Annotated in this window: 47 protein-coding genes and 3 pseudogenes (1 of these 50 running past the window's edge); 7 read left to right on the top strand and 43 right to left on the bottom strand. The window is 60.7% G+C overall.

Features of this window, described 5'->3' with window-relative positions; translation table 11 throughout:
* A protein-coding gene (locus EN807_RS24525; RefSeq protein WP_246684325.1) for a hypothetical protein crosses the window boundary here: on the top strand, nucleotides 1–48 show its final stretch. 519 nt of this gene lie to the left of the window's left edge; the window shows 48 of its 567 coding nt (coding positions 520–567); its start codon lies beyond the left edge, outside the window; the stop codon is at nucleotides 46–48.
* Nucleotides 49–146: 98 nt separating this feature from the next.
* A complete protein-coding gene (locus EN807_RS24520) occupies nucleotides 147–2,228 on the top strand; it encodes a sigma-54-dependent Fis family transcriptional regulator (RefSeq protein WP_135937009.1) in 2,082 nt (693 codons plus the stop codon).
* 88 nt (nucleotides 2,229–2,316) lie between these two features.
* Here EN807_RS24520 and EN807_RS24515 read toward each other — a convergent pair whose 3' ends face one another.
* The 9 genes from EN807_RS24515 to EN807_RS24475 form a co-directional block, all read right to left on the bottom strand.
* On the bottom strand, nucleotides 2,317–2,814 hold the full coding sequence (locus EN807_RS24515; protein ID WP_135937008.1) for a DUF1097 domain-containing protein: 498 nt from the start codon (nucleotides 2,812–2,814) through the stop codon (nucleotides 2,317–2,319).
* A 124-nt stretch (nucleotides 2,815–2,938) separates the two neighbouring features.
* Entirely contained in the window at nucleotides 2,939–3,982 is a 1,044-nt protein-coding gene (locus tag EN807_RS24510; protein WP_135937007.1) for an NAD(P)-dependent alcohol dehydrogenase, read from the bottom strand.
* A gap of 37 nt (nucleotides 3,983–4,019) precedes the next feature.
* The gene (locus tag EN807_RS24505; RefSeq protein WP_135937006.1) at nucleotides 4,020–5,651 is read right to left on the bottom strand and encodes a molecular chaperone GroEL; all 1,632 of its coding nucleotides are present in this window, start codon (nucleotides 5,649–5,651) and stop codon (nucleotides 4,020–4,022) included.
* Nucleotides 5,652–5,727: 76 nt separating this feature from the next.
* Nucleotides 5,728–6,525, bottom strand: coding sequence for an iron-sulfur cluster assembly protein (locus EN807_RS24500; protein ID WP_135937005.1), 798 nt, complete (start codon nucleotides 6,523–6,525; stop codon nucleotides 5,728–5,730).
* A gap of 4 nt (nucleotides 6,526–6,529) precedes the next feature.
* Nucleotides 6,530–7,552 (bottom strand): amidohydrolase family protein, encoded by a 1,023-nt coding sequence (locus EN807_RS24495; RefSeq protein ID WP_065011876.1) that lies wholly within the window; start codon nucleotides 7,550–7,552, stop codon nucleotides 6,530–6,532.
* A gap of 73 nt (nucleotides 7,553–7,625) precedes the next feature.
* On the bottom strand, nucleotides 7,626–7,997 hold the full coding sequence (locus tag EN807_RS24490; RefSeq protein WP_095520356.1) for an MmoB/DmpM family protein: 372 nt from the start codon (nucleotides 7,995–7,997) through the stop codon (nucleotides 7,626–7,628).
* A gap of 16 nt (nucleotides 7,998–8,013) precedes the next feature.
* A complete protein-coding gene (locus EN807_RS24485; RefSeq protein ID WP_135937004.1) occupies nucleotides 8,014–9,072 on the bottom strand; it encodes an aromatic/alkene monooxygenase hydroxylase subunit beta in 1,059 nt (352 codons plus the stop codon).
* A 50-nt stretch (nucleotides 9,073–9,122) separates the two neighbouring features.
* On the bottom strand, nucleotides 9,123–10,184 hold the full coding sequence (locus tag EN807_RS24480) for a 2Fe-2S iron-sulfur cluster binding domain-containing protein (RefSeq protein ID WP_135937003.1): 1,062 nt from the start codon (nucleotides 10,182–10,184) through the stop codon (nucleotides 9,123–9,125).
* Nucleotides 10,185–10,235: 51 nt separating this feature from the next.
* Entirely contained in the window at nucleotides 10,236–11,903 is a 1,668-nt protein-coding gene (locus EN807_RS24475) for an aromatic/alkene/methane monooxygenase hydroxylase/oxygenase subunit alpha (protein ID WP_135937002.1), read from the bottom strand.
* Nucleotides 11,904–12,471: 568 nt separating this feature from the next.
* Here EN807_RS24475 and EN807_RS24470 point away from each other — a divergent pair.
* From EN807_RS24470 to EN807_RS35700, 4 genes are read left to right on the top strand one after another with little or no spacing between them, the layout of a single operon-like run.
* Nucleotides 12,472–12,945, top strand: coding sequence for a hypothetical protein (locus tag EN807_RS24470; RefSeq protein WP_135937001.1), 474 nt, complete (start codon nucleotides 12,472–12,474; stop codon nucleotides 12,943–12,945).
* Nucleotides 12,942–13,262 (top strand): hypothetical protein, encoded by a 321-nt coding sequence (locus EN807_RS24465; RefSeq protein ID WP_065011873.1) that lies wholly within the window; start codon nucleotides 12,942–12,944, stop codon nucleotides 13,260–13,262. Before EN807_RS24470 ends, EN807_RS24465 begins: the two co-directional genes overlap by 4 nt.
* 14 nt (nucleotides 13,263–13,276) lie before the next feature.
* Complete coding sequence (locus tag EN807_RS24460; protein ID WP_189522569.1) at nucleotides 13,277–14,404, top strand: WD40 repeat domain-containing protein; 1,128 nt, start codon at nucleotides 13,277–13,279, stop codon at nucleotides 14,402–14,404.
* Nucleotides 14,405–14,436: 32 nt separating this feature from the next.
* Complete coding sequence (locus tag EN807_RS35700; protein WP_164783628.1) at nucleotides 14,437–14,610, top strand: hypothetical protein; 174 nt, start codon at nucleotides 14,437–14,439, stop codon at nucleotides 14,608–14,610.
* A 350-nt stretch (nucleotides 14,611–14,960) separates the two neighbouring features.
* Here EN807_RS35700 and EN807_RS24455 read toward each other — a convergent pair whose 3' ends face one another.
* The 17 genes from EN807_RS24455 to EN807_RS24365 form a co-directional block, all read right to left on the bottom strand.
* Nucleotides 14,961–16,187 carry an ABC transporter ATP-binding protein gene (locus EN807_RS24455; RefSeq protein WP_348640263.1) on the bottom strand — a complete coding sequence of 409 codons (1,227 nt, stop codon included), beginning with the start codon at nucleotides 16,185–16,187 and terminating at the stop codon, nucleotides 14,961–14,963.
* Nucleotides 16,076–17,149, bottom strand: coding sequence for a carbohydrate ABC transporter permease (locus EN807_RS24450; protein WP_135936999.1), 1,074 nt, complete (start codon nucleotides 17,147–17,149; stop codon nucleotides 16,076–16,078). Before EN807_RS24450 ends, EN807_RS24455 begins: the two co-directional genes overlap by 112 nt.
* Nucleotides 17,146–18,321: a sugar ABC transporter permease gene (locus EN807_RS24445; RefSeq protein ID WP_135936998.1), complete on the bottom strand. Its 1,176-nt coding sequence runs from the start codon at nucleotides 18,319–18,321 to the stop codon at nucleotides 17,146–17,148. Before EN807_RS24445 ends, EN807_RS24450 begins: the two co-directional genes overlap by 4 nt.
* Before the next feature lie 13 nt (nucleotides 18,322–18,334).
* Entirely contained in the window at nucleotides 18,335–19,807 is a 1,473-nt protein-coding gene (locus EN807_RS24440; RefSeq protein ID WP_246684324.1) for an extracellular solute-binding protein, read from the bottom strand.
* A 1,645-nt stretch (nucleotides 19,808–21,452) separates the two neighbouring features.
* The gene (locus tag EN807_RS35695) at nucleotides 21,453–21,875 is read right to left on the bottom strand and encodes a transposase (RefSeq protein ID WP_259979747.1); all 423 of its coding nucleotides are present in this window, start codon (nucleotides 21,873–21,875) and stop codon (nucleotides 21,453–21,455) included.
* Nucleotides 21,841–23,661, bottom strand: a complete 1,821-nt coding sequence (locus tag EN807_RS24420) for an EAL domain-containing protein (RefSeq protein WP_246684323.1) — start codon at nucleotides 23,659–23,661, stop codon at nucleotides 21,841–21,843. The genes EN807_RS35695 and EN807_RS24420 overlap by 35 nt, the downstream gene beginning before the upstream one ends.
* A gap of 257 nt (nucleotides 23,662–23,918) precedes the next feature.
* Nucleotides 23,919–25,100, bottom strand: a complete 1,182-nt coding sequence (ubiM, locus tag EN807_RS24415) for a 5-demethoxyubiquinol-8 5-hydroxylase UbiM (protein WP_189350574.1) — start codon at nucleotides 25,098–25,100, stop codon at nucleotides 23,919–23,921.
* 286 nt (nucleotides 25,101–25,386) lie between these two features.
* The gene (locus tag EN807_RS24410) at nucleotides 25,387–26,304 is read right to left on the bottom strand and encodes a hypothetical protein (protein WP_135936994.1); all 918 of its coding nucleotides are present in this window, start codon (nucleotides 26,302–26,304) and stop codon (nucleotides 25,387–25,389) included.
* A 237-nt stretch (nucleotides 26,305–26,541) separates the two neighbouring features.
* A complete protein-coding gene (gene ccoS, locus EN807_RS24405; RefSeq protein WP_084831491.1) occupies nucleotides 26,542–26,697 on the bottom strand; it encodes a cbb3-type cytochrome oxidase assembly protein CcoS in 156 nt (51 codons plus the stop codon).
* A complete protein-coding gene (locus tag EN807_RS24400; protein ID WP_091595777.1) occupies nucleotides 26,694–28,982 on the bottom strand; it encodes a cation-translocating P-type ATPase in 2,289 nt (762 codons plus the stop codon). Before EN807_RS24400 ends, ccoS begins: the two co-directional genes overlap by 4 nt.
* Complete coding sequence (locus tag EN807_RS24395; protein WP_029354964.1) at nucleotides 28,979–29,476, bottom strand: FixH family protein; 498 nt, start codon at nucleotides 29,474–29,476, stop codon at nucleotides 28,979–28,981. The genes EN807_RS24400 and EN807_RS24395 overlap by 4 nt, the downstream gene beginning before the upstream one ends.
* Entirely contained in the window at nucleotides 29,473–31,032 is a 1,560-nt protein-coding gene (ccoG, locus tag EN807_RS24390) for a cytochrome c oxidase accessory protein CcoG (protein WP_127208035.1), read from the bottom strand. The genes EN807_RS24395 and ccoG overlap by 4 nt, the downstream gene beginning before the upstream one ends.
* Nucleotides 31,033–31,198: 166 nt before the next feature.
* Complete coding sequence (ccoP, locus tag EN807_RS24385; protein WP_029354960.1) at nucleotides 31,199–32,062, bottom strand: cytochrome-c oxidase, cbb3-type subunit III; 864 nt, start codon at nucleotides 32,060–32,062, stop codon at nucleotides 31,199–31,201.
* 2 nt (nucleotides 32,063–32,064) lie between these two features.
* On the bottom strand, nucleotides 32,065–32,214 hold the full coding sequence (locus EN807_RS24380; protein WP_024502864.1) for a cbb3-type cytochrome c oxidase subunit 3: 150 nt from the start codon (nucleotides 32,212–32,214) through the stop codon (nucleotides 32,065–32,067).
* An 11-nt stretch (nucleotides 32,215–32,225) separates the two neighbouring features.
* On the bottom strand, nucleotides 32,226–32,957 hold the full coding sequence (gene ccoO, locus EN807_RS24375; protein ID WP_091595781.1) for a cytochrome-c oxidase, cbb3-type subunit II: 732 nt from the start codon (nucleotides 32,955–32,957) through the stop codon (nucleotides 32,226–32,228).
* Nucleotides 32,957–34,576 carry a cytochrome-c oxidase, cbb3-type subunit I gene (gene ccoN, locus EN807_RS24370; protein WP_091595783.1) on the bottom strand — a complete coding sequence of 540 codons (1,620 nt, stop codon included), beginning with the start codon at nucleotides 34,574–34,576 and terminating at the stop codon, nucleotides 32,957–32,959. The genes ccoO and ccoN overlap by 1 nt, the downstream gene beginning before the upstream one ends.
* A gap of 499 nt (nucleotides 34,577–35,075) precedes the next feature.
* Entirely contained in the window at nucleotides 35,076–35,819 is a 744-nt protein-coding gene (locus EN807_RS24365) for a Crp/Fnr family transcriptional regulator (RefSeq protein WP_126105062.1), read from the bottom strand.
* A gap of 151 nt (nucleotides 35,820–35,970) precedes the next feature.
* On the opposite strand from EN807_RS24365, the gene hemN reads away from it, so the two are divergent.
* A complete protein-coding gene (gene hemN / locus EN807_RS24360) occupies nucleotides 35,971–37,320 on the top strand; it encodes an oxygen-independent coproporphyrinogen III oxidase (protein WP_091595897.1) in 1,350 nt (449 codons plus the stop codon).
* A 236-nt stretch (nucleotides 37,321–37,556) separates the two neighbouring features.
* Here hemN and EN807_RS24355 read toward each other — a convergent pair whose 3' ends face one another.
* The 17 genes and pseudogenes from EN807_RS24355 to EN807_RS24280 all read right to left on the bottom strand — a co-directional run.
* Nucleotides 37,557–37,799, bottom strand: coding sequence for a DUF2274 domain-containing protein (locus tag EN807_RS24355; protein ID WP_029354949.1), 243 nt, complete (start codon nucleotides 37,797–37,799; stop codon nucleotides 37,557–37,559).
* A 12-nt stretch (nucleotides 37,800–37,811) separates the two neighbouring features.
* A complete protein-coding gene (locus EN807_RS24350) occupies nucleotides 37,812–39,026 on the bottom strand; it encodes a TrbI/VirB10 family protein (RefSeq protein ID WP_029354947.1) in 1,215 nt (404 codons plus the stop codon).
* Nucleotides 39,027–39,037: 11 nt separating this feature from the next.
* The gene (trbG, locus tag EN807_RS24345) at nucleotides 39,038–40,051 is read right to left on the bottom strand and encodes a P-type conjugative transfer protein TrbG (RefSeq protein ID WP_164746653.1); all 1,014 of its coding nucleotides are present in this window, start codon (nucleotides 40,049–40,051) and stop codon (nucleotides 39,038–39,040) included.
* A gap of 63 nt (nucleotides 40,052–40,114) precedes the next feature.
* Nucleotides 40,115–40,783: pseudogene (gene trbF / locus EN807_RS24340) on the bottom strand (conjugal transfer protein TrbF); the annotation flags it as partial.
* Nucleotides 40,784–42,106 (bottom strand): P-type conjugative transfer protein TrbL, encoded by a 1,323-nt coding sequence (trbL, locus tag EN807_RS24335; protein ID WP_091595791.1) that lies wholly within the window; start codon nucleotides 42,104–42,106, stop codon nucleotides 40,784–40,786.
* A gap of 33 nt (nucleotides 42,107–42,139) precedes the next feature.
* Nucleotides 42,140–42,865 (bottom strand): P-type conjugative transfer protein TrbJ, encoded by a 726-nt coding sequence (gene trbJ / locus EN807_RS24330; protein ID WP_091595793.1) that lies wholly within the window; start codon nucleotides 42,863–42,865, stop codon nucleotides 42,140–42,142.
* Nucleotides 42,862–45,312 (bottom strand): conjugal transfer protein TrbE, encoded by a 2,451-nt coding sequence (trbE, locus tag EN807_RS24325; protein ID WP_135936993.1) that lies wholly within the window; start codon nucleotides 45,310–45,312, stop codon nucleotides 42,862–42,864. The genes trbJ and trbE overlap by 4 nt, the downstream gene beginning before the upstream one ends.
* On the bottom strand, nucleotides 45,306–45,578 hold the full coding sequence (locus EN807_RS24320) for a VirB3 family type IV secretion system protein (RefSeq protein WP_024502852.1): 273 nt from the start codon (nucleotides 45,576–45,578) through the stop codon (nucleotides 45,306–45,308). Before EN807_RS24320 ends, trbE begins: the two co-directional genes overlap by 7 nt.
* Nucleotides 45,578–45,886, bottom strand: a complete 309-nt coding sequence (locus EN807_RS24315; RefSeq protein WP_024502851.1) for a TrbC/VirB2 family protein — start codon at nucleotides 45,884–45,886, stop codon at nucleotides 45,578–45,580. Before EN807_RS24315 ends, EN807_RS24320 begins: the two co-directional genes overlap by 1 nt.
* Nucleotides 45,887–45,898: 12 nt before the next feature.
* Nucleotides 45,899–46,867 (bottom strand): P-type conjugative transfer ATPase TrbB, encoded by a 969-nt coding sequence (trbB, locus tag EN807_RS24310; protein WP_091595797.1) that lies wholly within the window; start codon nucleotides 46,865–46,867, stop codon nucleotides 45,899–45,901.
* Complete coding sequence (locus tag EN807_RS24305) at nucleotides 46,864–47,277, bottom strand: CopG family transcriptional regulator (protein WP_095488561.1); 414 nt, start codon at nucleotides 47,275–47,277, stop codon at nucleotides 46,864–46,866. The genes trbB and EN807_RS24305 overlap by 4 nt, the downstream gene beginning before the upstream one ends.
* A gap of 116 nt (nucleotides 47,278–47,393) precedes the next feature.
* The gene (locus EN807_RS24300) at nucleotides 47,394–49,418 is read right to left on the bottom strand and encodes a conjugal transfer protein TraG (RefSeq protein WP_024502848.1); all 2,025 of its coding nucleotides are present in this window, start codon (nucleotides 49,416–49,418) and stop codon (nucleotides 47,394–47,396) included.
* Nucleotides 49,419–49,637: 219 nt separating this feature from the next.
* Nucleotides 49,638–52,976 carry a Ulp1 family isopeptidase gene (locus EN807_RS24295; protein ID WP_246684322.1) on the bottom strand — a complete coding sequence of 1,113 codons (3,339 nt, stop codon included), beginning with the start codon at nucleotides 52,974–52,976 and terminating at the stop codon, nucleotides 49,638–49,640.
* An 835-nt stretch (nucleotides 52,977–53,811) separates the two neighbouring features.
* On the bottom strand, nucleotides 53,812–54,774 hold the full coding sequence (locus EN807_RS24290; protein ID WP_135936992.1) for a prolyl oligopeptidase family serine peptidase: 963 nt from the start codon (nucleotides 54,772–54,774) through the stop codon (nucleotides 53,812–53,814).
* Between the two features lie 666 nt (nucleotides 54,775–55,440).
* A pseudogene (locus EN807_RS36755) lies at nucleotides 55,441–55,672 on the bottom strand (IS5/IS1182 family transposase); the annotation flags it as partial.
* A gap of 86 nt (nucleotides 55,673–55,758) precedes the next feature.
* Nucleotides 55,759–56,808 (bottom strand): type 2 isopentenyl-diphosphate Delta-isomerase, encoded by a 1,050-nt coding sequence (gene fni, locus EN807_RS24285; RefSeq protein WP_135936991.1) that lies wholly within the window; start codon nucleotides 56,806–56,808, stop codon nucleotides 55,759–55,761.
* 85 nt (nucleotides 56,809–56,893) lie between these two features.
* A pseudogene (locus EN807_RS24280) lies at nucleotides 56,894–57,671 on the bottom strand (hypothetical protein); the annotation flags it as partial.

Raw genomic sequence — 57,671 nt, 5'->3', positions numbered from 1 at the left:
GAAGAACAGCTTGCCGCCGACATCGGCGCGAAACTCGGCATCAACTGACAGCAGACTTTGGGACGTGTGGGCGTCCAATCCGCGATAGCATTTCGAACATGACCACATACAGCGATAGCATGCCTCAAAGGTTCTGCGATGAGTGAATGAAACGCGAGATAGCCCCCAATCATATGAAGATCGATGCCCTTCCGGCGCGTACGTCGCTGGCCACCGGCCAGATGGCTCTGAGCAACATCGACTATGACGAGCGTGCCACCATGCGCGCCTGGGAAAGTTTTCTGGCCGACGACCCCAAATGTGCCCGCGATCCAGTTCACCCCAGCCACGTTCGCTCCCTCATTCACGATTCATGGCATCGCAGCGCCACCGGCGGCATCAACGCTCAAGGGATTGAAGCGCCGCTGAGCAGTGATCGCGACGAGATCGAATATCTGACCCGGGCCAATGCAGAACTGCTTTCGGCGGCGCGGCGATCGTTCGCCTCGCTTGGCCAGCTGCTGGACGGGACAGGCGCGATGCTGGTTCTGGCCGACAGCGACGGCGTGCTGATCGACGCCATTGGCGACAAGAAGACGTTGCATGACGGCATGGATATCCATCTCGCCATCGGCGGCAAATGGAACGAGGATGCAGTCGGAACCAACGGCATCGGTACGGCGCTGTGGACGGGTGAGCCGACCTTCGTCCATGCGGCCGAGCACTTCTGCGCCGGCATCAAGTCCTGGACCTGCGCCGGAGCGCCGATCCGCGATCCGCTGGACGGCAAGATCATCGGTGTCGTTGATTTGTCAGGCTATTCGCCAATCTTCCGGCCGCACAACACGGCACTCGTCGCCGCCACAGCCCGGCAGATCGAAAAGGCATTAGCCGAACAGCAGCAGGAACAGCGCACGCGCCTGCTCGAAGCCTTCATTTCGTCGGCTCCCAGCTACCGCCGAAAAGACGGGCTGGTAATCGTCGACCATCGCGGCCGCGCCATCTTCTGCAACAACGTGCCTGACGGCGAAACCACCGAGATGATGGATGGCCCGATGGAGCCAGGCCGTGGCCGCTGGCTGATGAACCTTCCGTCCTCCGGCTCCGACGCCGACCTTATCAGGGCGCTGCCGGCCCATCTGAGATCCTGCCACATCACGCCGCTCAAGCTCGACGGCGATCTCCGCGGCGCGGCACTGGTGTTCCCCTCCGTGCCGGCAGTCTCCAGCGCGGCAGTGGTCCACCGGGAAGTGAACAAGCATCTTCAGGATGCTGTCGCCATGATCGTCGGCGAAAGCGAAGCGCTGCAGGCTGCCATCGACGTCGCCTGCCGCGTCGCTCGGTCGGGCAGCGTAACATCGCTGTTGGTCGAAGGTGAAACAGGGGTCGGGAAGGAGCTGTTTGCGCGGCTTGTCCATGCCGGGAGCCGGCGCACGGCGAACGATCCGTTCATCGCGATGAATTGCGGGGCGATCACCAGGGACCTGTTTGGAAGCGAATTGTTCGGCCATGTCGCCGGCGCCTTTACCGGCGCCTCGCGTGAAGGCAAGCCGGGCGTTTTCGAGCTCGCCAATGGCGGAGTCCTAAGTCTTGACGAGATCGGCGAATTGCCACTCGAAATCCAGCCATTTCTGCTGCGTGTCCTGGAAGAGCGCGTGGTCCATCGCATTGGCGACAGCCGGGGTCGCCCGGTGGATGTGCGCCTGGTCGCCTCGACCAATCGCGATCTCAAGCAGGAAATTGCCGCAGGCCGCTTCCGCCGCGATCTCTACTATCGAATTGGCGCAGTCTCGATCACTGTTCCACCGCTGCGCGAGCGCGGCGAAGATGTGCTGCTGCTGATTGAACATTTCAACCGGCAGATCGCCACCGCAGCGGGCGAGGACCCGCTGGAATTCTCGCGCGAAGCACTCGATGCCCTGCTCGCCTATGGTTGGCCGGGCAATGTACGCGAACTGAAGAACCTCATCGGGCGGCTGCATGTCCTGACGCGCGGCCGCGATGTCAGGCTCCGCGACCTTCCTGAGGAGATCACCGCGTCCGGCTCTGGATCGGAAGCCGGGTCGGACAGCAGTGCATCCGCGCATGAATTGGGAGGCACGCTCGTCGAGGCCGAACGCCAGGCAATGAAGAACGCCTTGGCGGCGGAAGGCGGCAACCTCAGCCGTGTCGCGCTACGGCTCGGCATCTCCCGGCCAACGCTCTACCGCAAGCTCGACCAATACGGCATCCGGCGCGGTTTCATCTAGGGTCAGAGCCACCGGCACGAAAAAAGCCCGCGGCATTCGCGCCGCGGGGTTGGGAAAGTCAATCACTGAAGCGGTAGCGGGGGTTAGATCAGCTCTTCACGACAGCAGATGTCACTTTCTCGGAAAGGTAGCCGAGACTGTTGCCAATGATCAGCGAAATCACCACAGCTGCCGCGACCTTGCTGATGCCGCTTGGACCCCCGCCATAGGCGGCAGCGCCAAGCAGAAAAAGTGCCGCGGTCGTTGCATAGCCATAGACCGCTGATGGAATGGCACTCAGCAATGGCAGCTTGGCAGCGAGAATCAGCACTACGATTGAAACGCCGACGCAAATGCCGGCCGTGAGAGCCGTAACACCAAGAGACGTCAGTGCTATCAATGCGCCGGCGGCGCAGATCGCTCCCCAAAGGTTTGCAAGCGCCGAATTCTTGAACCCGGCTTCCTTGCCGCCACAGTGATAGAAACTCCCCCAGCCCACAAATACCGCCCAGATCAGCAGATAGGGGTTGCCGATCGTGATCGCTGCCCACGTTGCAATGCCGCCCATAATGCCGATGACGACGGCCAGTCCTGTAATAAGATCCATATTTGTCCTCCCATTTTTCCACACCGCGAAGCAAAGAACTCGTTTTCAGGACTACGCTTCGCTGACGTCCCGATACGCGGACCAAAACGCAGGGCCTGCTCCGTGCAGGCCCGACCTAGATGCTTCAGGGAACGATGACGCCTCGGCCGGTGAACCGGCGATTCTTGAAATCGTCGAGCGCGGTGTTGATGCTTGCGAGGTTGTATTCGGTGTAATGCATCTTCACCTTGCCATCGGCGTTCAACTCCATCAGTTCGACAAGTTCGGTGAAATTGCCGACCAGGCTGCCACCGATGTTGATCTCCTCGATGACGAGATGCGCGGTCGGCACGTTGACGGCGCCGCCATAGCCGACGACGAACAGTTGCCCGCCCTTGCGCACCATCTTCCAGCAGATGTTCTCGACCCCGAGTTCGCCTACGAAATCGATGACCACATGGGCGCCGCCACCGGTGATCTGGCTGACCTCCTCGACGACATTCGGCCCGCCATCGAGGACGAAGTCGGCTCCAAGATCCTTCGCAAGCACGCGCGCGGCTGGCTCGCGATCGACGGCAATGATGCGGCAGCCTGAAATCGCATGCAGCGACTGCAGGGCGATATGGCCGAGCCCGCCAATACCGAGCAGTACGCAGTAACTCCCCGGCCGCAAGAGTTTTGCGGCGCGCTTGGCGGCGCGATAGGCGGTGATGCCGGCATCGGCCAGCGGCGCCACCTCAATCGGCGTGACGTTGGCGTTCAGCTTGATCAGCGAACGCTCGCTGGTGATGAAATACTCGGCGAAGCCGCCATTCATGCCAAGGCCGGGGAACTGACCATTGTCGCAATACATGTCCTCGCCATGCCGGCAGTTGAGGCAGATGCCGCACGAGCGAAACGGGTGACAGATCACGGCGTCACCGCGCTTGACCGACCGGACGCCGCTGCCGACCTCCTCCACCCAACCGGCATTCTCGTGGCCCATGATGTAGGGCAACAGCGTGCCTTCGGGATCCATGGTCGGCTTCCACACACCCTCGATGATGTGCAGGTCGGTGCGGCAGAGGCCGGCGGCACCTACCCGCACGATCACCTCGTCGGGGGCGGTGATTGTCGGCGCCTTGACCTCCTCGATCCTGAGCTGGACGTTCATATGCGGATCGTATTCGTACAGTCTGGCAGCTTTCATCGTCGTATCCTTCAATGTCGAGATCGTTAGGATTGCTTCAGGCGCGGCCGAGCTTTTCGGAGCCGCCACCGCGAGCCGGTCCGGCCGTCGGGTCCTCGTCCTCGGCCAGATGGCCGATCAGCGTTTCAGTGGTCAGGATCAGCGTCGCCACCGAAGCTGCATTGGCCAGCGCTGTGTAGGTGACGCGGACTGGATCGATGATCCCTGCCTCGAACATGTTCTGGTAGCTGGCGGCAGACGCGTTATAGCCGTAGCCGCCGTTGATGCGCGTGACTTCCGCCACGACTGCTTCGGGATCGGCGCCGGCATTGGCGGCGATACGCCAGAGCGGCCGCGAGAGCACCGACCGCACCAGGCGCACGCCTTCGGCGACATCCCCGTCGACGCCGGCCGCCACATTGTCGAGCAGCGGCGCGATCTGGGCAAGCGCCGAGCCACCGCCGGCGACCACGCCCTCTTCGGTTGCGGCGCGCACCGCATTCAGCGAATCCTCGATGAGCTGAATGGTTCGCTTCTGCTCGACCGGCGTGACACCGCCGGCATAAAGGATCGCGGTGCCGCCAGAAAGCTTGGCCAGGCGTTCGCGCAGCTTGTCCTGATCGATGTTCGGCGGCGAGGCTTCATACTGCCGCTGCACCTGGGCGCGGCGCGATGCGATTGCCGCATGGTCGCCAGCACCGCGAATGATCGAGGTGCAGGACGAACTGGTCTTTACCCGGTCAGCCTGTCCGAGATCGTCGGCGGTGATGTCCGCCAGGCGGCCGCCAAGATCGCGCGCGATTACCTTGCCGCCGGTGATGATCGCCAGATCCTCCATCATCGCCTTGCGCCAATGGCCATATTCCGGCGGGTGGACCACGAGGTATTTTCCCGGTCCCTGCTTGCCGAGCAGAGTCACTACAACTTCCGGCGACATTTCCTCGGACACAATCAGCAGCGGCCGACCATCCTCGTCGGCAATGCGGCGAACCACATCCAGCGCCTCGGGCTCCTTGATCTTAAGGTCGGTCATCAGGATGTAAGGCCGTTCGAGAACCGCCTCCATCTTCTCCTGATCGGTCACCATATGGTGCGAGAGGTAGCCGCGTTCGAACGACATGCCCTCGACCACATCGAGCGTAGTTTCGGTGGTCACACTGAAGTCGGTGGTGATGACGCCTTCGGCCCCTACCCGCTGATGGGCTTCCGCCACCAGCGCGCCAAGCTTGGCATCGGTCGCCGCAATGTTGGCGACCGAAGCGAGAATGCCGTTGCCCTTGGCGGGCTTGGCCGAAGCTTTGAGCGCCGCCACCACAGCCGCCACGGCAAGGTCGATGCCCTTGCACAGATCGACGGATTTCGCGCCGCGCTCATTCGCCTCTACACCGCCCTGGATGAGCGCGTTGGCGAGCACGATGGCGGTCGTGGTGCCGTCGCCGGCGACCTCGTTGGTTTGCATCGACACTTCGCGAACGACCTGTGCGCCCATGTTTTCGAAACGGTCGTGCAGTTCGATCTCGGAGGCGATGCTGACACCGTCGCGGGTCACCATCGGCGTACCGATCGGCCTGTCGATCATGGCGTTCATGCCTTTGGGGCCGAGCGTCGGCTCGACGGCAGCGGCCAGCCGAAAGACGCCACGGGCCAGAGCACGGCGGGCCTCGGAATTGTGAAGCATTATTTTGGGCATGATTCCTCCTTCCGCCTTACGGGCGGGTTGTTGGTTAGGGGCCTCGTGCGAGGGAGGCCGTTGTTTCGGCTCTGCTTCAGGCGGTCGGCGCGGCTCGTGCCGGCACGCGATTCATGATGAAATCGACCAGCGTCGGTTCGCCGTCGACCACATCCAGTTCCTTGTATCTGGTCTGCTTGAGCCCACGGCACAGCGCGCCGTTGAACTCCATGTTGACGCGCACACCGCGCAGTTCGGCGAGATGGGCACCGAGTGCGCCGACCGGTATGCCCTGCCCTTCCCAGGTCACGAAGACAGGAGCATCCGCTTGGCGGTCGGGGAAACGCTCAAGCAGAGCCGCCCTGTACCGCGGCTTCTGTTTGGCCGCTTCACCGGGTTCGAAGCGCGCGACGTCGTACGCCGGCAGGTCCATGGCGAGAATTTCCCGATCTGTCAGACCGTGCTGCCGGAGGCCGCGTAAGACTGCCTCCTGGCGCCGCTTGAAGGCCTTTATCGCAAACGTTTCCTTCAGACCCGCGAGATCGAGAGCGCCAGCAAGCTCGCCAAAGATCTCGCCGAAAGCCTTCCCAGCCTCTATGCCGCGATTGACCTCTTCTGCGAACATGTGGTCGTGCAGTTTGACGCGACAGGCAGGCGACCATGAGAGCTGGTCGAGCGCCTTTCGGACGCCGTCCAGCATGAGGAAAGCGAAGTTGGGCGAGCACCAGTAGGTCGGCAGGCGAAAGTCAACCTGCACGCCGCCGTCATCGGCGACTGCGACGTGCTCGACGAAGCCCATCTCGGTGATCGGTTCGTCGAGCTCCGGATCGTTGACCTCACCAAGGCGCCGCCAGAGCTCTTTCTCGCGGCTTCCGGAAACGCTGGCGGTTGCCATGGTCTTACTCCGCAGCGATGCTAAAAGGCGAATTGGCGAATTCCACCTTCCGGGCTTCGATGTCGATGTCGTAGAGGCGGGCAGCGTTGAGGCCGAGGATCGTTTCCTTGATCTCGTCGGTCAACTGCACGCCGCGTTCGGCGGCGATGTCCTCAGGGATCTGATAGGCCCAGAGCTTTTCGACCAGCCAGCGCGGCGTCCAGATAGCGTAGTCGGAACCGAACAGGATCTTCTCCGGACCGAGCCAGAACAGCAGCTCGGCGATCACCTCGCCGAAATAGCGCGGACGCGAGTGAATAAAGGGCAGTGCCACCGCGAGCCCGGCATAGACATTAGTCTCCTGGGTCGCGATCCAGCAGAAATCGTCGAGGCGCGGCAAGCCGCAATGCTCCACGATCCAGTTGAGGCCTTGGAAATCGGTAGCAGCATGATCCACGTCGTGTACGTCAAATGCATCCTTATTGAGCGGGATGATCGTCGGCCCCTTGTGGACGTGGATGTTTCTGATGCCGAGCTTGTCGCAGAGTTCGAAGCATTTGTAGGCCTCGGGGTCGTTCAGCCGCCAGCCTTTCGACGCGCCGTTCCACTCGGCGGTGTACATCTTCACCCCTTTGATGTCGTAGGTCTCCTTCATGAAATGGATGTATTCGAGCGCCTTTTCGCCATCGCGCGGATCGAACGCCCCATTCACAATGAAACGGCCTGGATATTTCTTGGCGATCTCCGAAGTGCGCTTGATGCAGCCAAAGCCGTTCTTGTAGAAATCGCTTAGGGACGTAGTCTGGAAAATCGCGATGTCATCCGGCCCGTCTATGAACAGATCGTTGTAGAGATTCTCGGCCGAGTACTTCTCGAATTTGCTCTTCTCCCAAAGCTGTTCCTTGGGGCTGAGCCCAGTATGATAGGCATAGAAGCAATCGATGAATTGCTTGCCGTGAATATTCTTCTGGTTCTCCGGGCTGCCGTCCCAGAAATGGGTGTGGCCATCGACCACGAAAATGTCCTTGCCTTCCGGTGTCCTAAACATTCCTACCTCCACAGATGGGCGTTTGACCGTTCGGCGCGCCGCAACCGGGCGGCGCGTCTGATTTTTTGGGCGTCTATTCGATGTATTCGAACATCTCGTCCATGTTGCCGAACAGGATCACGGTGTTGTCGTCGATGCGCACCATCCGTCCGTAGTGGGTGGAGCTGTTGACCTCGAAGGTTTCCGCGGTCATCTCGCGGCCGAGATATTCGCTGATCTCGTCCATCTTAAAGATCAGCTTGCCGCTGCCATCGATGCGGATCATGGCCGGCTGGTAGGTGACGATCACATTCGGCTTCAGACCCATGAATTCAGCGATGGCCCTGGCTTCCACGGAGTCGTTCATGGTGACGCCGCACTGATGCGAAATCGTCTGTTCGAAGGTGATGTCCTTCATCGACCTGAAGATGTTGGATTGCGATGCGTCGCGTGCTGCTGTTGACATGACAGTTTCTCCTGTGTCAGCGCTTGAGGCCAAGTTCGCCGAGTATCTGCCCAATCCGTTCCTCGGATTTGACGCGGACATCGGCGAAAGCGACCGGCTTGGAATGCGGCATCGACCAGATAGGCTGCAGGGCGGTGGCTGCCTTGTCGGCGAGCACGCCGTGTTTCTTGACCCAGCCCTGGAAGAGCTTCTTGTTCGCCGCGCCGTGTTTCTCGTCGTTGACGAGAATGTGCATGAGGTCGATCGTGTTGGCGAGGTTGCGTTCGTAGTCGGCCTCGGCTGCCGAGATCACCGCAGGCGTGATGAAGTCATGGTTGGCGGCAGCGATCTGCATCAGGAAGCCTGAGCGGAATACTTCCCCAACCAGCGGTTCGAAGACGATGTTGATGGCGAAATACTGTTCGAGATAGTCGGTCGCACCCATGATGGTTTCGACCGCTTCGCGGGTACATTGCCAGTTGTTGTCCTCGAGCCATGCCTTCTTGCCAAGTTCGTCGTCCCAGCCGGGCAAATCCATGCCGATCTCGGCAAGGTAGAGTGTGATGTCCTGGGCAAGCCGCAGCTTGTAAGACGAGTTGGTCAGCGTCGCGTTGTTGATCATCTGGGTGTAGCCGTAACGCTGTGCCTGCATCAACGAGGTGCCGAGCCCGAATTCGGCGTGCTTCCAGGCTCCGAGCTGCGTCTGCAGGATCTTGACCCAGGCCTTGTCGAAGGTCTTAGGCGCCCTCGACTTGCGGGCGTTGTTGATGACGCTCTGCACCATCGTCTCGATTTTCGACTGGCGCTGGTAGTGCGTGCGTTCCCACTCCTGATCGGGGGCGCGAAAGGCATGCCAGTTGGAGCTCTGCGCAGCGGTGTTCTGCTTGACATATGCGCCCTTGCCGTCGGCGAAGGAGATGATCCAGTCCTGGATCAGGTAACGCTCCGGGTCAGGCTGCACGTCGACCGTCATGTCTTCGTAGTGGGTGGCGCGCTGGCCCTTCGGGTCGAAATAGCGGTACTTCCGGCTGTCGGAGTCGGCAAAGATCGCCGCGCCGGCGGCTCCGGATCCGACTGAACTCGAAATAGCTGGCATAGTCTTCACTCCCTTGTTGCAGTTGTGGTTGCAGTTGCGTGACGGCCCCCTCAGTGGGTCGGCGTAGCACCTGTCGATGTGGTGAACTTGTCGAAGAAGATCCGCTCGGTCTCGAACCCGTTCATGAACAGAACCGGCTGAAGCGCATCAATCATCGGCGGCGGGCCGCAGGCATGGACATCGCCCTGCCCGTCGACCGCCAGGTGCTTGAGCTTGGCGTCGACACTCTGGTGTACGAAGCCGCGCTCGCCTTGCCATTCGGCATCATCAATCGCGTGCGACAGCACGGGAATGAATGTGACTTCCGAATGCTGGCCGACCAGCTCGGCGATCCTTTCGAGGTAGAACAGGTCGTTGCGCGTCCGGGCACCGTAGAAGAAATAGACCGGACGTTTCTCGCCGCTCTTCAGATGGTCGTTGAGGATCGACCAGATCGGCGACATGCCCGAGCCGGCGCCCACCAGGACTAGGGGTCCTTGCCGTTCTTCCCGACGGAAACAGGTTCCGTAGGGTCCAACGACGGTGACTTTGGCTCCAACCTTGATTCCTCCGGAATCGAGTTCTCCGGAGAATTTTCCCTCAGGATATTTTTTGATAATGAAGCAGAGTTTTTGGGTTTGGTCCGGCGTATTTGCCATGGAGAACGAGCGCGTAATCGTCTCCCCTTTTTCCGTGGTAACCGTGATGTCGACATATTGCCCCGCCCAGAACTTTATCGGCGAGCCGAGTTCGATCTCGATGCCGCGAATGTCGTGGGTTAGGTGCTCAATCAGAGCAATCCGGCCCTTGAACGTCTTCACGGCGATCGCTTTCGCCAAAATCTCCTCGTCGTAGTTGAGAAGCTCGACTTCCAGATCGGAGTAGGCGATGCAGCGGCACAAAAGCACGTGGCCGCTCTCCTTCTCCATGTCGTTCAGCGCGAAGGTCGAGTATTTGAGCATGTCGACTTCGCCATCGAGCAACACGCTCTTGCAGGCCGAGCATTGCCCTTCCTTGCAGCCGTGCGGCAGGGCGATGCCCTGGCGGAAAGCGGCGTTGAGCACCGTTTCGCCATGCTCGACGTCGAATTCGACGTTGACCGGGCTGAGCCTGACCGTGTGGGTTTCCGACATACGGACCTCCAGTGAAAAAGAGGGGCGGGACGAGCCCGCCCCTTGGTCTGATCAGTTGCAGGGGTTGATCGTGAAGCCCTTGGCGTAGTCCGCCAGGTGCTGCGAGCGTGCTTCCGGGGTCATGGCGCGGAGCGCGTTCAACGGCGATCCGAGCGTGTTGCCGCGCACGTCGTCCAGCGTCCACATCTCCTTGTCGTCGAAGCGCATATGCGGCTGCGGGACGAGCGTCTTGCCGTCGGAGCGGACGAAGTTCAGGTCCTTGATGGCATCGGCCAGATCCCAGCCGTCATACAGCGTCTCCCATTCGCGCTTGCCGCTGAAACGGCCCATGGCGGGCGTCGGACGGCCCTGATACTCGTCGGCGAACGCCACGGTGGCGGTCCACTTGTCGAGTTCATGGGCGAAGGTGTGCAACTGGCCGTCGATCTCGCCAACAACCATATCCTCGCGAATCAGGCAGGGTACGAGACAGGACCAGCAGCGGTGCGGGTAGACGTAGCCGACGTCGCTGTTGAACAGCAGCACCTTCTCGCCCTTGTGGCTGAGCTTGGCGTACCATTTCCAGAAGTCGCCGAACTCGGCGTACCAGCCCGGATACTTGTGCTCGAACCACTCGAAGTCCTTGTCGGTCTGGGCCTCGATGCGCCAGAAGTTGACCGGCCAGCCGACCGCGAAGAACTGCCCGACCTTGTGAACGTAGTTCTTCTTGGTGATGCGTTCCCACGCCGCCTGGACGTCGTCGTGATGGACCTTGATGCCGTATTTCTCGAGCGGCAGCATGTAGGTGCGATAGTAGTCCTCATAGATCCAGCGGTGCCACATTTCCGCGTAAGACTCCTTGTTCTTGTCGCGGTTGGTGGTGCCGTATTCGATGAAGGTGCCGATGGCAGCATCGACGATCGCGTGGTTCTGCCAGAAGGCGTATCGCAGGTCGCGCTCGAGCAAGAGGTGATTTTCCGGCTCTTTGAGCGCTGCCATCAGAAGCGAGTGGCCATTGCCGATATGCCGGCTCTCGTCGGACTGCACCGACAGGAAGACGGTGGGCAGCGCATAATCGCCGTTGCGGGCCGCTTCCGAAGGCATGGCGACAAACAGCGTGTTGGTGAAGGCGGTCTCGGCGACCACTGTCAGGTACATGCAAGCTGCGGTCATGGTGTCGCCGGTGATGAAGCCTTCCGCGAACTGCCGGCCGATGGTGGTGGCGTAGCATTTTCCGAAGGCTTCCTCGGTGATGTCGAAGCCCGCCGGATCGATGTAGTTCTCCATGTACCATTTCTTCAAATTCATCTGGATCGTCGAGTGGCGGAACTCGTCGATCATCTGCATGGTGAAGCCGGTTCGAAGTTCCTCGCCAGGTGCAATGCGGGCGACCATCGCCATCGAGCGGGCGGCGGAGATTTCCGGGAAGGGAATGATCGCCAGGAAGAGTTTCATCCACTCGACCCAGCGCGGTTCCACATTGCGGAACATGTCGCCGCGCAATGCCGCGTCCAGCGCGCCGTAGACACGGTTGTCCTTCTCTTCCTGCATCGGGAAGTACGACCGCAAAACCTGTTTCATCGGGTCGCGCGGCGTCTTGTTGATCTTGTAGTCCGTCGGAAACGTCATCGCTTCCTGGACGTAGGAAGGATTCCAGCCGAGATCGGCAATCTTCTTGGTTGCCTCGCCCACGGAGATTCCGCGTTGTGAGGTAATCTTGTTGAGCGTCAGAGACGTCATGGTCATAAGCCTCCACCAGGATTAAGCCGCAGGTCCCTTGACCCCGGCGTGAAGCGGCGCACAGCGCCGCCAGTGAGAGTGCGAACGGCACGACAAAGGGTTGCGCGTTCAGGCGCGACTCATGGCCCAGCCATTCAAGTGGATCGCGGCAAAGGTGTTGGAGTCGTCTGGCAGGCACCGCGGCGCCAACCGCATTTGCGGATAGGCGTATCGAAGCGGACGTGACCTGCTTCCTCCGTTCCTTCGTTCTTTTGGCACCGCGTCAAGCGCGATGGGCTTCTTGTGGAAATGAACAAAGCAAGCGCCGTGCCAACTTGAAAACAGCCCCATGGCCGCCCCGCTCAAAACAAAAATCGCTGCTCTTTGGCCCATGAGCAGCGAACCAACTGTAACGTTCTTTTACAATTGTAATGTACGCCTGTAATATTTAACGTCCATTCGCAGACGCAATATGTTTAGTTAGCATACGCAGCAAACACGAAAAAACATATCATCTATTCAATTGTTCGTCTTTCTCTACTATTTGAAGGGGATGGGCCATGGACGGGCCTCGCACTGGAGAAAAGACATGCCAAACGATAAGGGCCGCCGGGCACTGTCCGAGCCACTGTCCAGCCAGGCCGAGGGCGTCACCGGCGATCTTGTCAGGCTGATGCCCCGGGATCTGGTCTTTGTCATGCGCTTCATGGGCGAGAGCCAACATCGCCTCCAGAGCCACTTCCAGGACTTCATCCGGGCCGAGCTTGCCGCCGGCGGCGTCACCACGAACACGCATCCGATGATCCATCTGTTCATCGAGAACCATGCGACCCTGTTGCGGGACTTCGTGTTTTCCGGCGTTTCGCTGTCACGCCAGTTCCGCGTCGACGAGATCGAGCGCCTCACCGGCGATACGACATCGATGATCCGCGTCGACATCTGGGATCAGTTCAAGAGCCACATCGAAACGGCCGAAAAACAGTTTCAATCACAAGCCGGCACATTGCCCAAATTGCTGTCGGCTTTCGAAAAACCGCCCGGACCTTTGGGGAGCGAAAAATGACAGGAGAATCCCATACCGCCAGGCGTGACGCGCTGCTCGCCCGCCGGCTCGATCTTGTCGCCAAAGTCTCCGCGCTCACTGCCGAGGCGCTGCGGCTCAATCAGAAACGCGCCGGTATCGAGATGGACGTGCTCCGCCTTGAACTTGAGATCGGCAGGAGCGGCGGCAGCGCGCAACTGGTGCAGGACTTGCATGAAGCCGAAGAGAGAGGCGCGGCAATCATGCACGAATGTGCGGCGTGCGAGGAACGCATCGTCGCTGCGGAAGGCGACATCAAGGACGTCGACAGCAGCCTCGCGGCGACTGATGGAAACTGACGAAAGGAATGGCCATGAACCAGCACGCGATACAGAACCTGACCTTGTTCGACCTGCTGGCGCGAAGCTGGCGTCGTCCGTCGGCGGTCGCCGATCTGCGCTTCAGCGCCGACGGCTCGACTGTCGCCTTCGCATGCGTCGACGGAACGGTCGCGATAGCTGCGGTCGCGGACCAGGAGCCGCCGGAGTCGCGGATCAGGGTAAGCAATGATCTCGGACAGACGTCGATCCGACCAAGAGAGAGGTCTCCAGTGCCTTTGATCGCCACGGCGGCATTCGGAGATGGCGATGTTCCTCTCGCTGCCCATCTGAATTCCGGCTTTCTGGTCGGCGCGGCCAGCGGAGAAGTGCGGCATCTGACCCCTGGGGGTGAATGCATGGAGCCCCTGGTCATGATCGACGGACCAATCGTGGCCATCGACCACAGCGCCCGAGCGGACACGATAGCGGTCAGCAATGGGCATGACGTCTTCCTGTCGCGCGGCCAAGGCGATGCAACAAAATTGCGACGCGGTACGACTTCGTCCGCCGACGCGCTCGCCTTCTCGCCGGGCGGGTGGCACCTCGTTTGCGGCGGGGATAAGGGACTGTCGATCTGGTCGAGCGGCAACGACGCTCGCCCTATACGCGAGTTTTCCCTATCGGCGCGGCCGACTACGATCCGCTGGAGCGGCGACGGCACATGGCTGGCCTGCGGGCTCGAAACAGGGGGCTTTGCCCTGGTCAGCATGGCCGATGGCCATTCCGGCATTGTCGCGGGATTTCCATCGCCGGTTCGGACAGTCTGCTGGAGCCCAACCGCGAATGCGCTGTTTGCTTCGGGCGCCTTCCGGATAGCCGGCTGGTCGATGGCCGCCCCGCCGGTTGGCGGCGAAACCTCGGGCGCGTTGGAGACAGGTCGCGCCGGGCTGGTCCTGGTCGAGGCGGTGACGGCACATCCGGAGAAGAAGCTGATTGCGGCGGGCTATGCCAACGGCCGTATCACCATCGCCCAGATCGGATCACCCGAGGAGGTTCTCATCAGGCCGTTGGGCAGCGCAGTCACCGCGCTCGCCTGGTCCGGCGACGGACGTCATCTGGCGGTGGGCGCCGTCGACGGCACTGCCGCGATTGTCACCTTTCCCGCGCAGATGTTCAAATAGCAAAGGCAGAGCGCATGAAACAGGAGGAAAAAATGCAAACCGAAGCCACCCCCGAGGATGAGAGCAAGGACGAATTTTTCGAACGGCTCGCCAAACTGTCAGAAGAAATGGTGACCAAGCACGGCAAGGATTTCAGCATGGGCGCCCTTGTGCTCGCCGCACGATGGATCGCCGAAAACCGCATCGGCCAGTTGAAGACCAACTAGGCTCACCACCAACCAATTGCGCTCGTAGCCGTAGCTCCGAAGGAGCTTCAGGCGGCGCCGCAGCCTGCGGTCGCCTTGATCTGTGATCGATCCGCGCAACCAGAATACCATCGACTTGAGTAAAATACGGTCCGAGTAGACATCGCTCCTTGAACTGCATTTTTCTCATAGTTTCAAAGCTTAGGCCGTTGGAAAATACCGTCAGCACGCTGATTCACGTGGCGTGGCCCGGCCCCTGTTGGATGCTCCAGAACATACCGTCAGAAATGGTTTTGACGCCTAGGGTAGCCGTCAACGCCTTGCACTTAGACTAGTTCACCAGATGCAGGCTTGGAGCCTGCAAGAATCGGTCAGGATACGGACACGAGCCGGGCCGCCAGGCGCACACCTGAATGGGCGTCGAACAGAAAACCTCGATCGAGCGGAAAGTGCACGGCGACAGCCTTGTCGAAGTCGATGTCGTAATCCTTCGGCATCTTGACCGACAGGCTCTCCTTGCCCACCACGAGCGTGACCAACGTCACGTCGCCGGTAGGCTCGGCGGCGTAGACCGTAGCATCGAACAGACCAGCGCCGGGCTTGACGATGTCGGCGTCTTCCGCGCGGAAGCCCATGACCACATCCTTGGCCATGGTTTCCTTATCTGGTGCCACCGGCAGGCTCACGCCTTGGCTCTCGAAGCGATTGTTCTCGATCCGCCCGCGCAGGAAGTTCATCGGCGGCGAGCCCATGAAACCGGCGACAAACAGGTTCGCCGGGCGATCATAGACCTCGCGAGGGGTGCCGATCTGCTGCAGCACACCGCGGTCCATGATCGCAACGCGATGCGCAAGGGTCATGGCCTCGACCTGATCGTGGGTGACGTAGACGGTGGTCACCCCGAGCTGGTGCTGCATGCGCTTGAGCTCGGCGCGCATGAAGCCGCGGAGCTTCGCATCGAGGTTGGAAAGCGGCTCGTCCATCAGGAAGGCCGAGGGCCGTCGCACGATGGCCCTTGCCAGGGCCACGCGCTGACGCTGGCCGCCGGACAGCTGGCGCGGGTAGCGGTCGAGGAGATCCTCCATATGGACCTGCGCAGCAGCGTCGCGGACAGCGAGCTCCCGCTCCTGCTTCGACACACCACGGACCTTCAGCGGGAAATCAATGTTCTCGGCGACGGTCTTGTGCGGATAGAGGGCATAGGACTGGAACACCATCGCCACGTCGCGGTACTTCGGCAGCATGTCGGTGACGTCGGTATCGCCGAGCACCACCTGGCCAGAATCGGCGGTTTCCAGGCCGGCTATGATCCGAAGCCCGGTGGTCTTGCCGCAACCGGAGGGCCCGAGCAGCACCAGAAACTCACCCGGCGCAACGTCGATACTGAGATCCTTGACGACGTGAACCGCACCGAACGATTTGTTCAGGCCGCGCAGCGACAGCCGCTGCGCCCGATGACCGGTGTCGATGCCCCTCTCTTCCACGTTCATCCCTTCACCGCCCCCAACAGTATCCCCCTGGAAATGAAGCGCTGAAGGACGAGCGCCATCAGTACGACCGGAAAGATCATGACGATGATGACCACCGCCATGCTCCACCACAGGATGCCGCGCTCGCCCGCATTCATGGCGGCGACCAGGATAGGCATGGTCTGCGCATTGGACGTCGAAAGGAACAGCGACAGCAGATACTCGTTCCAGCACAGGATCAGCACCAGCAGCGTCGTCGCCGCGAGACCGGGCTTCGCCAAGGGCAGGATGATCTCGACGAAGGTGGTAAAGCGGGTGGCGCCGTCGAGCTGCGCGCTCTCGTCGAGGTCGGTCGGAATGGTGACGAAGAAGTCGTGCATCAGCCAGACGACGATCGGCAGGTTGACTACCGCGTAGGCCAGGATCTGCGCGATGTGGGTGTCGAGCAGCCGAACGCTCTGAAACATCATGTAGATCGGAATGACGGCGACGATCGGCGGCAGGATGCGCTGCGAGATCATCCAGAAGAGGATATCTCCATTCCCCAGCGTGGCCTTGAAATGGCGACCAACGGCGCGGGCGAGAACGAAGAAGACCGCGAGCGCGACGGCAAGCGACAGGCGCCAATCGACCCCCCAACGGCCGACCACCACCGCCATCGCGACCAAGCAGAGAACGAAGAGAACGATCGTCGCGAATTTGGGCTTGTACTGAATACGCCCCAAGGCATAGGCGGCCATCGAGCCGATGGTGACGCAAAGGACTGTGGCGAGAAGCGCGATGATGAGCGAGTTGATGTAGGCCCTCAGCGTGTCCTCGTAATCGAAGACGAACAACTCGCGCCATGCATGCAGGCTCGGCGTGAAGTCGATCCAGGGCAGGTAGACCGGGCCGGCGTTGACGTCGGCTGGCAACTTGAACGACGTGATCAGGAGCCAATAGAGCGGAAACAGGACGAACACCGCCCAAAGGATCAGGAGGCCGTAGACGATGACGGCCGTGGCCGGCGCCATCTTCTTGATCGACTTCGGCTCGAACCACCGCCTGAGCAGGGATCTCCGGGGTGACATCCGGATGTTTTGCGTGATCATGCCGGCCTCAGTCGCTTGAGGACGAGGAGATTGAAGAAGGAGACGCACAACACCACCGTCACGAACAGAAGCAGGTAGGCGATCGCCGCAGAATCCCCGAGGTTCAGCGCCCGCCATGCAAAGAATGAATGAAGCGTCATTGACTCGGTCGCGATGCCGGGGCCTCCGGACGTCATGATGTTGGGGAGGTCGACAAGCTTGAAGGCCTCGATGGTCCTGATCAGCATCACCGTGGCGGCAACCGGCGCAATTTGCGGCCAGGTTATTTCCTTGAACACCTGCCAACCGCTGGCACCGTCGACCTGGCCGGCTTCCACCTGATCACGGGAAACATTCTCAAGCGCCGCAAGCAGGATGACGAAGATGAACGGGATCCACTGCCAGGAATCGCCGATCACGATGAACAAGCGGGCAGTCCAGGCATGGTTAGCCCAGCCGAAGTCACCGAGGCCGATCCACTGCCAAACCGGCGAGAACGGACCCTTGGTCGTGTCCGCCAGCATGCGGAAGCTGTAGCCGATGCCGATCGGCGTGATCATCAAGGGGATGAAGAAGACGACGCGGAAGAAGGTCCGGCCCTTGATCGGCTGTGCGCAAAGAACGGCGAGGCCAAGGCCGATCAGGAACTGGATGGTGCACCCGACGATCACATAGAAGATGGTCACGCCGAGCGTGCCGAACGGATTGCCGCTGAACAGCGTCGCGGAAAAGAGAAGCGCCAGTCCGAATCCCATGCTGGCGGTGATCAGCCGGCCAATAAAGCCGAGGATCGTGAAGTCTCGCTTGGCATAACGGTAGAGCCACCAGATGAGGCTGGCCGCGCTCGCGATCGTGACCATCCAGCCGAGCAGGCTGATGCTGGTGAAGGTCCCGAGGAAATGGAACTGCTCGGTGCCGAAGAACTGCTTCCGGAAGTTCCTCAGGCCGACGAACTGGACCTGATAGGAACCGGCCCTGAGGCGGATGTTGGAGAAGGCGAGCACCAGCGACGCTATCGTCGGGAACACTGAGAAGATGAGAATCATGATCACGGCGGGAGCGATGAAAAGCTGGCGCGACTGGCGGTCGAGCCACTCGTTCAGCCTCGCCCTCGTCGTGACGGAAGCATTGAGGCCGGCCGGGGCGACACGCCCCAGCCGACTGGTTGTCGTTGCTCCGGTACCGGAGGTCACTGACCCTCAACCCTCAGTTTGTGATGCCGAGCGAAGACTTGTACAGGTTCTTCTGCTCGTCCCGGCCGAAACGCTCTGTGATCTCTTCCCAGCCGGTCTCGACGTTCGCCACCGCCTCTTCAGCCGTGATCTCGCCGGCAAGGAAGCGAGCGAGCTCGCGGTCAAGCACGACGCCCTGATACTCGGCGGTCCCCGGGATCTTGAGGTCCGAGGCCATGTTCGGGTTGTTCAGGCTGTCCTTGATGGCGCCAAGATAGTTCTTGGCTGACTCCTCTGTGAACCCGGCCTTGATCCACGGCTCGAGATTGTCTAGCTGCGAGTTGCGGTACGGGTTGTAACCAGTCCAGCCGATCGTCACGTCGACATTCGATTGGGCCGCCTGGTTCATGTAGGACAGGAAGTTATAGCCGGCCTGTTTCACCTTGTCGTCAGCCTTGGCGTTGATCCCGCCGGTCCAGCCACCGAACGCCGCGAACGGCGAGTAGTTGATGCCGTCGATCGCATGCGGGCAACGGGTGGCATCGCAGTCGACGAGCTTGCCGGTGGCCTTGTCGAGCACCTTCTTGGTGCCCATCATGACGGTGGCGCCCATCTTGTTCTTGATGGCCTCGCCGCCTGGGTCGAGAGACAGGGGGCCGATGTCGCCCCAGTCGATGGCCAATGCACAGCGACCAGTCGTGACGAGTGCCCGGGTGTCACCGATGTCGTGGTTGAGCTCATCGGGTGGTCCGTATTCGCCGTTCTTCTTGTAGATCTTGAAGGCCTCAGCCCAGGCTTCGTTATTGACCAAGGGCTTCATGGTCGCGGGATCGAAGAACATGCCCTCAGAGGTGCCCTGAGTCTGAACGTAGGCGGCAGCGATCGACATGATGGCGAAGTATGACTGCGCGTTCCGCTTCTTGAACATGCAAGAGCCGAAATCCGGCGTGCCGTCGCCGTTCAGGTCCTTGCCGTCGGTCGCAGCAGCAACCGCATGATACTCGTCCCACGTGCGCGGCGGCTTCAAGCCCATCTGGTCCAGAATGTCCTTGCGGTAATAGACCATCTGGAAGTCGCCATCGACGGTGATCAGGTAGGTCTTGCCGCCGACCTTCTGGTTATATTCGCGGAAGAACGGAGCAATGTCGTTGATTTCGATCTTGGTGTCCTTCGCGACATAGTCGGTCAGGTCCTGGAGTAGACCGGCGTCGACATATTCGGGCGCCCAGCTCGAAGCAAAGACGCCGACATCGATGGAGTTGGTGCCGGTCGCCCAGTCGGTGAGAAGTTTCTGGAACAGCTCCGCGAACGGGACCTCGGCGACCTCGATCTTCGCCCCGGTCATCTCGGTGAATTCCTTGCCGCGCTCGACGAGACGCTGGGCAATAACCGGTCCGGGTCGGGTCATGATCCTGACCGTGACGCCGTCATACATTTTCTGCGCTGCCGCAGGCCCGGTCGCCGCGACGCCGGCCATGGCCATTGCGCCAAGAAGGAGTGGGCTCAAAAGTTTTCCAAGGTGGTACATTGGTTTCCTCCCTTTGTTGGTTCGCTCACCCTGATGTCATAGATTCCAATGCCTTTTCAAGGACATAGATATCATTGGGCAGGGATACGGTAGGCTAGCCGTGTCTTTCGCCTGGCGGTTCCCCTCCTGACAGTTGTGGTCTTCGAGCCGTATGCCTGTCCTTCCGCCGATCCTCCATCAAGGCCAGGTTGGCTCGACTCCTTAAGCCGCATATTCGGTTACGCTCGTGACAGGAGGAGCCGAAGTCGAGACGCCAGGCGCTCCGCGGGATCGGCCGCTTGAAGAAGTCGTGCTCCTTCAGTCTCACCATCAGCATGTCATCGACCTTGCCCTTGGAAGCGACTTCGCCGTCCTTGTCATAGGGCCTGCCCAGAGATTGTAGAACAACTCCGCAGGTCGCGTGAGCAAATTTGTGAATATCTGTTGGGCTACGCAGGCTACGTCGCTGCGACTCTCCATGAATCGATGGAAACGAGCGTGCGCAAGGGCTTGGCCTTCCGCATGGCTGGGCAGGCGACCCGACGCTTGCGGCCCATCCGGAGATGCGCGGCCGCGGGTTCGGCCGCCTGCTTTTGAATAGATGCCTCGAGGCGGCCAGCCGTCGTGGCGCTCGTGAGCACTATACGGCCGCGTTATGAAGGTCGCGTGCCACCAGTATGAGAGAAGCGGCTTTGTCCGCTGCCCCAGATAGGACCTGCTCGCATCTGATATCTTCACCTTGGAAAGGGCGTCGGGTGACAAGCAGGTCATCGCCTATCGGCTGGATCTAACCGCGCCCTCGTTCGGCGACATCTGAAGGGCTCTGAGAGCCTCCCAATTGCACTCCATAGTGCGCCAGAGTACCCCGCAAACTCGAACTCTATTTGCTTCCCGAGCGACCGCATCCAAATTGAACGAAGAGAGCACCCTGACCTTGATCAACTATAGCGAAGAGCAGAGGGCCTACCGAATCTTTCAACCTACGATATGGCCGCCGAGTCGCCTCACTCCCACTCAATCATCAATTAAGGCCGTACATGATTGTTTCAATTACTTAATTTAAGTCACACAACCAGTGAGTACCGTCAAAAATACCGTCAGATTCTTACGCTGTTGAAAAGACTGAAACAATGTGGTCGCTGCCGCGGTATGCACACTTTTGACTGCATCATTTCCGAGCTGCCATTCGGCGAGGTAAAGCTGGAGTTCTCAGAACACAACAAGGACGGTGTTTGCTCATGCTCGACAGCTCTAGGTTCGAGTAGACGCGCGGCTGTATCGGGGGGAATGGGCTGGTAGGAAATGGATGTCGTGCCGCATCACTCTGTCGATCGACCAAGCTGCGCATTGCCTCATCTGCTGCTCGTGGCGATGGCCCCCGATCGGAGATGTGCTATAGGAACACGCGAATTTCGATTCTGCCCTCAACTCTCGGGACCACTCACTCTGAGTAACAACGTCACGCCGATCCCACCTTCCGACGCTATTTTGCGGCAATGCGGCCAGTAAGCGCCGCGCCCGTTCGCGATTTCCTAGTGGTGAAAGTCTGACATTTGGTACCCCACGCGTGGAGCAGCTTAGGCTGAAAGAGCACGTTGCACGACAAATAAACCGCCTATCAGCTAACCACGGACCAGATGGAAGGTCAGCCCCGCAAGGCGGTTTTGGATTTCCCCGAGACCTTGCCCAGTTCCGCTTCCCATAGATCGAAGGGGCTCGCGACAATGGCCACGGACTTTTCCTGACGCAGCGCGGCGCGGCTTCCAGCATCCTTGCCACGAACCTTGTCTCGACCTTCCACAATTCGGTCATGGCGGTGATCGAACCCGTCGCGGCCCTGCGAGATCCCGCTGATGTGCAGGTCGTAGAATTTGCGCCGCAGGTGAGCCCAGCACCCGGCGAGCCGGATTGTTTCATTGCTGCCGGCTTTGTCCCGTGCCTTGACCAGGTTGGTATAGGCCGAGTAGCCATCCACTTGCAGGATACCGCTGAACCCGGCGAGGTGGCGCGCGTGAGCGAATGGCGGATGCCGGTCACAACTCCTGGCGCTCTTTAACTGCCAAACCAAGCGCTTGGCTGAGTGGCACCGCCTTGGAGAACAGGAAGCCCTGAGCGGTTTTGCAGCCAAGCTTGTGCAGAGTTTGCCGATCCGCCTCTGTCTCGACGCGCTCGGCCATGACCTCGATCCCGAGCGTCCGACCAAGATCGATCACGGTTTTGACAAGCAGCCGATCCTCCCGCGATTTGGCTAAACCGCGAATGAAGCCCTGGTCTATTTTCACCTTCCTTATCCGACTGCCCTTGAGCGATGCCAACGTGGAAAAGCCGGTGCCGAAGTCATCGAGCGCGATGGAAATGCCGGCATGTGAAAGCCGTCCGAGCTTTTCATCGACCCTGTCCGGGTCCACGGGCGATTCTTCTGTTATCTCAATTTCGAACATCGTTGCAGGGAGGTCCTTTGCCGCCAGACCATTCAGAACCATTTCGTCGATATCGCCGGCCTCCAATTCGCGCGGTGAAACGTTCATCGCCACACGAACATCACGACAGTCAGCTTTCACCAAGGCGTCGATAAAAGCGCAACATTCGGAAAATACAGCTTGAGTTAGCAGCTGGAGCATTCCGGTTTCGCGTGCCGCTGTCATGATTTCGGGCGGAGAGATGGAACCGTGAATCGGATGGGACCACCTTAGCAACCCTTCAAAACCGATCACAGCTTCGGTGTCGAGTCTTACGATTGGCTGGAACCAAGGGCCCAAGCTTCTCGTCTTTATCGCCGAATGAAGATCGCGTTCGATGGACTGGCGGCGTTGCAGTTCCCGGTCGAGCTCGGCATCGAACAGGCAAAATTCGTTCCTGCCACGGCGCTTAGCTGTGTAAAGGGCGATGTCCGCCCGCAACAACATTTCCGTCAGCCCCGGGTTTTTAGCCGAGTATATTCCTATGGATGCCCCGATCCGGACGGAGGCGACGCCAGGATAGGGGCGAGCAAGCTTGGATATGAGATTGGATGCGAGATTGCTGGGAGAAGGCGAATTTCTAAGCGAGGAAAAAACCAGCACGAATTCATCGCCACCGATGCGGGCGAGCGTTGAGCCCTCCGGTGCTTCTTCCTCTATTCGGCGGGCGATCCTGGCAAGCAGCTCGTCACCCGTTCTGTGACCGTAGGTATCGTTGACAGATTTGAACCCATCCAGATCAATCAGCATGGCCACAAAGGGCCCATCAGTGTTCTCAAACTGATCGATTGCATGTTCGAGGCCGCGCCTGTTGAGGAGCGCGGTAAGATGGTCCTCCCTGGAATTGCGCTCCATTTCCGCGGCAAGCCGCTCGGCTTGATGTCTCAGGCGGCTCGCGTCACGGAAGCGCGCTTGTCCAACGAACGAGGCTCGAGCCAGGCCGCCCTCGAAAAGCAGGACGGCAAAAGCCAGAATGTAGTTTTCCAGGGTTCCCTTCGTCAGCAAGCATGCGGCGGCAATGAGGAGTGGCGGTGTGATGAAGTATATCGCTGCCGCAGCATATGAGCTGCCGTACGTGACCGCGCCAGCTGAAATGCCCGCCAGAATTATTAGATGCAGCGATGCTTGAGACGTCGTGTACCCAGCCGTTAGGACGGCAAGGAATGACCAGGTGAATCCCGCCAGAAGAGCAAGCCTGCCAAACCAGCGAAGCCGCAGCCAAACCCGTGTCAGATCATCCTGGACTCCGGGTTCCTCCAGCTGATGACGGGCGAGTGCAAGGCGGGCGGCATTTATCGCATTAACGACCGAAAACCAGGCCGCGCCAGCAAGACCGTTCCCGGAAAGGGCCTGCACGGTCAAAATCAGCCCGGACAGCACAATGCTTATCGGCATTGAGACGAAAAGGCCTGCCCTCAGATCAGCGAGCTGGTCCTGAAGGATTCTCGCCTCCAGCGGATCTTCTTTTTCCAGGGCTGGACGGGTCAGCTTGCTTACTCCTGCTTGTCCGCAGCCTATGCAGCCCCCCTGAAGGACGGGGTTAATTCTTCAATCGGAGATCAGCGTCGGGAGCAGGATTACTCCGGCGCATGATGCACTCTCTCCCATCGCTCGCCCAGCACATCGCGCAAAATGCAACTGCTGGTGCAGTATCACCGCTGGAGCTCCGCCGAAATCCCATGCCGGACAAGGGGAACATGTTGGGCAAAGCGAAGCCCCAGATGCCTTGCAAGCCGTGCCGCCAGGTGGTCTCTGGAGTAGAGTCCAACCAGTATGTTCGTTGCATGGTAGAGCGGCGCCGCCGACAGGCGCAGCCGCCTTTCGTATATGTGCAGCATGTCGGGGTCGCCAACATTGCGGCCGTCGCGGCACGCAGTCATGATTCCACGGGCGAGTTGCTTCTGGCTGCTGAGACCGATGTTGAATCCGTGAGCGGTCACCGGGTGCATGCCGATGGCAGCGTCGCCGATGAGTGCGGCGCTCGGGGCCCGGAATTTGTGCGCCCAGGTCGTGACCAGCGGATAGGTATGGCGCTTGCTTGCCAAGGTCATTTTTCCAAGGCGCCCTCGACACAGTTTCGTCAACTCCGACAGGAACAAATCGTCATCGAAGGCAAGCAGTCTATAGGCCTCGTTTGAGCGCAATGTGAGCAGCAGCGACGACACGCCCTCCGCGAGGGGCAATATCGCTATCGTCTGATGGTGATCGAACCATTCGATGGCGATCTGGTGGTGGGCGCGCTCGTGCCTCACTCGGCAAATCAGCATCGAGTGGCCAAGCCGGTTGATATCGGCGCCGATGCCCAGCAGATCACGCGTGGCGGACAAACGCGAATCCGCGGCAACAACAAGCCGAGCAGTTAAACGCGCGCCATTAGAGAGCGTTACGACTGCTCCTTCTTGGCTGTTTGTTGCATCGACGACCGAGTGGCCGCACAACAGCCGGGCGCGATCCTGCAAGCGGACGATTTTGAACAGCGCCTCGCGGATCCGGCAATTTGGAACCAAAACCCCCAGCGGTTCTCCAGAGTTGCTGGGAGGATCGAAACGAAGAGCGAATGCGCTCGAGCCGTTGAGCACGCGCGCGCCTTGAATTGCTGATTTGTCCGAAGCCGGGATGACATCCCAGGCGCCGAGCTCGCGAAGGGTTCTGATCGAAGCGTTGGTCAGCGCGATTTCGCGACCATCGAAAGCCGGATTCGCCAGACTATCGAATGTGTTCTGTTCAACAACTGCCACCTTGAGTTCGCTTTGGGCAAGCGACGCAGCGAACGAAAGGCCGACCGGCCCGGCTCCAACGACAACGATGTCAAAATTGTCGTCAGAGCCCATCAGCGTGCCGCCATCCCGTCGGCTATCCTCGTGTAACGGTGGAACTGAGCCGACTGACATCCGCTGAGCTCCGTGCCCGCCGCATTGCCTAAAGGCGCTGGGCCGGGGGATTCGCATGGATCGGCAACGAAGCACGCAACCCGCTCAGAGGTGGATGCGGCTAACCGATCCCGCCCTTTCGCCGCGCAGCCGCGCAGATCGCCGCCAGCAAGCGAGACACTCGCGACGCTGGTCAGCCACGGCCGCGCCGCATCGATCGCCACATTCCACCTGGAACCCGTGCGCATAACTACTCACGCTCCACGACGTTGAAGCGGTCCTTCCTACGAGGATATAAGAGATAGCGCTCTCGCTCCTCGTCCCAGCCAAGGTAGCGGAAGTTTCCGTGCACGACCGCGCATATCTCATCAAGAACCTGCTGCATGGCTTCGATGTCGATGTCCTTGCAATTCAGTCCCCGATAGAGCAAAGCCCACGCGGCGACATAGTCGTCGAAATAGCGCGCGTCACTCGAACCAATGATCAACGTCGGGCGCTTGGCCGATCTCGAAAACGCACGGCCCAACGCGTATGATGCTCCGCAGCACATTGACATCACGAGGATCTTCGGCGCTGGATCCGAGCCTTGGAACATTTCTACGAAGTCAGCCCAAAGAAGGCTACCTCGCCCACTGGACGAAGCGATCCCGTCTCCATTGCCGTGCCCAGCGATGTGAAGCACGTCGCACTTCGCCTTGTTCGCTTGGACTACAGCCTCACGAAAATGCTTTCGGTCCAAAGCAATGTGGAGCTCCGCGCGGATGTTGACAGTCTTTAGCATCTTCTGTGTGATCGGTCCGTCCGCCCTGTCGGCGAAGTAGTCATTCGCGTTGTGGCAGTCGATGATGTGAACGGCGCTCATGGGATTCTGCCTATTATTATCGTCGTGACGAGTGGATACCACGTGCGGAACACCGTGATCTGCGCTGAGTTTCGGTGACCGCATTGCTGCAAGGCGCAGGGCCGGAAATTGGCATGGATCGGCAATGAAGCATGCAACCCCATCAGAGGTGGACGCGTCTGGCCGCGATACATAAGTCATGCATTCTCCTTCGAAGACTGGCCTATAAAGCACCACTGATGCGAATATGACCCTGATCTGGATCAGCCAGGGCACGATCAACCGGCACTGGTAGTTCACGCTCGGGTGATCGATCGCGACGCTCAACTTGTTACCCGTGCGCACAGTGCGAAGCTCGTCCGGCCGCGCGAGGTACTCTCGCGGCATCAGCCGCCTCATACTGGGTGCATGGGAAGGCAGTCCTTCGCACGACAGTGGATTTTCACAAATCAATGTAGTGCGCAGCTTAGGTCAAGCTGGTCATGGAGCATGGACAGCTTGCTCCGACCGAGCCGGCTCGACTGACGAGCGGGATCCGCGCATCTTATGCACAGCGGATTGAAATCAGCGTCCCGGTTTGTCGTCCCGATCAATTAGTATCCGCTCGGCGGCTCCGTCGAGATCTTCGTATTGACCGCTTCGCAATGCCCAGACGAAGCCGGACAGGCCCAGTGCACCCAGAAAAAGGGCCACTGGTATGAGATAGAGCAAGGTCGTCACGAGGATTGTGCCGAATAGCCGACTGCGGAGCGTCTGACTTTTTGAATAACTTGCACCGTCGCATTCGCCATGAAGCCGTGCAAGCGCAATGCGTTTCCAATAACAAGCAGCGATGAGGCAGACATGGCAATCGCCGCTATCAAAGGCGTGACGTGCCCGAGGATGGCGATTGGTACTGCCACCGCATTGTAGACGATTGCGATTGCGATGTTCTGCCGGATCAGGTTTCCTGCCTTGCGCGAGACGCCCAGGGCGAGCGGCACCGCCAGGAGGCTTTCGCGCAGGAAGACGAAGTCTGCCGCGTTGCGGCCAATGTCGACGGCGGTGGCCGGTGCGATCGAGACATGCGCCGCGCTCAGGGCCGGCGTATCGTTGAGGCCGTCGCCAACCATCAGAACCTTGTGCCCAACTTTCGCGAGGGTTTCGATGCGTTCGAGCTTGCCCGATGGCAGCAGGCACGGAACGAAGTCGTCGATATCCAGCAGCTTTGCCACTTCGGCGCAGGCTGCGGCGGTATCGCCCGACAGCATTTGCATCGACACCCCGGCATCGTTCAATCGCTTGATCGCCGCCGCCGCGTCGGCGCGCAGCGCATTCTCGAAATCGAAGGTCGCGACAATGAACCCGTCTTTTGTCAGGGCCGTTCCACCATAGCCATGTTTGCCTTCACCTCCGGTCCGGGCCTTCCATCCAGCCCATCCGCGTCGACCCAGCCGCCAGGTGCTTCCGGCGACAGTGGCTTCGATCCCGAACCCCGGATGCTCTGTGACGGCATCGAATTTGTGTTGCCCGCCAGGAGCGGCAAAGCCGGTCATGGCCTTTGAAAACGGGTGACGCGAATGCGCGGCCATGTCGGCGGCGATTGCCAGCATGCCCGGATCAATCGAGTCCGCATTGACCAGCCGGGGCTGGCCGAGCGTGAGCGTGCCGGTCTTGTCGAACACGGCAGTATCGATCGCCGCGAGGCGCTCCATGGCCGAACCGTCCTTGACCATGATACCGCTCTCGAAAAGCCGCCGCGCCGCGACCACTTGGACGATCGGCACGGCGAGGCCGAGCGCGCAGGGGCATGTGATGATGAGAACAGCGATGGCGATCGTCATCGCCCGGTGCCAGTCGCCGGTCGCCGCCATCCAGCCCAGGAATGTCACGAAGGCGGTGAGATGAACCAGGGGCGCGTAGAGTGCCGACACGCGATCAGCGATGCGGCGATAGTGCGCGCGACCGCCCTCGGCGGATTCCATCAGCCGAACCATCTCCGCCAGGAACGAATCCTTTGCGGCGGCTGTCGCCTGGATCGTCAGCGGGCCGGTAAGATTGAGCACGCCGGCCTGTACTGCTTCGCCCGGCGCCACGTTTTTCGGCGTGCTTTCGCCTGAGGCCAGCGAGCAGTCGAGATCCGACGTTCCCTGGATGATCTTGCCGTCGACGGGGATCCTCTCACCGGCCGCGATCAACAACCGCATGCCTGGTTCGATCTCGCCGACCGGCAGATAGTCGCGCGCGCCGTCGCCGCGCATCACCATGGCGCCACGCGCGGCCATCTGAGACAGGCCCTTCACGGCAGTCCGGGCACGCTCCCGCATCACATGATCCAGCGTGCGCCCGATCAAAAGGAAGAACAGCAGCGATACCGACGCGTCGAAATAGGCGTGGTCGCCATGATTGATCGTCTCATAGAGGCTCATGGCATAGGCGAGCGAAACACCGACCGCGATGGGCACGTCCATATTCATGCGACCATGGCGCAAAGCATTCCAGGCCGAACGGAAGAAGATTCCGCCGGCGAAGGCGAGGGCAGGAATGGCGATCAGCGCCGAGACCCAGTGAAACAGGTCGCGGGTAGCACCTTCGGCGCCGGACCAGACAGAGACCGAAAGCAGCATGATGTTCCCCGCCGCAAAGCCGGCAACAGCGACAGCGCGGATCAGTTCGGCAAGCGTCTTGTCCTTGTCATCGACCTCGGGTGTGAACAGATGCGCCTCGTAGCCCAGCCTGCCAAGCGCGGCGACGAAGGGTGGCACCTCGTCTCCTCGCCACCGGACCGCGACCCGCTTCGTCGACAGGTTGACGCGCGCGCTTTCGACGTGATCGAGCTTTCCAAGTGCCGCCTCGATCGTCTGGATACAGGCGGCGCAATGAACCGTCGGCACTGAAAGATCGGTCTGCCGAAGATCATCGCCAAGCGATCGGCTCGCCAACCTGATCTCCTGGCTGGATGGCAGGACCGACGTGGCGCCGTTCAGATCCAGCGCCATTTCAGCGCCCGGTGCACAACAGCTCATTGCAGCGCTCCATGAGAAATCATAATCCTGCGGACGTCGCGATAGGGTCGTGTCAGGCCGGCATCGGTGTCGACTTCGACGATCCAGACGCCGTCCTTCGGCATATGCTGGGCGGCGAACTCCTGGCCGGAGGCGAGGGCGAGCGTGACGGACTTGTCCTCTTTCTCGTAGGCGGGATGACGAAACAGCACCTTGACGCTGTGCAGAGGAACCGGCTTGCCTGCAGCGTCGGAGAGGCTGTAGCGGACTTCGCCCCATGCGATGGTCAGCTTGCCGGTCCAACCGAGCGCTGCTTGAGCGCGGCCGGCCTCGGCCTCCTTGTTGAATTGCTGGCTGGCCACATAGGTGTTCTCGACGACGAGGCCGGTCCAACTCGTATTGGCGAGCGTGGCCATGGTCAGGTTGACCGCGATGACCACCCCGAAGAAGGTGAGAATGATGGCCAGCATGTGCCTGCCGGTGAATTCGCGAGGCTTTTGGGCATTGGCGGTCATTTGGCGGCCTCTGGCGCGTTGAATGTGGCGGCGTACTCGTTCGACTCGAAGTTCGCCTTATCCTCGACACGGAACTTGAAGGTCTGTGCCGGGGCGTGGATCTGGTCCGCCGGTTGGCGAACGAAGACCTTCAACGTTTTCAGGCGGTCGGGTTCGACCGGGATGGCGAAAGACCGGCCGGCCGGGATGTCGTCGCCGTCGACGACCATGTCGGCACCCTCCAGACCCTGCATGGTGACGACGATTGTCCTTAGCTCAGGGATCATGTTGAGCAGCTTGACGCTATAGCCATTGCGGATGGAGCCATCGGATAGTGTGACGAATTGCGGATTGCGGTCATGCAGCACGTTCAGTTCTAGCCGATCGCGCGTCAGCAGCGAATAGAGCAGGCCCAGCCCGATCAGCGACCACAAGCCCATGTAGACGTAGGTGCGCGGCCGGAAGATCTTGCGAATGTGAAAATGCGCCACCTGATCGGAGAAGGTGCCGACAGCAGTCCTGACCAGCGACGGATTGATTGAACTGGAGCCGCCTGCGGTCGCCAGCATCATGTTGGCGTTGTAGTCGGAGAGCGTCGCGTAGGAGATCAGCCCGCGCTCCTTGCCGAGCTTGTCCATGACGCCGTCGCAGGCGTCGATACACAGCGCGCAGGTAATGCATTCGAGCTGCTGGCCGTCGCGAATGTCGATTCCCATTGGGCAGACCGCGACGCAGGCATTGCAGTCGACGCAGTCGCCGACGGACTGCCCCGAGGCTTGCACCTTCTTGGCGTGGCGCGATCGCGGCTCGCCGCGCCAGTCATTGTAGGTGACGGTGAGCGAATTCTCATCGAGCATGGCTGCCTGGATGCGCGGCCATGGGCACATATAGGTGCAGACCTGTTCGCGCATCAGGCCGCCGAAGGTGTAGGTCGTCGCCGTCAGCACGGCGATGGTGATGTAGGCGACAGGTGCGGCGGTACCGGTGAAAAGCTCGCCCACAAGTGTTGGTGCATCAGCGAAATAGAAAATCCAGGCGCCACCGGTCGCCGCCCCTATGACAAGCCAGATGGCGTGTTTCGAGACCCGCAGCATCAGCTTGCGGGCGGTCCAGGGGCCGGCATCGAGTTTCATGCGGGCGTTGCGGTCCCCCTCAATCGCACGCTCGACGACAAGGAACAGATCGACCCACACGGTCTGCGGACATGCATAGCCGCACCAGGCACGGCCGACAGCAGAGGTAATCAGGAAAAGTCCAACACCGGCCATGACCAGGAGGCCGGCCACATAGAAGAATTCCTGCGGCCAGATCTCGATGAAGAAAAAGTAGAAGCGCCGATTGGTGAGATCGAGCAGCACGGCCTGGTCCGGGGCAAATGGGCCACGATCCCAATGCAGCCACGCAGTCAGGTAATAGATGCCAAGTGTGATCGTCATCACCAGCCATTTGAAGCGGCGAAAGTTGCCCGAGGCGCGCTTCGGAAAGATCTTTTGACGCGCGGCATAAAGGGGCTTGCGGGTTTTGGCGGCATTGACAGTTTCTGTTTCGAGCCGTGTCAACTGCGTCTTGTCACGCACGTGCAACTCCACTTTCCCAGCCAATGTCAGGGGCACCTGTCGAAAAGCCTCGCGGTAGGACAGCCTTGCCGGGTTGTGCAGATCGCATTAGGAATGGTGTCGAGGCCCGGCGCGCGCCGGGCCTCGTCCGCTTGGCAGGGGTGACCGAAGAATAGGGCTTCCATTCCTATTCTCCGCCGCCAAGCGAATGGACATAAACTGCAAGTTCCTTGACCTTGATCTCGCCGAGACGGCCAACCCAGGCCGGCATGACGCCCTGCTTTGGCGCACGAACCTGGGCGGCGATGGCCGTCTCGCCGGACCCGTAAAGCCAGATCGCGTCAGTCAGGTCGGGGGCGCCGAATTCCCTGTTGCCTTTTGCATTGTCGCCGTGACAAGCGACGCAGTTCTCGGCAAAGACCTTGGCGCCGGGTTGGATCAGACTTGCATCGCGGACCTTGCCGGAAAGGCTGGCCACGTAGGCGCTGACTTGTGCGATCTGGTCGGCGGTGATGATGTCGCCGAAGGCCGGCATTTCTGACAGTCGCGTGTCCGGATCGGAAGCAAAGCGGAGGCCGTGCGTGATCGTCTGCTTGATCTGGTCGGGGCTGCCGCCCCAGAGCCAGTCATCGTCATTCAGGTTGGGAAAGCCCTTCGATCCCTGAGCGCCGGAGCCGTGGCATTGCGTACAGTTGACCTTGAACGCGGCAGCCCCGGCAGCGACCGCGAATTCGCGCAAGGCATCGTCGGTCAAGATCTCCGAGACGCTCTTTGCCTGGATGGCTGCAACATACTTGCCCTTGGCGGCCTCGGCCGCGGCAAGGTCGTTCTTGACGTCCTTACGGCTTGAATAGCCGAGCATGCCCTTGGTTGCCGAGGTCAGCATCGGCCATGCCGGGTATGCGGTCGTATAGACGAGCGCCCACGCTATGGTGACGTAGAAGGTAATCACCCACCATCGCGGCAGAGGATTGTTGAGCTCCCTGATGCCGTCCCATTCATGGCCGGTGGTTGAGACGCCGGAGACCTCATCGATGTGCTCGTCGCTCATGATCACTCGTCCTCGAGCGGAATGCGGGCAGCTTCGTCGGCCAGCCTTCGGCTGCCGGGGCGTAGGGCAAAGGCGATGCACCCGACGAAGAACAGCGCCATCGCAACCAGGCCCCAGCTGTCGGCAAACGCCCGCATCAAATTGTAGGTCATCAGCGTTCTCCTCAGCGGTAGCCGGCGGCTTCGTCGTAATTTTTGAAGTCGACCAGTGTGCCAAGCATCTGCAGGTAGGCGAGCAGGGCATCCATTTCGGTGACCTGTTGCGGGTTGCCGTCGAAGTCGCCGATCTTGACTTTGGGGTAACGCGCCTCAAGGCCTGATGTGTCGGCATTGGGATCGGCCTGCGCCGCCAGATCCGCATTGGCGTGCGCGATCATGTCATCGGTGTAAGGGACGGCTACACGCCTGTTGGCGACCAGATGCGTCGAGAAATCCTTCACGTCGATCGGCGTGTCTTTCAGGAACCCATAGCTCGGCATGATCGATTCCGGCACCACCGAGCGCGGGTCGGTAAGATGCGCGACATGCCATGCATTCGAGTAGCGGTCGCCAACTCTGGCGAGATCCGGCCCGGTGCGCTTCGATCCCCACTGGAAGGGGTGATCGTACATGGACTCGGCAGCCAGGCTGTAGTGGCCATAGCGCTCAACTTCGTCGCGGAACGGCCTGATCATCTGGCTATGGCAGAGAAAGCAGCCCTCGCGCATATAGATGTTGCGCCCGACAAGTTCGAGCGGCGAATAGGGGCGCATGCCTTCCACCTTCTCGATCGTATTGTCGAGATAGAAGAGAGGCGCTATCTCGACGATACCGCCGACCGTCACCACGAGCAGCGAGCCAACGAGAAGAAGCGTGGCGTTCTTCTCGATGATTGCGTGTTTGTCCATCAAGCCCATTACCTGGCTCCTGATCGCGCAGGTCGGATGGCGACGGGGCTCGGCATCGGCTCCTCCTCGCGCTGGTGGCCGAGGATGGTCATGGTGATGTTCCAGGCCATGATCAGGGCGCCGGAGAGGTACATGGCCCCACCGATGGCGCGCATGACGTAGTATGGGTGCATGGCAGCGACGGTTTCGGCGAAGGAATAGACCAGGAAGCCCTGCTGGTCGTATTCACGCCACATCAGGCCCTGCATGATGCCTGACACCCACATGACCGAGGCGTAGACGACGATCCCGAGTGTCGCCAGCCAGAAGTGCCAGGTGACGAGCCGCAGCGAGTAGAGCCGGTGACGGTTCCAGAGCTTCGGCACCATGTAGTAGATTGCGCCGAACGAGATCATGCCAACCCAGCCGAGCGCGCCCGAATGGACGTGGCCGATGGTCCAGTCGGTATAATGCGACAGCGAATTGACCGCCCTGATCGCCATGATCGGGCCTTCGAAGGTCGACATGCCATAGAAGGCGACGGCCATCACCATCATGCGGATGATCGGATCGGTGCGCAGCTTGTCCCAGGCGCCGGACAGCGTCATCAGGCCGTTGATCATGCCGCCCCAGGACGGCATCCACAGCATGATCGAGAACGCCATGCCGAGCGTCTGCGCCCAATCTGGCAGGGCGGTGTAGTGCAGGTGATGCGGGCCAGCCCAGATGTAGAGAAAGATGATCGCCCAGAAATGGACGATCGACAGCCGGTACGAATAGACTGGCCGGTTCGCCTGCTTGGGCACGAAATAATACATCATGCCAAGGAAGCCGGCGGTGAGAAAGAAGCCGACCGCGTTGTGGCCGTACCACCATTGGGTCAGCGCGTCCTGGACCCCGGAAAAGGCGGAGTAGCTCTTGGAGCCCAGGAACGAGACTGGCATCGACAGGTTGTTGACCACATGCAGCATCGCGATGGTCACGATGAACGACAGGTAGAACCAGTTGGCGACGTAGATATGCGGTTCCTTGCGCTTCAGGATCGTGCCAAGGAACAGAATGAGGTAGGCGACCCAGACGATGGTCAGCCAGACATCCACATACCATTCGGGTTCGGCGTACTCGCGGCCCTCGGTGATGCCGAGCAGATAGCCGGTCGCGGCCATGACGATGAACAGCTGGTAGCCCCAGAAGACGAACCAGGCGAGATCACCGCCGAAGAGGCGGGCGCGGCAGGTGCGCTGCACGACATACAGAGACGTGCAAAGCAGCGCGTTGCCACCGAAGGCGAAGACGACACCGGATGTATGCAGCGGCCGCAAACGGCCGAAATTGAACCAGGGCTGGATGTTGAGATCGGGATAGGCGAGCTGAAGCGCGATCACCACGCCGACCAGCATCCCGACGACACCCCAGAACACGGTGGCGATCGCGCCGTAGCGGATCGGACCATCCATGTAAGCGGATGGGTCAATCGGAGCTGCTGGCTTGAACTCCGTGTTGCGCAACAGGATCGCAGTGAAACCAGCCACTGCGAAGAACAACACCCACATATGTCGGCGGAAAGGTTCATCCACGCCGAAGCCGGCGGCCACCAGGGCCGCAAAAGCGAACACGCTTAGAAGGACGATCTCTGTGCCGAATTTCATTGCAGATCCCGATCTCGAATCTGGTGGATGCCAAATCCGCAGCGCACTAATTGCGCAGCCGCCGCCCCCTCGCCCTGATCTATGTCAGGCCGCACGATTTTGTGTCGGCGGCGCAATCAGCAGGTGGCGAATGAACGAGGAACGCAGCGCGGGCTCACCCCCTCATGGAAGGCGTTCCCTGGGTTGGGCGGGCGCAGACGCGATCGATTGAGGCGAAAGCTGAGGCTCTGCGACGCGTTGGATGCTATTGCCGATGCCCTGCCAAACGTTGTTCGGATCCCATTGGAAACGAACGCGATCGTTCGGCCGAGCCGTGGCAGCTTAAGGACCGTGCTTCGCCGGTATGTGCCGAAACACACCTGGCGATTGGTCATCGTCCCTATCAAAGCCCGAAAGCTGTCTGTCTCGACCGTGACGCCGCTTCTTCGAAGGCGCGGCGACATCGCATTAGAAGGCAAGCACGGCCCGCCCCGGAGCCATGCGACATGGGCCTCGCCGCTTAGGGCCGCTCGCGTCCGCCGCCACAGCGCTTCTCCAGACGGCTTATGCTGTCCACCGTCACATGGCGTGCGTTCTCAATCCGAATCACCCCGTCAGCCCGCAATCGCGTCAGTTGGCGGCTCACGGTTTCGTTGGTAATTCCAAGGAAATCAGAGATTTCGGCACGCGTCAGCGGCAGATCGAAGGACGCTGACCTGGAAGCCGCGTCGAGACTGGAATCGATATTCCGGGCCATCATGAGGAGAAAACTCGCCACCTTTTCCGGAGCTGTCTTGCGCCCCAGCGTCACCATCCACTCGCGCGCCTCATCGAGTTCATTCAGCGTCTGTTTGAGCAGGCGATGCTCGAATTCCCGTGACGCCTTCATCATCCGTTCGACGGCCGCTCGCGGAAACGAGCACAGCGTGACTGCTGTTGCCGCTTCCGCATTGATCGAGCTTTCCACCTTGAAAGGACGTCCCAGAAAATCCGGTGCAAACTGGAGACCGACGATCTGCTGGCGCCCATCCGACAGGCTCTTTGATAGCTTTACCACGCCTGAAAGCACGTTCGAGTAGCTGTCGACGTTCTGTGCCTCGCCGGTCAACTCCATTCCTGACTCGATCCGGCGACGCGAGCAAGTCTTGGCGAGCCCAACCAAATTGTCTGGATCGAGCGCACCGCAGACACCGCGACGCCGTGCCTCGCAAGGGAGGCAAAGAACAGGAATGCCGGAAGTATGAATGTCTTGCCGAAAGGTCATGCGTTCGCTTTACCCGATCCTAACTGCCGGCAGGATACCCATCCAGGGTAGAGAAGTCCTGCGGCGGTTTGTCCATGCGCGCGGCTGATCGAGATCAGGGTCTGCTTCAGCGATGCGTGCAGTGTTCGGCGGGCAACACGGTGAACGCGAGATGCAATCGGAAATAGCTGTCAAACTCAGCGAGAACGTCCCACGCTACACAAGCTATCCGACGGCGCCGCATTTCCATTCCGGGGTCGATGCTGCCATTTACCGTGGCTGGTTGGAGGCGCTGGAAAGTGGCGACGAAATCTCGCTGTATTTGCACATTCCTTACTGCGACAAGCTCTGCTGGTTCTGCGCCTGCCACACCAAGCAGACGCACCAATATGAACCGGTGGCCGCTTATCTGCGCTCGCTGAATGCCGAAATCGTCACGATTGCCGGTCTGGTGAGCGGCAAGGCACATGTCCGTGCAATCCACTTCGGTGGCGGTTCGCCAACGATGCTGAGGCCCGATGACATGGTTGCTCTTGGAGCGGCCTTGCGGGACAGCTTCGACCTTCTCCCGGATGCTACGGTCAGCATCGAAATCGGAACCAACGACATGGACAAGGCGCGCCTTGATGCGCTTGCTCAAATCGGCGTAACGCGGGCGAGCCTCGGCGTGCAGGATTTCGATCCGCAAGTGCAAAAAGCAATTAATCGTGAGCAAAGTTTTTTGCAGACCAAGGCAGTCGTCGACGGGGTTCGTTCGCGGGGCGTTGAATCGGTCAATCTGGACCTGCTCTACGGGCTCCCGAATCAGACACGCGAGACGATCTGTTCCACGGTGGCGCAGGCACTGACCTTGGAACCAGACCGGATGGCTCTGTTCGGCTACGCACATGTGCCCTGGTTCAAGAAGCATCAGACGATGATCGACGAGGCATGGCTGCCGAGTCCCACCGAGCGTTTCGCCCAATCTCAACTCGCGGCGCGGGCAATTGTCGCCAAGGGATATGAGGCAATAGGACTCGATCATTTCGCGAAGCCCGACGATGCGCTGGCCATAGCGGCCCGCGCAGGGGTTTTGCATCGCAATTTTCAGGGCTACACCGAGGATCGCTGCCCGACACTGATCGGACTTGGCCCTTCGTCCATCGGTCGTTTTCGCCAAGGCTACGTGCAGAACATGGCTTCGACTGCCGGGTACGGGCGCATGGTTGCGGATGGCGGGTTGGCTGCCGTCCGGGGCGTTGCCCTTTCCGACGACGATCGCGTCCGTGGCTGGATAATCGAGCGGCTGATGTGTGATTTTGCCTTCTCGGCAGTCGATCTGGTGGAGCGGTTCGGCAAAGCCGGCGAGAAGCTCCTTCATCGCTCGAGGTCCATCGCCCTCCACGATCCTGCCCGAGCGCTTGAATTCGATGGCGACAGTTTCGTCGTACGGGCTGAAAGTCGCCCCTTCGTTCGAACCATCGCGGCCAAGTTCGATACATATTTCAAAGGGGGAACGGCGAGGCACTCGGTGGCGGTCTGAGCAAAGCACAGTGCGCTCGCCGTTTGGTCGATCGCGAACCAGCTGCGTTTCATTTTGACCGCTCATAGGCGACTACCGCATCCAATCGAAAATGCAAACTTAGGCTGTTGCGCGGTATTTCCTTCCACATCCTCTCTTACGCATACCTGCATTCCAAGGTGTTTGATCCTATGCTTCGCGAAGAGCAGGTAGGCCGCGACAGCTAGGCAATGTTCCAGCTGCCTCTAGCGGAGGAGTCACGATTTTTCGGCAAGCTCCGTCGGCAGACCTTCTTTTCGGGCCTTGGCAAAGGCTCGGTCGCCTTCCAGAAACGCCGCCAGCATGAAAGGGATGAGTTCTGCCACGGTTTCAGACTGACGATAGGTCTGACGGTAAAGTGCAGCATACTCCTTGAGTGTTTGGCCCAGCTCCGCGCTGACGGTAATGGTGATCTTCGAAGCTGTTCGGTCTGGAAGCTTTCCAAGTTTCAGGTCAGCCATGGTAACTCCTGCTCAACTCGCGTATGGCCGCAGCACGATGTCCTTGTGCACGATGACGCGCAGTGGCCAACCTGGGCGGACGATGATGGTGGGCTGGATATTGAGGTTTTTTTCGGTGATGCGCTGGCCGGCTCGACTGGCGTTCTGCTGGGCTGATTCCCGGATCGCCTTGACCAGATCGCTCTCGTTTTCGCCGAGGCTGAATTCCGTGCCGACACCGAGCAATGTGGCAAGCGCCACCCCCTTGATCAGCTGCCAGGTGTGGAAATCGACTTTGTCTTCCAGCCCTGCGTAGCCGGCGGTGTCGCTCGCGGGCAGATTGTCGATTTCGACCGACGAGCCGTCGGGCAGCAGAATGCGCTGCCAGACCAGCAGCGCTCGCTTTTGCCCGAACGCGACGACGCTGTCGTAGACGCCGATAAGACGTGAGCCCTGCGGAATCAGCAATATGTTGCCCGTGACCGTGTCGTGCACATTCTCGGTGACTTGCGCGACGACAAGGCCCGGCAAATCGGAATTGATGCCGGTGATCAGGCTGGCGGCAATCACGCTGCCAGCCATCAGTTGATACGGCGAGATCGGCGTCTGCAGCGCATGCGGATTGTAGATCCCGCCAGTGCTCCGCTGGCTGAGGAAATCAAGCTTTCGCTGCTGATTGTTCTGGTCGCCTTCCGCCGGCGCCACCGAGGCTGACGCGCGTGCTGCTTCGGATTGGGGAAGTGCCTCAAATGGATGCTGAGCAGTTTGCACGCTCTCACCGACATCTGTCTGTTGAGCTCGATTTTCGACGCGGAAAAGCACCTGCGATTCACGCGCTTCGATCGCCTGCTGCGCTAGACGCTGCTCCTCGGCCGAGATGTCTTGGCCCGGCACGATGCCGAGCTGGCGCTGCCGCTCGAGGATGGGGCGACCGAGGTCGCCCGGCAAAGGTGGCCCAAGGACGGGAGGCTTCGGCTTCATGCCGGAATAGTCATGGGGAAGCGTATCGAGTCCCTCGACGGTTGGTTTGCGCTCAGTGCTGTAGAGATCTTCCGCCTGATCCCTGATGCGAAGGGCCGGCCCCTGGAGCGCCATCATGGCAACGCCGAACACAGCGCCGGATCCGAGCGCTGCGATCGCGATGATCACACCGCGCCTGAACCGCACCACGCGGCGGGGAGAGGCCCGAAGCTGCAGTTCCTCGGGATCCAGTTTCGGCGGGATGCCAGAGCGGGAATTTTCGATCATGAGCCCTCACCTCACCGGCTGGAACGCGAAAAGAGCGAGATCCGCCGTAGCGGTTGCCTGTCGTCAATCCTGCTGATGCGGATCACCTGCTGCTGCTTGGTGCCGAGGCGAAGTTCGGCCGCGGCGAAGAGCCGATCGACGATGTAATAGTTGCCGCGCACGCGATAGTTGACGAGCTCGCTGCTCCCATCTGCGCCGACGATGAAGAGTGGTGGCGCCTCGCCCTGATCTATGCGACGAGGGAACTCAATATAGACCTTGCTGCCGTCGTCGAAGGCTCGCGTCGGTCTCCAGGGCGGTGTGTCGCCACTGATCGAGTAGCGAAAGCGAAGGTTTTCGAGCGCGATATTCGACGCGACCGGTGTAACTGCCTCGGCTTGAGCATTGCGCTGGCGAAGCGCGATGATCTGGTCTTGGCTGTAGGTCCAGGAGATTGCCGCCATTGCTGTCTTCTCGGTGCTTTGAAGCTGCAAATGATAGGTCCGCCGGTCCGTCGTAATGACGACATTGGTGGCAAGACCCGGCGCGAAGGGTTTCACCAGAACATGGGTGCGCTGATTGTCACCGGTGCCGCTTGCGGTATCGCCTATGACCCAGCGCACGGTGTCGCCAGCCGACACGGCGGTTAGTTTCTCGCCCGGCTGCAGAGCGATGTCGGTCACGCGCTCCGGCGCGGCATAGAGCTGATAAAGCGCGCCATCGGTGAAGGGGTAGACTTGCACGGCATTAACATACCCGTACTTGGTGGGTTGCTGGGTCGCGGCTTTGTTGGCATCAGCGACGCGTTCTTCAGGGGGGCGCTTGTCCTCGGCCTTGCCGGACTCGGGCTGCAATTGGCCAGGCAGCGGCAGTGGTTTTGGCACCTCGACAATTCTAATCGGCCTCTCCGGCGCCTTCTCGATCGCGGCCGGTTTGAAGTCAGCAGCGTCATAGGAAATCTCAGGCGGCGGCACCTTCTTCGATGCACAAGCGGAAACGACCGCTGCCGACACCGATAGGATCAGCACGGCACGAATCGGTGACATTTTATCTTTCATTGGTGGACTCCGTCGGAGAAAGGGGGGTGGGACGGCGCTGTCGAGCTCGCGTGACCAGTCAATGGCGTTGATGAAGACGCCGAGCGGATTCTTGCGCAGCTGATCCGTATTGCTTGGCGAGCGGATCACGATCGTGAGGATCGCAGTCCAGCGCATCGTGCTGGCAAGGCTTCCGCGCTCAAACACCTGCTCGGTCCATTTGACCTGGAATGAACTTTCGGAGGCCCTGACCACGCTGGTGACCTGTACCGAGACACTGCGCGTTCCGATCTGACCGAAGGGGTCGTTCGCCTTGGCGTATTCGTTGAGGAAGAGCGCTGCGCGATCGCTAGCAAAGTCGTAAGCTGCCAACCAGTTCTGCCGTACCAAAACCGGATCGGTGGAAACGGAACGGACATTCTGGATGAAGCGGCCGAGATGCCAGGCGATCTGAGCATCCGAGGGCTCATAATTCCGGATTGCCGGCGCGACGGCGCGCGTCTCGCCGAAGCCATCGACCTCGACGACGTAAGGCACGACACGGCTTTGCATCGACTGCCATACGAGTCCGCCGGAAAGTCCGGTCGCCAAGGCCAGGCACCCAAGGGCCATGAGCCGCCAGTTCCTGGCCTGCAGTCGAGATGAGCCGATGCGCTCGTCCCACAGCTGGGCGGCTTTTTGATACGGCGTGACCGGTTCGGGTGTTTTGCCGTAACGGTGCACGGGTCGCTTGAAGAGCATCTAGTCATCCTTGTCGTTGAGAGAGGGGTTGGCGCTGCCTCCCGGCCGGTCTCCGTCTCGGACAGCTTGCATGGCAGCGTGGCGATGTGCACGGGCGGTCTGTTCAGAACGTAGGCGCCTTGCCCACGTCGGCGCCGAAACAGTGGCCGAACCGGCAGAGCGTTCGGTCATTGACGCGGTCGGCGTGCCGCCGGTCGCGGTCCACGCGGCATCGCGCCCGGCATCGGCGTTGCGCCCAACACTTGCAGTGGCGGATCGCGCTACGCGTATAGCAGCGCCGCCAGCGGCACTGGTTACACCATGCATTCCAGCAGCCACACCGGAGAGGCCAACGTCGGGCGAGGTTGCGCGCCCGATCTGCCAGGACGTGGAAGCAGCCGATCCCATTGTTGTGCCGGCGCGGATGGCGGCGAGACCGCCGCTGGTTGCCATACGCGCGCCAGAAAATGCCGTGCCTCCAGCAACGAGTGATACACCCGCTGCCGCCGCGGTCGTGCCGAGGGCGGCGCCCGCGCCAAGCTGCGGTGCGCCTGAGACAAGACCCGACGCGATCCCCGGCCCAAAAATGCCAAGGCCAAGCAGTGCCAGTGCGCCCAGTACCTGGGACATGGCAGCGGCCAGATCCGGCTCCTTGCCTTGCAATGCGGAAGCGAACTCCCCGAAGAGCGTGGAGCCGATGCCGACAATGACGGCGAGCACCATCACCTTGATGCCTGACGAGATAACATGGCCGAGCACGCGTTCGGCCAGGAACGCTGAACGGTTCCAAAGTGCGAATGGAACCAAAACAAAACCTGCCAGCGTGGTGAGCTTGAACTCAAGGATGGTGATGAAAAGCTGGATGGAAAGGATGAAGAAGGCGATGATGACCAGGAACCAGGCCATCAGCAGCACGAAGATGGTCAGTGCGTTGCCGAAGATTTCCGGGAAGCCCAGGAGCTGACTGGCTTGGTCAAGCATTGGCCAAGCACCTTCGAAACCGGTCGCGGCAATGCGGCCCGGGCGCAGGAGATTGTCTGCCGACAGATTGCCGGCCGACGCATTAATCCCGAGACCGGCAAAAGAACGATAAATGATATCGGCGAGGTTCTTGAAATTGTTCAGGATGAAGGCGAAGACGCCAACATAGAGCACCTTGCGGACAAGCCGGCCGAGAACGCTGGTCTCCTCGCCGAGCGCCCACGCCAGGCCGGCAAGTGTGATGTCAATGCCGATCAGAATGGTAGTGAGGAAGGCGACGTCGCCCGAGAGCAGACCGAACCCGCTGTCGATGTAGCGGATGAAGGTCTCCATGAAGCGATCGATGACGCCAAGGTCGTTCATGCCGCTGCCTTCCTCGTCGTGATGAACTCGTGATTAATTGCCGGGATAAGCCGAGCCGGTACCCAAGAATCGCTTCGTCATCTCGCGGGCGGCTTCCTCTGACTGGGCCTTGCGGGCGGCATCCTCGGCCTCAGCTCGAAACTGCGTTGCGAGCAGCGTCTGGATCTGCATCTGCTGCTTTGTCGAAAGCGCTATCAGCTGGTTGGTGGCCTGGCTTGCCTGAAGCGCACCGGCCGCCCCTTGGCTGCGGTTGACGAGATCGGCGAGCAGATCGCCGTCGGCGCGGACGTTCTCGACGATTTGCGACTGGACCCCCATGGTCTGGCGGAACGCCTGCATGGCGCTTTGCCAACGCTCGCGCGCAGCACTCGCCACATCGCTGACCTTGATCGTGGCGTCGTAGCTTTCCGGATATTGGCTGCGCCACTGGTCTTGAAGCTTGCCCAGATCAAAGCTGAGGCCACTCGCCTGGTCCATCAAGCCGTCGATGCGATGGAGCGAACCGGTGAGTTGGCCAACGGAAGAGAAATCCAGACGCTGAAGATTGCGCGCCATGTTCTGCAGCATGGTCGCCTGATTCTGCAGCGACTGGATCTGGTTGTTGATCTGCTCCAGGGCGCGCGCGGCCGTCAGCACGTTCTGCGCATAATTGGACGGATCGAACACGATAAGGGCGTAGGCGGGCTGCACATAGTCGGCCATAGGCTTGGCGATCAGGGAAACGGTGATCAGGCCGGAGAGAAGGCGTCGCCGCATCATGCTAATTGCTCCTTGTCTGGTTGAGGGAATTGCTTGAGAAGTTCGCCGGCCCAATCGAGGCCGCGCGCGATCAGGAACTGCGAGGCAAAGCTGCCTTGCCCGTCTTCGGACAGGATCCTGTCGATCAGAGTCTGCGTGGCCGGATCGGAAGCACCGCAAAGCGCAAGAGCGATGGGGCCAAGCCCGAGCTCGAACAGACGGTTGCCGCGGCGCGATTGCAGATAATACTGACGCTTCGGCGTGGCGCGGGCGATCAATTCGATCTGCCGCTCGCTTAAACCGAAGCGTTCGTAGGCTGTGCGCGCCTGGGGTTCCACGGCACGATCATTGGGAAGGAAAATGCGCTGCGGGCAGCTTTCGATGATTGCCGGCGCTATGGCAGAGCCCGCGATATCAGCCAGCGACTGCGTAGCGAAGACAACCGACACGTTCTTCTTTCGCAGCACCTTCAGCCATTCGCGGATGCGGGCGGCGAACAGCGGATTGTCGAGATAGACCCACGCCTCGTCGAGCATGATCAGCGTGGGCCGTCCGTCGAACCGTTCCTCAAGTCGCTGGAACAGATAGGTAAGCACCGGCAGCAAAGCGCCTTGGCTGTGCATCAGCTCCTCGGTCTCGAAACACTGCACATCCGACAAGGCCAGCCCATCATGATCGGCATCGAGCAGGTGGCCGAAGGGACCGTCGAGCGTGTAGGGCATCAATGCGGACTTCAGCGCATTGGATTGAAGCAGGACCGAAAGGCCGGTCAGTGTGCGTTCCTGCGCCGGCGCGGTGGCAAGGCTGGCCAGCGCTGACCAGATAGCCTCCTTCACCTCCGGCGTGACGGTGACGTTCTCGTGGGCAATAAGGCTGGCGATCCATTCGGCCGCCCAGCTTCGGCTAGCCTGGTCGTTGATGCTGCGCAGTGGCTGAAAGGCAAGGGAACCGTCCGCTCCTAGCGCGTGGTGTTCTCCACCCATGGCAAGTGTTGCAGCACGGGCCGAATTGCCTTTGTCGAAGACATAAACCTGGGCGCCGGCATAGCGCCTGAACTGCAGAGCAATCAGAGCAAGCAGAACCGACTTGCCGGCGCCGGTCGGACCAACAGCCAGCATGTGGCCGACATCTTCGACGTGGGTGGAAAGCCGAAACGGTGTCGACCCGCTGGTCTCGGCAACGAGAAGCGGTGGCGCTTCGGTTTGGGTGACTTTCGCGAGATACTCGTTTGTCGCAGGACCGGCCCAAACCGACGACAGCGGCATGAGATGGGCAAGGTTCAAAGTATGAACGAGCGGTTGGCGAACGTTAGCGTAGACATGGCCAGGCAATGAGCCGAGCCAAGCCTCGACCGCATTGACGCCTTCTCGGATCGTGGTGAAACCGATCCCATTGATGATGCGCTCGACCGCGCGAAGCTTCTCTGCAGCGGCTTGGCGATCCTCGCCCCACACCGTCACGGTCGTGGTGAGATAGCCGAAGCTCACATGATCGCCGCCCAATGCCTGAAGGGCTTCGTCGGCATCGAGCGCCTTGTTGTCGGCATCGCTGTCGACAAGCGGGACCGGCTCGTTGGTAATGACCTCGCGTAGGATTGCCACGATCGATTTGCGCTTGGCAAACCACTGCCGGCGCAACCGCGTCAGCGTCTTCGTGGCTTCCGTTTTCTCGAGCGGAATGAAGCGCGTCATCCAGCGATAGGCGAAATCCTGATGATTGAGGGCATCGAGAATCCCGGGCCGGGTGAGGTTCGGAAAGCCGAGGATGGTCAGTGTGCGAAGATGCTGCTCACCCAGCATCGGCTCCAGGCCACCGGCAAGCGGCGCATCGACCAGGATGGCATCCAGATATATCGGCGTTTCCGGGACCATGATAGGATGGCGGCGAGGCGAAATCGTGCCGTGGAGATAGGTCAACGTCTGAGCATCATCGAGGACGCGTACTTCGGGCATGAAACCCGAGAAGAGATCGAGCACGCGGTTGGTCTCGTCACGGAACCTCGCCAGATCCTGGCGCCAGTCTCTTTCTCCTTGGGAATAATGAGAGTCGACGAGCGCGCTTTCCGCGCGCGCCTGGGCGTCGGGCGGTGGCATAAACACTAAGGTCACATGATAGCGGCTCTCGTAGTGCGCTACCTTCCCCTCGAAAGCAGCGCGGCGTTCTTCGTCGACCAGCCACGACGCGGCGTCAGGAAAATGCGAGTTCGGATAGCCCAGCGCTTCTATGCGCTCGGCCTCAAAGAACAATGCCCAGCCAGAGCCAAGGCGTCTGAGAGCATTGTTCGCCCGGCCGCAAATGCCGACGAGTTCAGCCTCCGTCGCACTTTCGAGATCCGGGCCGCGGAACCGCAACGTCCGCTGAAAGCTGCCGTCCTTGTTGAGCACGATGCCGGGCGCCACCAAGGCAGCCCAGGGTAGATGGTCGGCAAGCCGGTCGGCTTTGCTTCGATATTCCGAAAGGTTCAGCATGCAAGCCACCCCTTCAGACGAAGGTGGCGCACAAGCACGCTGGCGAAGTCCGGATCGCGTCTTGCGGCAAAGACCGCTAACGAGTGGCCCGCGATCCAAAGCACCAGACCAGCAATCCATTGCTGCAAGCCGAAGCCAATGGCCGCGGCCACTGTACCGTTGAGGATCGCCACCGCGCGCGGAGCCCCGCCGAGCAGGATCGGCTCGGTCAGCGCCCGGTGGACCGGTACTGCGAAGCCCTCGATATGCTGCTCCCCGGCGGCCATCAGACGAGCGCCCCACCACCGAAGGAGAAGAAGGAGAGGAAGAAGCTCGATGCCGCGAAGGCGATCGACAGACCGAAGACGATCTGAATCAGGCGCCGAAAACCACCGGCGGTGTCGCCGAAGGCAAGCGTCAGGCCGGTGGTGATAATGATGATCACCGCAACGATCTTGGCGACCGGTCCCTGCACCGACTCCAGGATCTGCTGCAGCGGCTGCTCCCACGGCATGCCGGAGCCGGCGGCATAAACGGGGGCCGTGATAAGAAACGCGAGCGCTGTGGACGAAAGAAAGCGAAGCTTCTTGCGCATGAGGAAGGCCTTTCAAAGCTGCTGGAGTTGCGAAAGCGTGAGCGGGGCAACGGCGTAATCGCCGCTGCCGTCGAGACCGGTGACCTCGGCGATTGCGTCGATGTGGCGCGACGAGCCGCGGCCGGCGATGAAGACGAGCAGGTCGACGGCATCGGCGATGAGGCGGCGGGGAACGGTGACGACTGCTTCCTGTGCGAGCTGCTCGATACGGTAGAGTGCGGAGCGCGCCGAATTGGCGTGAACCGTGGCGATGCCGCCGGGGTGCCCGGTGTTCCATGCCTTCAGCATGTCGAGTGCTTCCGCACCTCTTACTTCGCCGACGATGATGCGGTCGGGCCTGAGCCGCAGCGTTGAGCGCACGAGATCGGCAAGGGTGACCGAGCCCCGCCTCGTTCTCAGGGCCACGCAGTCCCTGGCCGCGCACTGCAGTTCGCGCGTGTCCTCGATGAGGATCACCCGCTCGTCGCATTCTGCGACCTCCGCCAGCAGCGCATTGGCAAGGGTTGTCTTGCCCGAAGACGTGCCGCCGGCGACCAGGATGTTGCGCCGCTCGCGGACTGCCCTCTTGAGCACATCGACCTGCAGCGGCAGCATGATCCGGTCCGCGACATAGTCGGCCAGCGTGTAGAGCTTTGCCGCTGGTTTACGGATGGCAAAGCATGGCGCGAGCACGACCGGCGGCAGCAGACCCTCGAAGCGCTCGCCCGACGGCAGTTCGGCACTGACAATCGGATTGTCCGCGTGCGCCTCGACCCGCACATGGGAGGCGACCAGGCGGATGATGCGTTCCGCCTCGGACGGGTGCAGATGCACGCCCGTATTGACTCGGCCCTCGCCCAGCCGGTCGAGCCGCAGCGCACCGTCGGGATTGACCATCACCTCGATGACGGACGGATCGGCAAGGGCTTCGGTGATTGCCGGACCCAGGGCGGTGCGCAGCATGACACGCCGCCGGTGGTCGGCCTCGGGATGAGAGCTCATCCTTCCCCTCCCCCACCATTGTCTTTGCTAAGCGACTTTTTGCCGGAAGCGATCTGGCGGCCGACCTTCTCAACGAATTTCTCGAAACGCTCTTGGGCAATAGCCTGCGTTGCCCGATCCGGGACCGGCGTGTGGGCATGAAGGGTGATCGAAAAGCGGATGAAGAGCGCCAGGCTCTCCAGGATCACCTCGGAATCGCGCCTGACGTGGGCAAGATCGCGGGAGAGCCGGTCAAGCCTTACGCCGTAGCGCCGATCGAACTCGCTCTCGCCACGCCGCTCGATGAACGCCTCGATCGCCTTCGCCACGATCGCTGATTTGGTCGTTGACGGATCGCGACTGAGGTTGTCCAGTTTCTCGCTGAGCTCCGGCTCAAGCAGAAACTGATGGCGAATGCGGTGCGGCTTCATGCGGCTCGTTCCGACGGCCCGGCGTTGCGCCGGCGACGGGAGAAGCATCGGCCAGACGCTCAAAATTGCTTATGGCCGTTATCTACGCTGAGGTGCGCTCTGCAACTCAGCGGACTTCAGAAGCCGGGAATGACATCGTCGCCCCTGCCCTCGTTGATACCGTAGGCGCGGGCCGCAGTGGAAATCCGATCCATGACACGCTTGTCCGCGAGCGCTTCGCTGTCATCGTCTGCGGGCTTGTACAGATCGGCCTGATCGGGCTCTTGAGAGACAACAACGTCTTCTTCGGGCAGGCTTGGATGGCGTTGCTGCTGAACGCCTCCCTCGTCTTCAACTGGCGCGTCGGCGCTTTCCTCGTCCGCAGCAAGTCGGCTATCGACGCTGCACACTTGTCCAGTCCAGCCGTCCGGGCGTGATGCAGGGCAGTCCGCATAGGGCCCGTCGTGCAGCACCGGCGCAGGCAGCACCCGATCTGTGAAATTCTGATCCTGATAATAGCGCAGCTTCTTGGCGCGGATCGGCGGCAACCCAGAAACCAGGACCAATTCGTCTGACGGCGGCAATTGCATCACCTCGCCTGGCGTCAGGAGCGGGCGCGCGGTTTCCTGGCGGCTCACCATGACATGTGAAAGCCAGGGCGCAAGCCGATGGCCCGCATAGTTGCGCATCGACCTAAGTTCGGTTGCGGTGCCGAGGGCATCCGAGATGCGCTTGGCCGTGCGTTCGTCATTGGAGGAAAAGGCAATTCGCACGTGGCAATTGTCGAGAATAGCATTGTTCTCGCCATAGGCCTTTGAAACCTGGTTCAAAGATTGTGCGATCAGATAGGAGCGAATGCCATAACCTGCCATGAAGGCGAGCGCCGTTTCGAAGAAGTCGAGGCGACCGAGCGCCGGAAACTCGTCCAGCATCATGAGCAGCTGATGCTTACGGCTCTTCTTCGGGTCCCCCTCCAGACGCTCCGTCAACCGCCTGCCGATCTGGTTCAAGATCAGTCGCACCAAAGGCTTGGTGCGCGAGATATCCGAAGGCGGCACGACCAGATAGAGCGACAGCGGTCGCTCTCCATCCACTAGGTCAGCGATGCGCCAGTCGCAGGACGAAGTGGCCGCCGCGACCGTTGGATCACGATAAAGCCCGAGAAAGGACATGGCGGTCGAGAGGACGCCTGAGCGCTCGTTTTCCGACTTGTTCAGGAGTTCGCGAGCCGCCGAGGCCACTACGGGATGGACCTGAGGGTTATGCCCCGTCCCGAGATGGTTTGTCGTCATCATCCGCCGTAGCGTTGCGGCAAACGAGCGTTGCGGGTCCGACAGGAAGGTGGCGACGCGGGCCAGCGTCTTGTCCTCTTCAGCGTAGAGCACGTGCAAAATGGCGCCAACTAGGAGTGAATGGCTGGTCTTCTCCCAGTGGTTCCGTCGCTCCAGCGCGCCCTCGGGATCGACGAGGATGTCGGCGATGTTTTGAACGTCCCGGATCTCATCTGGGCCTTTGCGCACCTCCAGCAGCGGGTTGTAGCGTGCCGATCTCGGGTCGGTCGGATTGAACAGAAGGCAGTACGAGAATTTCGACCGCCAGCCGGAGGTCAACTGCCAATTTTCGCCTTTTATATCATGAATGATGGCAGACCCGGTCCAGGAAAGTAGCGTTGGAACAACCAGCCCCACGCCCTTGCCCGAACGCGTCGGCGCAAATGCCATGACGTGCTCCGGGCCGTCATGGCGCAGATAACGATCGTTCAGCCTACCGAGGAAAACGCCCGCCGGCCGTAACAACCCTGCCGTCTCGACCTCATGAGTCGTGGCCCACCGTGAAGACCCATAGGTCGTAACCGACCCGCGCTGTCGCGCGCGCAAAAGCGAGCCAGCGATTGCGGCGGCACAGCCCAGGAATCCGCTGGCGCCTGCAAGCGTACCGGCTTTGTCGAAGACCTCCGGCGCATAAGCATCGAAGTGGAACCACCATTCAAACAGCTTCCACGGCTTGTAGATTGGCCAGCCGGCGAAGAGAAACCATGGTGCGCCGAGAGGCGTCTGGTAGGTCAGCATTTGAGCGCACCATTGGGTTGCCGTCCATACGCCGATAATGACAATTGCGCACACAACGGCGATCTGCCCGATCAGTAGCTTCGTAGGTGTCATCGGCTTGGCCCGCTGAACAACGCGACCTAGCATCGCGCGGCGCAGCCGGGACAGGAATGTTCCTCACATACGATTTGGGAGCAATGAACGACTTCCTACGTATGCAGGTCGGTCAGCACGCGTGTTGCGCCTTCACGCGACACCATCCGCCACTCCATCCTTTCCATTCACCCTGAGGCCCGGCGCCGCCGACAGTTGCGTGACCGCTCCTCCGCAAAGTTATCTTCTGCGTTCAGGGAGCCACGGCGCCTGGGCTGGCTGATGAACACCGTCCGCTCGCGCATGTGGGGTCGAATTGATTTGTGCCCAAGTGGAGGCAGGCTCGTCTTCCAACAGTTGCCGCAGTTCCCCTGGCTCGAACGCCATCATCGGTGGGGAAGCGGGTTCATCCTCCAACAGTTGCCGCAGTTCCCCTGGCTCGAACGCCATCATCGGTGGGGAAGCGGGTTCATCCTCCAACAGCTGCCGCAGTTCCCCTGGCTCGAACGCCATCATTGGTGGGGAGGCAGGCTCGTCTTCCAACAGTTGCCGCAGTTCCCCTGGCTCGAATGCCATCATCGGTGGGGAGGCGGGTTCATCCTCCAGCAGCTGCCGCGGCTCTTCCTCGTGCGGCAAGCGCCTCCTTAGCCGGTCTTGCAGCGCCTGCCGATCGGCAACGAGGTTGTCGAGGGGCAGCGGCTCGTGGTCTGGCCGCTGCCCTTTCACCAATCGTTCAACCAGCGCCCACGTGCCCTCCAGGACAAATACGCCGCAATCATAATGGTTCGTCTGTCTGGCCATGGGGGCTGGCGCCAAGGTGGCATTCAGCAGTCCTGCGAGCTGTTTTGCAGGCACGTCGTTATATCCCTCTCGCTGGAGGGAGTCGTAGTGATAGGCGAACCGCCTTTCCGGGTCGCGGCGATCAACGAGCAGCAGCGACCAATGGGTGCCGGGGCTAGTAGCCGTGCCATTATTCACTGGCAAGAACAGGAAGTCGGCTGTGGCGTTGTTTTGATTATAGATGGACTGCAATATGCCTCGAGCGTCTTGCGGCGACGTGTGTCGCAGTAGATGGGATACGGAAGGATCCACCAGCCGAGTCCGGGCAGCGAGCGCCGGATTGATCCCCTGCAGTTGCCCCTCCAGCAAATTGTAATCTCTCTGGATATGGGCGTCGCTCAGCCATTCGGCGGCGCCGAGCACCCGCCCCGTTGCAACGTTGAACGGGGCTGTCGGATCGAGCGCCCCGATCTGAGCCCCAGAGGAACTGGTAGTCAGTGTGGTCACATCAACCAGTGGAAGGCCGCGGTAGGTGCCTGGCAGCCTAGCGGTTGCTGGCGAGGCGGGTTGGGGAGCTCTTGCCGGTGCCGCTGGCCCAGCTTCAGCAGCGGCCCCAACGCGCCTGGTGACTGCGTCTGCCGGATGAGCAGAAAGGACAGTTTCGCGCCCGAGCACAATGCGCGGCAGGATATCCCGGAGGTGAGCCAATGCAGAACTGATACTTAGCCTATTACCATAGGAGACAGCCTTGAAGCTCTCAACATCTTTATCCAGCGATTTGTCGTGAATCCGAGCCGCAATCCCAAGCTTGTTATTTTGACGCAGGTACTGACTAAAATGTCTAAGAAAATTTGTATAGCCGCCCACGGTATCTGGATTCCGTCCGGTCGCAGGCGCTGCCAGGTACTCCTTGGTCGAAGCGGCTCTGTAATTTCTAATGAGCTCGGCATCGTCAGGATAGGGGATCACGACAGGGCGAGCCATAATCGGGGCTCCGCCTGTCGACTTCTTGAGGTAACGCAGTGCGCCAGCCACGGTGGAGGAACCACCCGTACTCTCGTACTCCTTGAGATCCTGATCCAGCGACGAATGGTAAAGCCGAGCAGCAAACCCTGGCTTGTTGTTTTGAAGGAGCCACCGACTAAAGCCGAAAAGAGAATTTACATTGTAAGTGACCGTGTTCGCTTTGGCCTTACCCGCGTGGAATGCTGCCCTCAGCCCTTCGATAGCGGTCGCATCGTTGGAATAGACAGGACGCTTGTCGGCACCGTCGGGGACTACAATTGGACGATCCGGCTGCACTGTCGAGGGCATCGACCCACCACCTCCGGGATGCGGTGCTGGGGTGGATTCGTGCTCATCCCTCTGCCTGACGAGCTGCGCCTCACATTCCGGTGTAGCCACCTTATGAGGATCCTGCATCGGTTCGATCCCCTCCATCTCCTGCTGCAACCAAGCCAAAGCTTGGCGAGCGGCCTGCGCGGCTTCATCAACCGCGGAGGATGTCTCCACACCTCTGGCGGACGCCGGCAGAGCCTGCTCCGCCCGCCGTGGAAAGAGCTCTGGCGAGGCGGATTTCTCCGCCCACAATCTGGGCTGCGTAGCGAGTCCCCGTCCAGATTTATGTGGCACCGCCTCGCTTGGCAGCGGGCTGCTCCTGTCCCGTGCAGCTACCAGCTCCTCCGGGGCGCCTTGGTCGCCGTGGCGCCAGTTCAAGTGAGGGACGGCCTCTCCAAAGTCGGGCGCTTGGTGTTGGTGCGCGGTTGGGGCGAGAGACAATGGTAGATCGGTGCCCTCCTTATAACCTACCGGCAGGAGCTCCTCTGGCCAATCGAATCCCTGCTGTGGTGCGGTATGCTGAGCAGCGTCGCCACGGGGACGAGCCTCCATGCTGACCGCGTTTTCCAGATGATTCCCGAGTATAACGCGCGGCGGGTTCTTGCGGAGATAAACCAGCGCAGATTCGATCGGAGCTCCACCATTAGAGGAGGCGGCCTTGTAGCTCTCAACATCTTTATCCAGCGATTTATCGTAAATGCGACCCGCAATTCCGAGCTTGTCATTTTGACGTAGGTAATGACTGAAATGGTTAAGAGCAGTTGCGTAGCCGCTCGCGGATCTGAAATGTCTGGTGAGCGCGGCGTCGTCAGGATGGGGGTTCAGGACAGCGCGACCCACAATCGGGCCGGCTCCGCCCATCGACTTCATCAATTGACGCAGTGCGCCAGCCACGGTGGAGGAACCACCCCTACTCTCGTACTCCTCGAGATCCTGGCTCAGCGACGGATGGTAAAGCCGAGCAGCAAGCCCTGGCTTGTTGTTTTGAAAGAGCCAACGACTAAAGCCGAAAAGAGAATTTGTGCTGCGAGTGACCGTGTCCGGCCTGGCTTTACCCGCAAGGAGTGCTGACTTCAGCCCTTCGATGGCGGTGGCATCGTTGGAATAAACAGGACGCTTGTCGGCACCGTCGGGCACCACAATTGGACGATCCGGCTGCACTGTCGAGGGCATCGACCCGTCGAGATGCGGTGCTGGGGTGTATTCGTGCTCGTCCCCCTGCATCACAAGTTGCGCCTCCCGTTCCGATGTACCCACCTGATGGGTGGGGAGTTGCATCATCACGCGAGCGCCTGAGTTGCCAACCTCACCTGGTTGCCGCTCAGTGACAGCATGCTGCAGATTGCTTTGGATCCTCTGCCTCTTCGTTGGTCTCAACTCACCTTTACCATGCGAGCCATTGACGAGGACCTCCTCGCCTGGCGCACCCATCAACTCGTCCGCCGCCTGCAGTTCGCCCAAGTGCTGCTCAAAACCGGCTTGGCCGGCCTGTCCGCTTGCTCGTGCGGTACGGCGTGCTGCACCTGCAGCCAAGCTGCCACGATGAATGTCTAGTTTGTACGGGTGCACGCTATCCTCACTTCCACAGATCACATGAGCAACCTACTCAGGCAAGCTTTCGAGAGGCTGACGAGGTCCGCCGCCGCGGAAGGCGAAGGCTGGTTTTCTGCTCAGCGGTTGACGGCCTCGCGTGTTGCGGCCGCGCCGGGTATCACGCCAATCAATCTGAATAGTCGATGCGTCAAACGAACCAGGATGGGATTTTCGTAGCGGGGCTGCTCTACTCACTCTTGTCCTGAGGGCAGAATTCAACCATATCGCCGAGCAACTGGATGCCGATTGGATACCCGATCCGGAAAGCTTCAGCTCCTATGTGACGCGAGGATGAGAATCGTGGCAGCTCCAGACCGGCGGGCTGCCACCGACACCGGCGATGACCGACGAGGGTCTTCTATTGCCAAGGCAATCGTCCGTTCTGGGACCTATGTGTTCCAATGCTCGTCGAGCGGATCGGGTGGGCGGCACCGCCGTAGCGTTACGGCGAGCGGAAGCGGCGTTGGTGTGCGGCTTTTCCCCTGAACGCTTCACACGAGGCTGATAGTGGATCTTGCAATCGCACACACGCGGTCTGCAGGCGTGCCCATCAAGCAGTTTGCGCAGACCAACGTCGCGGCGAGCCGATCCTCAATACGCAGCGCAAGTCCTAGACTCCACGATCGTCCTTCGGTGAAGATTTGCTCGCGCCTCGCCCTGATTACAGCCGATAAGGCGAGCTAACAATTGCAAGAGCCACAAGCTATTCCAGCTCGATCGGTTTGGTGTTCCAGTCGGGCGGGGTCTGACCGAGAATGTTGCGAACGAAGAAGTCTAGGAGTTTGCGCTCGGTGTAGGTGCCTAGAGTATGGTGATTGGCACCAGGAACGTAGACCATGTCAAAATCTTTTCCTGCCTTGATGAGTCGATCGGCAAGCTGGAACGAGCAAAACGGATCGACATTATCATCCATTTCGCCGACCGCGATCATCAGCTTGCCCTGCAGCCTGTGAGCATTGTCAACGGCGGAGGATTGCGAATATTCAATGCCGACCGGCCACCCCATCCACAGTTCGTTCCACCAGGTCTTGTCTATCCTGTTGTCGTAGCAGCCGTTTTTGGCGACGGCGACCTTGTAGAAATCGGGGTGAAAGAGCAGCGCGCTGACTGCACTCTGGCCGCCGGCGGATGCGCCAAAAATGCCGATGTTGGATATGTCGTACCATGGCGGCGTGTAGCGGTGGCTGAGCTCCCTAGGGTCCCCTTTCCTTGCATCGAACGTGGTGCTGGTACAGTCGTAGCTTGCAAGGTCGCAGCTCCACCGGGTGTCTTCAATCTGGAAGTCGAGCCTGCGACCATCCTCACTCAGTTCGAAACGGTCGAACGGAAGATTGCCGGCTTGATAGCTCTCATGGCTCACCTTGTTTAGCGCTGCCGCCAGACGCGCCTGATCGAAAGCGGGCCGCTTGAAACCCGTGGCAGCATCGACCTGCATGAACTGCTGCTCGCCGTGGCTAGTCCGGCGGTAGACTAAGGCTTCACCCCCGGTCAGCCAGAAAGGCATTTTGGGGACATTGACAGTGAGCCCGCCATATCGATCGTTGATCGTAAGTGCGCGCTTGAAATCGGCCGGCGCTAGCGGCGGGTGTAAACTTTTCGAACCCTTGGCCAGCGTCTGAGTTGCCGATCCCCGTGCCGCGCGCGTCAAAGCGCCGATCCTGGACATACCTGTTCACTTCTTTCGGTTTTCGGAATGCGAATTTTGAAGTTGGGTTCTCGTCGCCGGTCTGCAGCAGCGCCGAGCGTCGCCTTGGAGGAGAGCCAGCACGCGGGTGCAGCCAGGCCGCGCAACAGGGGCGCTCCTTGGACATCCAGGCACTGGTCGGGTGCCGATTGAAGAGTTGGCGTCCGCCGCCGAAACAACCAGGAAAGAGCGTCCATGCAGCCCTGACGCGACTATTTCCTCCGCGAGTATGGCCGCTTGCTTTTCTACATCATCTGAAAGGTCCTGCTCTAGTCGGGCCGGATGTCACCCCGGCAGAAATCATTGTGCTATTTCGACAATCTCCGAGCGATTGCCGCCGGCCCATGACGAGGTTTACCGATAGGGCGCAATATGCGTGCCAAAGGAAAAGCGGTTTAAATACACGGCAATCCGCCTATGTCGTATCCCCAACATCGTCGTACACCGGACAATGCCGGACGAAATTGTCCCGGGGCGTCAAATTGGTTTTGATGGTGACCCAAGGAGTTCTGGCCTTATCTGAGGCGTTCGGCCTTTTTCGAAAGCCGGACTCTTCGCGCGTTTCCGGCGACCCGAAGCGCCTGATCAAAGCTGACGGCATTCCCGGGTCTTGGCCTTGCCACAGCAGCACCTGCTGCATCAATTCCGACGGACGCTGTAGAACACCTGCAACACACGGCCCGCAGCAATTTCTCCGGCGCAACGCTGGGGCGACCGCCTTTGGCACTGCAGGCGTACATGCCGGAAAGGATGCCGTCTAGCCGCACCAGCGCTCCATTGATCATCAGCCGGTGCGGGCACAAGGATGATCGGCTGGAACGAAATCTTCCAACCGCTTCATCGTGAACAGCTGCTCCATGAACACATCGCTCCCGTGCATCGAGCCGTCTCGCCAGGGGGATCAATAGTCTGTCTTTGGCGTAGGTATTTCAGCAGCCTGCTGCTAGCGTGCGGACGACGCCGACATCAACCGGCGGACAAATGCGCCGAGGGCAACAAGCGCGCCTGACGCAACGCCGCCAGATCAGCCGAGCCGGTGCAGAAGCAGGCCACGGCCAACTGGCGGATGACGATCTCGAAATGCGCGACAACCGCCTCGGTGGACACTGTCGCCGCGCCCAGCACGCTGGCCGCCTGCCCGGCGATGTCCGCGCCCAGGCGGATGGCCTTGGCCACGTCGACGCCATCGCGGATCCCGCCCGACGCGATCAGCTTCACCGTTGGCAGCGCCTGACGTACCGCCTGCACGCTGGTCAGGGTGGGAATCCCCCAATCGGCGAACGCCATCGCCACTGCACAGTCGGCGGCATCGCGGGCGCGCTCGCCCTCCACTGCGGCCCAACTGGTGCCGCCGGCGCCGGCGACATCGATCACCGCCACGCCCGCCTCGACGAGCGCACAGGCCACCGAGGCGGACAGGCCCGCCCCCACTTCCTTGGCCACGATCGGCACGCCCACGCTGCGCGCGGCGCCAGCGATCAGCGCCAGGACGCCGCGCCAGTCGCGGTCGCCCTCCGGCTGTACCGCTTCCTGCAGCGGATTGAGATGGACGATGAGCCCATCGGCCTCCAGCGCGTCCACCGCGCGACGCGCCAGGTCCAGGCCGTCGGCCTCGCGCAGTTGCGCGGCGCCGATATTGGCCAGCAAGGGAATGTCTGGGGCCAGGCGGCGCAGCGCGCGCGTTAGCCCCTGGGAGTTGCGGGATTGCAGGCTCACACGCTGCGAACCGACGCACATGGCGATCCCCAAGGCTTGCGCTGCCTCGCTCAAATGCCGGTTGATGGCCTCGGCCCGTGGCATGCCGCCGGTCATAGAGCTGATCAGCAGCGGCGCGCGCATAGCCTTGCCCAGCAGCGAGGCGCGCAGGTCGATCTGCGTCAGGTCCAACTCGGGCAGTGCGCAGTGTTCGAAACGGATGTACTCCCAGCCAGCGGCCACCGTGGCCGGCGCCGTTCGCCGATCCAGCACGATGTCCAGATGTTCGTCCTTTCGCCGGCTCAGGGCGGTGTCGCTCATGCTCGCTCCGTCCGTAGCAGCGGGCGACGGCGTTGCGTCGGATCGAACCGACGGCAGCGCGCCCAAGCCGCCGCCTCCGGCGCGTTCAGGCCGACGCACGCTGGCCTCCCCCTGCAGCGTCGCTGCGGTAGCGGCTGGTCGAAGTCTGGTAGTACTGCGCGCGGATCGCCGCCATGGCCTCGATCAACGGTCCCCACGGCGCGGGAAAGCATTCTTCCGCCATCACCCGGTGCAGCATGCGCGTATGGCCGGCCAACTCGTCGTTGAGGAACTCAACCACAGGCATAGCCGGATAGCGCTGCAGCAGCAGGATCGCCGCGTTGTCGGCCCCGCCGGCCGACCTGTCCTTGTCGCGTCCATGCAGATCGTTCTGCAGGCGCCCTATCACTGAGATGAGCCGCAGGACCTGGCGAAACGCTGGACGCGCGCGCAAGGTCGCCATGTCCAGCCCCCACAGCAGCGACAGGCAACAGAACACGTTCCCGTAAGCGATCGAATCCATGCCGTTGTGCAGGTACTCGGCGTAAGACCAGCGTCGCGCCCCTGCCGCCTGCGCGTGTCCGGCGCGCAGCGCCGCGCAGTAGCACCGGGTATAGTCGAGAAGCCGAGCATAGTCGCGACGATCGTAGGCGAGCGCAGCCAGCGAAGCGCGCAGCTGAGCGCAGCCTCGAATCCGGAGAGCACGCACGGCACGCCCTTCCCCAGCGCCTGCTCCACGGCGGCGAGCTGCTCCGGTGCGATCAGGCCAAGGTCGTTGCAATCGTCGAGCCAGAACAGCAGCGCCAGTTCGCGATAGAACGCCACGATCAGCGTTTCGTCCTGCGGATCGCGGCCGGTGCGGGCGCTGGTGTCGCGCAGGCTCG

The organism is Mesorhizobium sp. M5C.F.Ca.ET.164.01.1.1, assembly GCF_004792125.1.
GTDB classification, from domain to species: Bacteria; Pseudomonadota; Alphaproteobacteria; order Rhizobiales; family Rhizobiaceae; genus Mesorhizobium; species Mesorhizobium wenxiniae.
This window is presented reverse-complemented; position numbering and strand designations above follow the sequence as displayed.

What these genes read in the sequence shown, in the direction of transcription:
- EN807_RS24355 (WP_029354949.1), bottom strand. Translation starts at nt 37,799, where the DNA reads ATGGCTGACCTGAAACTTGGAAAGCTTCCAGACCGAACAGCTTCGAAG.
- EN807_RS24520 (WP_135937009.1), top strand. Translation starts at nt 147, where the DNA reads ATGAAACGCGAGATAGCCCCCAATCATATGAAGATCGATGCCCTTCCG.
- EN807_RS24365 (WP_126105062.1), bottom strand. Translation starts at nt 35,819, where the DNA reads ATGACCTTTCGGCAAGACATTCATACTTCCGGCATTCCTGTTCTTTGC.
- fni (WP_135936991.1), bottom strand. Translation starts at nt 56,808, where the DNA reads ATGAGCGACACCGCCCTGAGCCGGCGAAAGGACGAACATCTGGACATC.
- trbE (WP_135936993.1), bottom strand. Translation starts at nt 45,312, where the DNA reads ATGCTGAACCTTTCGGAATATCGAAGCAAAGCCGACCGGCTTGCCGAC.
- EN807_RS24315 (WP_024502851.1), bottom strand. Translation starts at nt 45,886, where the DNA reads ATGCGCAAGAAGCTTCGCTTTCTTTCGTCCACAGCGCTCGCGTTTCTT.
- EN807_RS24505 (WP_135937006.1), bottom strand. Translation starts at nt 5,651, where the DNA reads ATGCCCAAAATAATGCTTCACAATTCCGAGGCCCGCCGTGCTCTGGCC.
- EN807_RS24500 (WP_135937005.1), bottom strand. Translation starts at nt 6,525, where the DNA reads ATGGCAACCGCCAGCGTTTCCGGAAGCCGCGAGAAAGAGCTCTGGCGG.
- trbB (WP_091595797.1), bottom strand. Translation starts at nt 46,867, where the DNA reads ATGAGCTCTCATCCCGAGGCCGACCACCGGCGGCGTGTCATGCTGCGC.
- EN807_RS24470 (WP_135937001.1), top strand. Translation starts at nt 12,472, where the DNA reads ATGCCAAACGATAAGGGCCGCCGGGCACTGTCCGAGCCACTGTCCAGC.
- EN807_RS24300 (WP_024502848.1), bottom strand. Translation starts at nt 49,418, where the DNA reads ATGACACCTACGAAGCTACTGATCGGGCAGATCGCCGTTGTGTGCGCA.
- trbG (WP_164746653.1), bottom strand. Translation starts at nt 40,051, where the DNA reads ATGTCACCGATTCGTGCCGTGCTGATCCTATCGGTGTCGGCAGCGGTC.
- ccoO (WP_091595781.1), bottom strand. Translation starts at nt 32,957, where the DNA reads ATGGGCTTGATGGACAAACACGCAATCATCGAGAAGAACGCCACGCTT.
- EN807_RS24460 (WP_189522569.1), top strand. Translation starts at nt 13,277, where the DNA reads ATGAACCAGCACGCGATACAGAACCTGACCTTGTTCGACCTGCTGGCG.
- EN807_RS24490 (WP_095520356.1), bottom strand. Translation starts at nt 7,997, where the DNA reads ATGTCAACAGCAGCACGCGACGCATCGCAATCCAACATCTTCAGGTCG.
- ccoN (WP_091595783.1), bottom strand. Translation starts at nt 34,576, where the DNA reads ATGAAATTCGGCACAGAGATCGTCCTTCTAAGCGTGTTCGCTTTTGCG.
- EN807_RS24350 (WP_029354947.1), bottom strand. Translation starts at nt 39,026, where the DNA reads ATGATCGAAAATTCCCGCTCTGGCATCCCGCCGAAACTGGATCCCGAG.
- EN807_RS24465 (WP_065011873.1), top strand. Translation starts at nt 12,942, where the DNA reads ATGACAGGAGAATCCCATACCGCCAGGCGTGACGCGCTGCTCGCCCGC.
- trbL (WP_091595791.1), bottom strand. Translation starts at nt 42,106, where the DNA reads ATGAACGACCTTGGCGTCATCGATCGCTTCATGGAGACCTTCATCCGC.
- EN807_RS24485 (WP_135937004.1), bottom strand. Translation starts at nt 9,072, where the DNA reads ATGCCAGCTATTTCGAGTTCAGTCGGATCCGGAGCCGCCGGCGCGGCG.
- EN807_RS24475 (WP_135937002.1), bottom strand. Translation starts at nt 11,903, where the DNA reads ATGACGTCTCTGACGCTCAACAAGATTACCTCACAACGCGGAATCTCC.
- EN807_RS24290 (WP_135936992.1), bottom strand. Translation starts at nt 54,774, where the DNA reads ATGTCCAGGATCGGCGCTTTGACGCGCGCGGCACGGGGATCGGCAACT.
- EN807_RS24450 (WP_135936999.1), bottom strand. Translation starts at nt 17,149, where the DNA reads ATGATCACGCAAAACATCCGGATGTCACCCCGGAGATCCCTGCTCAGG.
- EN807_RS24495 (WP_065011876.1), bottom strand. Translation starts at nt 7,552, where the DNA reads ATGTTTAGGACACCGGAAGGCAAGGACATTTTCGTGGTCGATGGCCAC.
- EN807_RS35700 (WP_164783628.1), top strand. Translation starts at nt 14,437, where the DNA reads ATGCAAACCGAAGCCACCCCCGAGGATGAGAGCAAGGACGAATTTTTC.
- EN807_RS24515 (WP_135937008.1), bottom strand. Translation starts at nt 2,814, where the DNA reads ATGGATCTTATTACAGGACTGGCCGTCGTCATCGGCATTATGGGCGGC.
- EN807_RS24400 (WP_091595777.1), bottom strand. Translation starts at nt 28,982, where the DNA reads ATGAGCTGTTGTGCACCGGGCGCTGAAATGGCGCTGGATCTGAACGGC.
- EN807_RS24395 (WP_029354964.1), bottom strand. Translation starts at nt 29,476, where the DNA reads ATGACCGCCAATGCCCAAAAGCCTCGCGAATTCACCGGCAGGCACATG.
- EN807_RS24510 (WP_135937007.1), bottom strand. Translation starts at nt 3,982, where the DNA reads ATGAAAGCTGCCAGACTGTACGAATACGATCCGCATATGAACGTCCAG.
- trbJ (WP_091595793.1), bottom strand. Translation starts at nt 42,865, where the DNA reads ATGATGCGGCGACGCCTTCTCTCCGGCCTGATCACCGTTTCCCTGATC.
- EN807_RS24420 (WP_246684323.1), bottom strand. Translation starts at nt 23,661, where the DNA reads ATGCCGATAAGCATTGTGCTGTCCGGGCTGATTTTGACCGTGCAGGCC.
- ccoP (WP_029354960.1), bottom strand. Translation starts at nt 32,062, where the DNA reads ATGAGCGACGAGCACATCGATGAGGTCTCCGGCGTCTCAACCACCGGC.
- EN807_RS24305 (WP_095488561.1), bottom strand. Translation starts at nt 47,277, where the DNA reads ATGAAGCCGCACCGCATTCGCCATCAGTTTCTGCTTGAGCCGGAGCTC.
- EN807_RS24480 (WP_135937003.1), bottom strand. Translation starts at nt 10,184, where the DNA reads ATGTCGGAAACCCACACGGTCAGGCTCAGCCCGGTCAACGTCGAATTC.
- EN807_RS24320 (WP_024502852.1), bottom strand. Translation starts at nt 45,578, where the DNA reads ATGGCCGCCGGGGAGCAGCATATCGAGGGCTTCGCAGTACCGGTCCAC.
- hemN (WP_091595897.1), top strand. Translation starts at nt 35,971, where the DNA reads ATGCAATCGGAAATAGCTGTCAAACTCAGCGAGAACGTCCCACGCTAC.
- EN807_RS24380 (WP_024502864.1), bottom strand. Translation starts at nt 32,214, where the DNA reads ATGACCTACAATTTGATGCGGGCGTTTGCCGACAGCTGGGGCCTGGTT.